The sequence below is a fragment of the Micromonospora sp. NPDC093277 genome (assembly GCF_044765245.1).
In the GTDB taxonomy this organism is placed as follows: domain Bacteria; phylum Actinomycetota; class Actinomycetes; order Mycobacteriales; family Micromonosporaceae; genus Micromonospora.
Genome location: NZ_JBIWJO010000017.1, coordinates 1 through 42912, shown reverse-complemented (window position 1 = coordinate 42912; position 42912 = coordinate 1). Strand labels below are relative to the sequence as shown.

35 protein-coding genes and 1 pseudogene are annotated in these 42912 nt (G+C 73.0%); 11 read left to right on the top strand and 25 right to left on the bottom strand.

Annotation, left to right across the window (positions count from 1 at the left end; genetic code table 11):
- Positions 1-289: 289 nt before the first annotated feature.
- The 9 genes from ACIRG9_RS28405 to pepN all read right to left on the bottom strand — a co-directional run bounded on the left by ACIRG9_RS28405 (position 290) and on the right by pepN (position 11181).
- Positions 290-823: a hypothetical protein gene (locus tag ACIRG9_RS28405; RefSeq protein WP_402862423.1), complete on the bottom strand. Its 534-nt coding sequence runs from the start codon at positions 821-823 to the stop codon at positions 290-292.
- On the bottom strand, positions 820-1800 hold the full coding sequence (gene holA, locus ACIRG9_RS28400) for a DNA polymerase III subunit delta (protein WP_402862565.1): 981 nt from the start codon (positions 1798-1800) through the stop codon (positions 820-822). The genes ACIRG9_RS28405 and holA overlap by 4 nt, the downstream gene beginning before the upstream one ends.
- Positions 1801-2015: 215 nt before the next feature.
- The gene (locus ACIRG9_RS28395) at positions 2016-4337 is read right to left on the bottom strand and encodes a ComEC/Rec2 family competence protein (RefSeq protein ID WP_402862562.1); all 2322 of its coding nucleotides are present in this window, start codon (positions 4335-4337) and stop codon (positions 2016-2018) included.
- A 224-nt stretch (positions 4338-4561) separates the two neighbouring features.
- The gene (locus ACIRG9_RS28390) at positions 4562-5512 is read right to left on the bottom strand and encodes a helix-hairpin-helix domain-containing protein (protein WP_402862420.1); all 951 of its coding nucleotides are present in this window, start codon (positions 5510-5512) and stop codon (positions 4562-4564) included.
- Between the two features lie 443 nt (positions 5513-5955).
- On the bottom strand, positions 5956-6807 hold the full coding sequence (locus ACIRG9_RS28385) for a DegV family protein (protein ID WP_402862417.1): 852 nt from the start codon (positions 6805-6807) through the stop codon (positions 5956-5958).
- A gap of 48 nt (positions 6808-6855) precedes the next feature.
- Positions 6856-7485 carry a histidine phosphatase family protein gene (locus tag ACIRG9_RS28380; protein ID WP_402862414.1) on the bottom strand — a complete coding sequence of 210 codons (630 nt, stop codon included), beginning with the start codon at positions 7483-7485 and terminating at the stop codon, positions 6856-6858.
- Positions 7482-7886 carry a ribosome silencing factor gene (rsfS, locus tag ACIRG9_RS28375; RefSeq protein WP_402862411.1) on the bottom strand — a complete coding sequence of 135 codons (405 nt, stop codon included), beginning with the start codon at positions 7884-7886 and terminating at the stop codon, positions 7482-7484. Before rsfS ends, ACIRG9_RS28380 begins: the two co-directional genes overlap by 4 nt.
- A gap of 110 nt (positions 7887-7996) precedes the next feature.
- Entirely contained in the window at positions 7997-8593 is a 597-nt protein-coding gene (gene nadD / locus ACIRG9_RS28370) for a nicotinate-nucleotide adenylyltransferase (protein ID WP_402862408.1), read from the bottom strand.
- A gap of 71 nt (positions 8594-8664) precedes the next feature.
- Positions 8665-11181, bottom strand: a complete 2517-nt coding sequence (gene pepN / locus ACIRG9_RS28365; RefSeq protein WP_402862405.1) for an aminopeptidase N — start codon at positions 11179-11181, stop codon at positions 8665-8667.
- 66 nt (positions 11182-11247) lie between these two features.
- Between pepN and ACIRG9_RS28360 the strand changes: the two genes are divergently transcribed.
- From ACIRG9_RS28360 to ACIRG9_RS28350, 3 genes are all read left to right on the top strand, one after another.
- Positions 11248-11466, top strand: coding sequence for a DUF397 domain-containing protein (locus tag ACIRG9_RS28360; protein WP_402862402.1), 219 nt, complete (start codon positions 11248-11250; stop codon positions 11464-11466).
- Between the two features lie 324 nt (positions 11467-11790).
- The gene (locus ACIRG9_RS28355) at positions 11791-13035 is read left to right on the top strand and encodes a cytochrome P450 (RefSeq protein WP_402862399.1); all 1245 of its coding nucleotides are present in this window, start codon (positions 11791-11793) and stop codon (positions 13033-13035) included.
- A 184-nt stretch (positions 13036-13219) separates the two neighbouring features.
- Positions 13220-13696: a DUF4383 domain-containing protein gene (locus ACIRG9_RS28350; RefSeq protein ID WP_402862396.1), complete on the top strand. Its 477-nt coding sequence runs from the start codon at positions 13220-13222 to the stop codon at positions 13694-13696.
- Positions 13697-13745: 49 nt separating this feature from the next.
- Here ACIRG9_RS28350 and ACIRG9_RS28345 read toward each other — a convergent pair whose 3' ends face one another.
- The 10 genes from ACIRG9_RS28345 to ACIRG9_RS28300 form a co-directional block, all read right to left on the bottom strand.
- Positions 13746-14195, bottom strand: a complete 450-nt coding sequence (locus ACIRG9_RS28345) for a GNAT family N-acetyltransferase (protein WP_402862393.1) — start codon at positions 14193-14195, stop codon at positions 13746-13748.
- Between the two features lie 71 nt (positions 14196-14266).
- Entirely contained in the window at positions 14267-15727 is a 1461-nt protein-coding gene (gene obgE, locus ACIRG9_RS28340; RefSeq protein WP_402862390.1) for a GTPase ObgE, read from the bottom strand.
- Positions 15728-15817: 90 nt separating this feature from the next.
- Positions 15818-16072, bottom strand: coding sequence for a 50S ribosomal protein L27 (rpmA, locus tag ACIRG9_RS28335; protein WP_073838295.1), 255 nt, complete (start codon positions 16070-16072; stop codon positions 15818-15820).
- A gap of 11 nt (positions 16073-16083) precedes the next feature.
- Positions 16084-16398, bottom strand: a complete 315-nt coding sequence (gene rplU, locus ACIRG9_RS28330) for a 50S ribosomal protein L21 (protein ID WP_402862385.1) — start codon at positions 16396-16398, stop codon at positions 16084-16086.
- A 292-nt stretch (positions 16399-16690) separates the two neighbouring features.
- Positions 16691-19744 carry an Rne/Rng family ribonuclease gene (locus ACIRG9_RS28325; RefSeq protein ID WP_402862382.1) on the bottom strand — a complete coding sequence of 1018 codons (3054 nt, stop codon included), beginning with the start codon at positions 19742-19744 and terminating at the stop codon, positions 16691-16693.
- Positions 19745-19876: 132 nt separating this feature from the next.
- On the bottom strand, positions 19877-20596 hold the full coding sequence (locus ACIRG9_RS28320) for a TIGR03936 family radical SAM-associated protein (protein WP_402862559.1): 720 nt from the start codon (positions 20594-20596) through the stop codon (positions 19877-19879).
- A gap of 246 nt (positions 20597-20842) precedes the next feature.
- Positions 20843-22267 (bottom strand): type VII secretion-associated serine protease mycosin, encoded by a 1425-nt coding sequence (gene mycP / locus ACIRG9_RS28315; RefSeq protein WP_402862379.1) that lies wholly within the window; start codon positions 22265-22267, stop codon positions 20843-20845.
- A gap of 10 nt (positions 22268-22277) precedes the next feature.
- Positions 22278-23714 (bottom strand): hypothetical protein, encoded by a 1437-nt coding sequence (locus tag ACIRG9_RS28310; protein ID WP_402862376.1) that lies wholly within the window; start codon positions 23712-23714, stop codon positions 22278-22280.
- 10 nt (positions 23715-23724) lie between these two features.
- A complete protein-coding gene (locus ACIRG9_RS28305) occupies positions 23725-24168 on the bottom strand; it encodes a hypothetical protein (protein WP_402862373.1) in 444 nt (147 codons plus the stop codon).
- 177 nt (positions 24169-24345) lie between these two features.
- Positions 24346-26331: a TIGR03960 family B12-binding radical SAM protein gene (locus ACIRG9_RS28300; protein ID WP_402862370.1), complete on the bottom strand. Its 1986-nt coding sequence runs from the start codon at positions 26329-26331 to the stop codon at positions 24346-24348.
- 206 nt (positions 26332-26537) lie between these two features.
- On the opposite strand from ACIRG9_RS28300, the gene ACIRG9_RS28295 reads away from it, so the two are divergent.
- Positions 26538-28367 carry a hypothetical protein gene (locus ACIRG9_RS28295; protein WP_402862367.1) on the top strand — a complete coding sequence of 610 codons (1830 nt, stop codon included), beginning with the start codon at positions 26538-26540 and terminating at the stop codon, positions 28365-28367.
- Positions 28368-28540: 173 nt separating this feature from the next.
- Here the strand turns inward: ACIRG9_RS28295 and ACIRG9_RS28290 are convergent, their stop codons facing one another.
- Positions 28541-29230: a lysophospholipid acyltransferase family protein gene (locus ACIRG9_RS28290; RefSeq protein ID WP_402862364.1), complete on the bottom strand. Its 690-nt coding sequence runs from the start codon at positions 29228-29230 to the stop codon at positions 28541-28543.
- Between the two features lie 160 nt (positions 29231-29390).
- Positions 29391-32561 (bottom strand): isoleucine--tRNA ligase, encoded by a 3171-nt coding sequence (gene ileS / locus ACIRG9_RS28285; RefSeq protein WP_402862361.1) that lies wholly within the window; start codon positions 32559-32561, stop codon positions 29391-29393.
- Positions 32562-32960: 399 nt separating this feature from the next.
- Here ileS and ACIRG9_RS28280 point away from each other — a divergent pair, with 399 nt between their 5' ends.
- From ACIRG9_RS28280 to sigJ, 5 genes and pseudogenes are all read left to right on the top strand, one after another.
- Positions 32961-33272 (top strand): ArsR family transcriptional regulator, encoded by a 312-nt coding sequence (locus ACIRG9_RS28280; protein ID WP_402862358.1) that lies wholly within the window; start codon positions 32961-32963, stop codon positions 33270-33272.
- 59 nt (positions 33273-33331) lie between these two features.
- Positions 33332-33610 (top strand): annotated as a pseudogene (locus tag ACIRG9_RS28275) (ATP-binding cassette domain-containing protein); the annotation flags it as partial.
- 196 nt (positions 33611-33806) lie between these two features.
- Positions 33807-34157 (top strand): ABC transporter permease, encoded by a 351-nt coding sequence (locus ACIRG9_RS28270; protein WP_402862586.1) that lies wholly within the window; start codon positions 33807-33809, stop codon positions 34155-34157.
- Between the two features lie 148 nt (positions 34158-34305).
- Positions 34306-34746, top strand: coding sequence for a carboxymuconolactone decarboxylase family protein (locus ACIRG9_RS28265; protein WP_402862355.1), 441 nt, complete (start codon positions 34306-34308; stop codon positions 34744-34746).
- Positions 34743-35630 (top strand): RNA polymerase sigma factor SigJ, encoded by an 888-nt coding sequence (gene sigJ, locus ACIRG9_RS28260; protein ID WP_402862352.1) that lies wholly within the window; start codon positions 34743-34745, stop codon positions 35628-35630. The genes ACIRG9_RS28265 and sigJ overlap by 4 nt, the downstream gene beginning before the upstream one ends.
- 54 nt (positions 35631-35684) lie before the next feature.
- On the opposite strand, the gene ndk is transcribed toward sigJ, so the two are convergent.
- Positions 35685-36110, bottom strand: coding sequence for a nucleoside-diphosphate kinase (gene ndk, locus ACIRG9_RS28255; RefSeq protein ID WP_402862349.1), 426 nt, complete (start codon positions 36108-36110; stop codon positions 35685-35687).
- A 143-nt stretch (positions 36111-36253) separates the two neighbouring features.
- Between ndk and ACIRG9_RS28250 the strand changes: the two genes are divergently transcribed.
- On the top strand, positions 36254-37507 hold the full coding sequence (locus ACIRG9_RS28250; protein ID WP_402862346.1) for a VOC family protein: 1254 nt from the start codon (positions 36254-36256) through the stop codon (positions 37505-37507).
- A gap of 62 nt (positions 37508-37569) precedes the next feature.
- Here the strand turns inward: ACIRG9_RS28250 and ACIRG9_RS28245 are convergent, their stop codons facing one another.
- From ACIRG9_RS28245 to ACIRG9_RS28235, 3 genes are read right to left on the bottom strand one after another with little or no spacing between them, the layout of a single operon-like run.
- On the bottom strand, positions 37570-38073 hold the full coding sequence (locus ACIRG9_RS28245; RefSeq protein ID WP_402862343.1) for a DUF4233 domain-containing protein: 504 nt from the start codon (positions 38071-38073) through the stop codon (positions 37570-37572).
- A complete protein-coding gene (locus tag ACIRG9_RS28240) occupies positions 38070-39404 on the bottom strand; it encodes a bifunctional folylpolyglutamate synthase/dihydrofolate synthase (protein WP_402862340.1) in 1335 nt (444 codons plus the stop codon). The genes ACIRG9_RS28245 and ACIRG9_RS28240 overlap by 4 nt, the downstream gene beginning before the upstream one ends.
- On the bottom strand, positions 39401-42019 hold the full coding sequence (locus tag ACIRG9_RS28235) for a valine--tRNA ligase (RefSeq protein WP_402862337.1): 2619 nt from the start codon (positions 42017-42019) through the stop codon (positions 39401-39403). Before ACIRG9_RS28235 ends, ACIRG9_RS28240 begins: the two co-directional genes overlap by 4 nt.
- A gap of 70 nt (positions 42020-42089) precedes the next feature.
- Here ACIRG9_RS28235 and ACIRG9_RS28230 point away from each other — a divergent pair, with 70 nt between their 5' ends.
- Entirely contained in the window at positions 42090-42770 is a 681-nt protein-coding gene (locus ACIRG9_RS28230) for a hypothetical protein (RefSeq protein ID WP_402862334.1), read from the top strand.
- The last annotated feature ends 142 nt before the right edge of the window (positions 42771-42912 follow it).

The following is a 42912-nucleotide window of genomic DNA, read 5'->3' as shown; positions in this document are numbered from 1 at the left end:
ACAGGGCTGACCTGCGCCCTGGTCAGGGCTGACCTGCGCCCTGGTCAGGGCTGACCTGCGCCCTGGTCAGGGCTGACCTGCGCCCTGGTCAGGGCTGACCTGCGCCCTGGTCAGGGCTGGCGTGCGCCTTGATCGACTCCGTGTGCGGCAACAGGTGGTCTCCCGGGCGAATGTGACCACAACATGCGGCACACGGAGTTGATCAAGAAGCCAACTGAGGCGGGCGGCAAAGCACCCAGGCGTCCAGGCGGACCGGCCGGGCGGCCACGGCGCTCGACCAGCGAGCCCGTCAGCGGTACGAGTCTCCGCGCCCGTCCGGCCGCTCGCCCTCGGGCGAGAGGGGCGGATCGCCGGGTCGGGTCGTCGTCCACACCGCTGGATCACCGGGTCGGGTCGTCGTCCACACCGCCGGATCGCCGGGTGGGGTCGCCCACCCCGCCGTGTCGACGGCGAAGGCCACACCGGGCAGCGCCCGCGCCGTCGCCGGTACGGACGCCCGCCCGACCACCGGCTCGACCTGCCGGCGGAAGCGGTCCCGCTCCTGCTCCGGCACCTGCGCCGCACTGCGGATCACCACCTCGGCGACCAGGTCGTTGAGCTTCACCATCGCCGCCACCACGGTCGGCAGCACCAGCACCGCCCACCAGCTGACCAGTTCGGCGAGGGCAAGCAGCACGGCGAGCGCCACCGCCCCCTCGAAGAAGAGGAAGCAGAGCACCCCGCCCGGGTTGACGAAGCGCAGCCCGAGCGCCCGGGCGTAGAGCGGTCGATGCCACTCGTCGCCCATCGGCACGGTCGTCCAGGACCGGACTGGTCGGGTCACCGGGCTCCGCCCTGCCGGGCCGCCGCGACGGAGAACACCGCCCGCTCCAGCGCGTATCCCCGGTCGTCGGCGCCTCCCTTGACGGCCGCGTTGCACTCGGCGGCCGCCCGCATCGCCTCGACCAGACCCTCCGGGGTCCAACCCCGGCCCTGCCGCTGGGCCCGCTCGATCTTCCACGCCGGCATGCCCAGGCTGCTGGCCAGCTGGTACGGGCTGCCCCGCCCGGCGGACGCCACCCGGGCCACCGTACGCACACCGTCGGCGAGCGCGTCGGCGATCGGCACCGGGTCGACACCGACGTGCAGCGCCCAGCGCAGCGCCTCCAGGGCGGCGGGAACGTCACCGACCATCGTCGCGTCGGCGACGGTGAAGCCGCTCACCTCCACCCGCCCCCGGTAGTAGCGGGCCACCGTGTCCGCCCCGATCCGCCCGTCGGTGTCGGCGACGAGCTGGGAGCAGGCGGCCGCCAATTCCCGCAGGTCGCTGCCGACGGCGGCGATCAGCGCCTCGGCCGCGTCCTCGGTGCACTTCCCCCCACTGCGGCGGATCTCGTCCCGCACGAAGGCGACCCGATCCCGGTGCCCCTTGAGCTTCGCCGCCGGCACCACCGTCGCGCCCGCCGCACGTAGCCCGTCGGCGAACGCCTTCCCCTTCGCGCCGCCGACGTGCAGCACCACCAGCTGTACGTCGGGGTCCGGGTTCTTTGCGTACGCCAGCAGCGCGGCGACCAGGTCCTTGCGGGCGTCCTGGCCGGATCGGAGCACGAGCACCCGATGCCCACCGAACAGCGACGGGCTGAGCATCTCGGCGATCTCCCCCACCACCAGGGAGCCGGCCTGGTAGTCGCGGACGTCCACGTCCGGGTCGACACTGCGAGCCCTGGCGACGGCTTCGGTGACCGCGCGCGTGGCGAGCAGTTCCTCGTCGCCGAGAACGAGCAGAATAGGGGGCAGGCTGGCGGGGGTCACGTCGCCCATACTCGCACGGCCTTCGGCCGGATCGTGCCTGCTCATCGGTGACTGTGACGGCACGGCCCGCACTCAGCGCCAATCCAGACATTTGAGTCGATCTGCCTGCTATGCCTACAAGTCTCCTTACCTCCGCTGTTCCAGCGGTGCGCCGTAGCCGCCACCGGCCACTCCGATCGTGCCCACCGTTGCCGCCCCGGGCACCGTTGCGACCCCTGACCCGCTCACCGTCGCCGCCCCGATCGGACTCCGCCGGTCACCACCGCGAGGCCGGCACCGTCGCGTACCGCGGCGAGGTCGCCGTCCGTGTCGGTCCGCAGCACCCGCGCGCCGGCCCGGGTCAACCGGTCGAGCAGGCCCGGGTTGGGATGCCCGTAGTCGTTGCCCGCACCCACCGACACCAGAGCGACGGTGGGCCGGACCGCGGCCAGGAATTCCGGATCCTGGTACGCGCTCCCATGGTGGGCGACCTTCAGCACGTCGGCCCGGACCCCGTCGGACGGGAGGGCGCCCATGAGTGCCCGCTGCTCCTCGGTCTCGGCATCGCCGGGCAGCAGGATCCGCACCCCGGCCACGGTGGCCGCCAGCACCAACGAGTTGTTGTTCGGATCCGACCGGCTCCCGTGCAGCGGATACGGCGGCCCGAGCACGGTCAGCTCCACTCCCCCGGCCCGCCAGCCCCAGCCCACCGGCACGGCACGCAGCCGAGCCGCACCCGCCTGCGCGGCGACGCGTACCTGGGACGCGCCGAAGGACGGCTCGGCCAGCTGCGGCGTCACCACGTCCGCCACCCGCCGCCCCCGGAACACTCCGGCGATCCCGCCCACATGGTCGGCGTGGAAGTGGCTGACCACCAGCAACGACACCTCGCGTACGCCGAGCCGACGCAGGCACCCGTCGACCCCGGCCGGATCCGGCCCGGCGTCCACCACCACCGCCCGCCCGCCGGCGACCGGCAGCACGACCGCGTCGCCCTGCCCCACCGAGCAGGCCACGATCACCCAGCCCGGCGGCGGCCAGCCGGAGGCCAGCAGCCGGACGGGGAGCGCACCGAGCACGACCGCCGCCGTGCACACCGCGACGAGCCGCCGGAGCAGTTGGCGCCGGGCAGCGAGCAGCAGCGCCACGCTGACCACGGCCAACAGCAGCGCCCCGGTCACCCCGCCCGGCCAGGGCAGCGTCCCGGCGGGCAGCCGTGCGCCCTGCCGCGCGACGACCACCAGCCACCAGGCCGGCCAGCTCGCCAGCCAGGCGGCGAGCTCCGCGCCCGCCGGCCAGACCGGCGAGACGATGGCGGCGATCACCCCCAGCACGGTGGCGGGCGCGACCGCCGGCACCACCAGCAGGTTCGCCGGCACCGCCACCAGGCTCACCGTCCCCGACAGACCGGCGATCACCGGCCCGCAGGCGAGCTGGGCGGCGGCCGGCACCGCCAGCGCCTCGGCCAACCCCGGCGGTACGCCTCGCCGGCGCAGCGCGTCCCGCCAGCCCGGGGCGAGCAGCAGCAGCCCGGCCGTGGCGCACACGGAGAGCGTGAACCCCGGATCCCCGGCCAGGTCGGGGTCGACCAGCACGAGCACGGTCACCGCGGCGGCGAGCGCCGGCAGCGCGGCCCGGGAACGACCCGCGGCGAGCGCAGCCAGCCCGATCGCTCCCATCGCGGCGGCACGGACCACGCTCGGAGACGGCCGGACCAGGATGACGAACCCGACCAGGGCGACCACACAGAGGACGGCGGCCGTCCACGGACCGGCCCGGGCCCAGCGGGCGAGCAGCAGCACCGCGCCGACCACGATGGCCACGTTGGAGCCGGACACCGCGTTCAGATGGGTCATGCCGGTGGTCCGGAAGTCTTCCTCCACGGCTGGCGGCAGCCGGCTGGTGTCCCCGACGACCAGACCGGGCAGCAGGCCGCCCTGGTCGTCGGGGAGCGGCTCGCAGGCACGCTGCAACCCGGCGCGCAGGGCGCCCGCGGCCCGCTGCGGCCACGGGGGTGCGCCGTGCCGGGTGGGCGGCCCGGTCGCCGAGAGCACCGCCGCGGTCAGGTCCCCGCCACGCGGGGGCGACAGCCGCCCCCGGGCGGTCGCCCGCTGCCCCGGCAGCAGCGCCCGCCAGGCCGGATCGGTCGCCAGCACCAGGCCACGCACCGACCCGGCCACCCGCTGGCCGGCGGAATCGGTGAGGCGTACCAGGTCGGCGCGCAGGAGCACGGTGCTCGGCCGGCCGGCGGCACCCCGGATCGGGCGCGGGTCGTCCCGGACCACCAGCGCGGCGGTGACCTGCGCCCGCTCGTCGACGAGCGCCCGCACCGGGGCTGCGTCGCGCACGGACACCCGGGCGGCGGCGGCGGTCGCCCCGCAGACCACGCCGAGCAGCACGGCAAGGGCGATCCAGCCGTACCGGCGGGCGGGCGCGGCCGGCCGGCCCAGCAGGCCGCACAGGTGGAGGCCGAGCACGGCGCCCAGGCCGGCGGCGACGGCGGCGAGCGTGGCCATCACCGTCGCGCTCTGGTGCAGACCGGCCAGGGCGGCGAGCCAGGCCGCCACGGCCAGCCCGGCCAGCCTCAGGTCGGGAACGTCACGCGGTTCGACGTCGCCGTGCCGGCGTTCGACGTCGCCGCGCCGGCCGTCCCGGGGTTCGGCGTCGCCGTGCCGGCCGTCCCCGGGTTCTGCCTCACTACGCCGGCCGTGCCGGCGTTCAAGGTCGCCGCGCCGGCCGTCCCGGGGTTCGATGTCACCGTGCCGGCCGTCCTGCCGTTTGTTCGGGGCGTTCACACGGTCACCAGGTCCTTGAGCTGCTCGTACCGGGCGTCGCCGATGCCTTCGACCTGACGGAGGTCGGAAACCGACCGGAACCCGCCGTGGCGCTCGCGATGGTCGAGGATCCGCTGGGCGAGCACCGGGCCGACGCCGGGCAGCGTGTCGAGCTCGGCCAGGGTGGCCGTGTTCAGGTTGACCGGGCCGGCCGGCGCGCCGGCACCCGCCGCCGGGCCGGCCGCGGGCTGCCCGGATTGGCCAGGTTGCCCGGCCTGGCCGGGCGGGGCGGCCACGCCGACCAGGATCAGCTCGCCGTCGGTGACCTTCCGGGCCGGGTTGAGCAGGGCCACGTCCACGCCGGGCAGCGCCCCACCGGCCGCCTCGACGGCGTCGGCCACCCGGGCGCCGGCCGGCAGCCGGACCAGGCCGGGACGGCGTACCTTGCCGGCGACCGCGACCACCACCTCGCCGCTCGCTCCGGGCGGCGCGGCCGGGGACGCTTGCGTCTCGTCGGGTGCGGCGACCGTCGCGACCGGCCGGACCGGCTCGGCCCGCGGCCGGGACCGCCAGGCCCAGACCCCGGCGACCAGCACCACGACGGCGGCGACGACGGCCAATGCCCGAACCCCTCGCCGGCCGGGATCGAAGGCACCCGGGCCGGGCAGCCGGGACAGTCCGCCGGTGCGCGGCGACCCCTGCTCGGGCTCGTCAGCGAGGGTGGCCTCGGCGAGCCCGGCCGTGGGTGGCAGCGGAGCGTCTGATTCCGCCAGCAGGGAGCGCGATGCGGACCCGGCCGCGGGCGGCACGATCGCGCCGGACTCCCCCGGCACGGAACGCCGCCCCGCGTCGGGCCGGGGCGGTGCCGGGGCCAGATCGAAGGTCGGCCAGGCCGGCTCGTGGCGCGATCTCGGCTCGAACAGCAGGGACAGCCGCCGTCGCACCGCGCTCTCTTCGTCGTCTGACACGGCGCGAGGCTAGGCCCGACCAGTGGTGGCGCTCAGGTCCGGAAGGTCGTCCTGTGGATGGAGCGCCTCCCTGTGGACAGACGCCTGATCATGCCCATCTTGTGCTCCGGGGCGAGTAGGCGTCCGGGCGGAACGGCCGCACGTCGCAGCCAGCCCGGGAAGGAGTTCACGCTGAGGCGGGGGATGGCCCGCCGCCGACCACCGGAAGTGTCACCCGTTCACGAAGCTGGCCTGCGGCGACAGCAGAAACGCCACCTCCCCGGCACGCACGCGACGGCGGTGCCCGTGAACGCGTTCACCTGCCGTCATCCTTCCGGGCCCCGGACGGCCAGGCCGCGGCCGCCCCGCAGGGCGGCTGCCGGCGCCACCTCGGCGGAACGACGGGATCCGGCCGCACCGAATGCCACCAGATCGCCGACAAGGGTCCACGACCGCGACGTCGGTCAGGCTGGGCGGCGGTGGATCACCACGCAGGCCAGCCCCGGGCCGGCGTGCGCCGCCACCACCGCCCCGGCCTCGGTGACGTACGTGTCGTGCAGGCGGTCACCGAGCCGATCGGTCAGCGCCGTCATCAACTGCTCGGCGCGCTCCGGTGCGTCGAGGTGGTGCACGGCCAGGTCCACCTCCGCATCGCCGGCCGCCTCGACCGCCAGGTCGACCAGGCGCGCCAAGCCCCGGCCGGTGGTACGCACCTTGTCCCGGACCACGATCGCGCCGTCCGGCATGTGCAGGATCGGCTTCACCGACAGGGCGGTGCCGAGCAGGGCCTCGGCGGCGTTGATACGGCCGCCCCGACGGAGGAACTCCAGCGTGTCGACGTAGAAGAAGATGGTGGTCCGGCCGGCAGCGTCGACCGCCGCCTGGCGTACCCCGGAGAGGTCCGCCCCGTCGGCGGCGGCCGCGGCGGCGGCGAGGACCGGGAAGCCCAGGCCCATCCCGGTGGAGCGGCTGTCGACCACGCCGACCCGGTCGCCGACCTCGGCCGCGGCCAGCCGGGCCGCCTCCACCGTGCCGGAGAGCTCGGCGGACAGGTGTACCGAGACCACCGCGTCGGCGCCCTCGGCGAGCAGCGCCCGATAGACCTGCGCGAACTGCTCGGGGGCGGGCCGGGAGGTGCTCGTCGCGACCCGCCGGCCACCGAGGGCCCGGATGGCGTCCTCGGGGAAGACCTCGACCCCTTCCAGCCCCTCCACGCCGTTGAGCACCACGGTGAGCGGGACGACCGTGAGCCGGCGCGCGCGCACCAGCTCGGGCGGAAGATAGGCGGTGGAGTCGGTGACGACCGCGACGGGCATGTCCGGCACGCTAGCCGATGCCGGAGCGGCTCGCTCGGGCCGGAGGACTCAGACCGCGTCGGCCCGCGCCGGCAGCGTGATGATTCCGACGTTGTGGCCCCGCAGGTGCCAGCCGCGGACGTCGTTGTTACGCAGCTCGGTCCAGTGGCAGTTGGCCAGCGAACCGACGCTGCGCATCACGGTGTGATCCCAGCCGAGCAGGTGGCCGACGCCCTGCCGGGCGCCGCCGCCGTGCGTGGTCACCACGACCGTGCCGCCGACGGCCAGGTCGGCCGCGTCCTGGAGGGCGGTGCCGAGCCGCTTGCCCAGATCGTCGAGGTGCTCGATGCCGGCTCCCGGGTCGGGGTCGCCGGCGCGCCAGCGCGCGTACTCGTCGGGAAAGCGCTCGGCGACCTCGGTGAGGGCGAGGCCCTGCCACTGGCCGAAGTGGCGCTCGCGCAACCGGGCGTCGGCGTGTACCGGCAGCCCGGTCAGCGCGGCGAGGGCGGCGGCGGTGTCGGCGGCGCGGCGCAGGTCACTAGCGACGATGGCGTCCGGCCGCAGCGCGGCCAGCGCGGGCGCGGCGGCGCGGGCCTGCTCGCGGCCGAGGTCGTTCAGCGGTACGTCGGTCTGCCCCTGGACCCGGCCGGTGGCGTTCCAGTCGGTGTTGCCGTGCCGCCAGACGATCAGACGGGTCATTCCGCGCTGGCGGTGCCGGCGGCCGAGTCGGCCAGGTCCCGGTCCACGAACGGGATCTGCGGGCAGTCCTTCCAGAGCCGGTCCAGGGCGTAGAACTCGCGCTCCTCGGTGTGCTGCACGTGCACCACGATGTCGACGTAGTCGAGCAGGACCCACCGGCCGCCCCGCTCGCCCTCACGGCGGACCGGCTTGGCCTTCTCCGGCAGCTCCAGCAGGCGCTCCTCGATGGCATCGACAATGGCGTGGACCTGGCGCTCGTTCGGAGCGGCGGCCAGCAGGAACGCGTCGGTGATGGCGAGCTGGTCGCCCACGTCGATGATGACGATGTCCTGCGCCCGCTTGTCGGCCGCGGCCTGGGCGGCGGCCATCGCCAGCTCGTGTGCGCGTTCGGAAACTGTCACCGTTCTCCTTCGATCAACCGTGCGATCCTCCAAGCCTCTCACACCTGCCGGCACGACGACTTGTCAGTTCTGGTCGATTACGTGGACAAAGCCTCACGTTTCCGGCGTACTCACTGTCGGTAGAGGCGCCGTTTGGCGATGTACTGCACCACACCGTCCGGCACCAGGTACCAGATCGGCTCGCCCCGGGCCACCCGGGCGCGGCAGTCGGTCGAGGAGATGGCCATCGCCGGGACCTGCACCAGGCTGACCGTGTCCGCGGGGAGGTGCTTGTCGGACAACTCGAAACCGGGGCGGGTCACGCCGATGAAGTGGGCCAGCTCGAACATCCGGTCCAGTTCCTTCCAGGACAGGATGCGTTCCAGGGCGTCCGCCCCGGTGATGAAGAAGAGCTGCACCTTCGGGCCGTACTCGGCGTGCAGGTCCCGCAGGGTGTCGACGGTGTAGGTCGGGCCGCCACGGTCGATGTCGGCCCGGCTCACCTGGAAGCGCGGGTTGGAGGCGGTGGCGATCACCGTCATGAGGTAGCGGTCCTCGGCCGAGCTGACCGGCTCGTCCGCCTTCTGCCAGGGCTGGCCGGTCGGGACGAAAATTACCTCGTCCATGCCGAACCGATCCGCCACCTCGCTGGCCGCCACCAGGTGCCCATGGTGGATCGGGTCGAAGGTGCCGCCCATGATCCCGATCCGCCGGATGTCTTCCTCCACCAAACGATCGTAGGCCGGGCGGGGAATCGGACCGGCGGGGCCGCCGGACCGTCCCGCCCGGCGGTCGCCCGTCAGGCGCCGACGGCGGCCACCGCCGTCCGGGCGAGGAGGGCGCGGCGCAGGTCGTCGTCGAGGTCGACGACCCGCCGGCGCAGGCCGGGCGTGAGATCGTCGCGGGCCAGCAGCGCCGCGGCCAATTCCCGGGTGGGCTGCGTCACGGCGTAGCGGGGAAAGGCCAGCCTGGCGACCTGGTCGGCCGTCCAGGGGGTACGCAGGCGCGCCGCCGCCGGCATGTCGGCGAAGTAGCGCTCGACGTAATCGGCGGTCAGCTCGGTCTGCTCCGGCTGCCAGAAACCCGCCGCGGTCGCCTCGACGAGGCGGTTGGAGAGGTCGGTGTTGCTGGTGATGATCTCCCAGGCGGCCCGTTTGGCGTCGGCATCGGACCGCGCGGCCCGGCAGCCGGCGGCCCGCTCGGCACCGGTGGCGCTGCGGTCGGCGGCCGCCTCGGTGGCGATCTCCGGCTCGCCGGCTGCGCCGAGCACCACCAGCCGGCGCAGCAGCGCCCACCGCAGGTCGGCGTCGACCGCGAGCCCGGCCGGGACGTCCCTGCCGGCCAGCCAGCCGGCGAGCAGCCCGGTGTCGGTGGTGGCGCTGATCAGACCCCGGGCCGCGGCGAGCTGGAGCGAACCGCCGGCCGGGGCGTCGGCCAGCAGCGCGGCACAGGCCCCGGTGACCCGGAGCAGGGCCGCATCCCGGGCCAGCGGCTCCAGGTAGCGGTCGACCAGGTCGCGGCTGAGGGTGAGCACGTCCTCGGCGATGATCACCTCGGTCTCCGCCGGTAGCGCCGCCGCGATGAGCGCGACCAGCGCGTCCACCGGGCGCTCGCCGTCGGTGGTGGCGTCCAGGGCCTCGCCCCAGAGCAGCGCCCGGGCCAGCGGGTCCGCCAGCCCGGGAAGCAGCATCGGCACCGCGTCCGCCGACGCCGGGTCGAGCCGGATCTTGGCGAACGTGAGGTCACCGGCGTTGGGCAGCAGCAGGCCGGCGGCGGGCTGCCCGATCAGCTCGGTCAGCTCGGTGCGGCCCTGGTCGGTGGCCGGATCCAGGTCGACCTCGAAGCGGTGCACCGGGCCGTCGGCGGTGTACCGGGCCACCTCGATGCGGTGCGGGCGCAGCAGCGGGTAGGCCTCCGGCGCGGTCTGCACCACCGCCGCCTCGGTCCACCGGCCGCCGGCGTCCACGGCGGTCACCATCCGCAGCGTGTTGACCTGGCTGCGCCGCAGCCAGCACTCGGCCCATTCGGTCAGGTCCCGCCCGCTCGCCGCGCCGAGGCTGTCGAGCAGGTCGGCGAGGGTGGCGTTGCCGAACCGGTGCTTGGCGAAGTGGGCGTTCAGGCCGGCGAGGAAGGCGTCGTCGCCGACCCAGGCGACGAGCTGGCGCAGCACGCTGGCGCCCTTGGCGTACGAGATGCCGTCGAAGTTGAGCAGGGCCTGGGCGGCGTCGGCCACCTCCTCGGGGGCGACCGGGTGGGTGGAGGGGCGCTGGTCCGCCGCGTACCCCCAGGCCTTGCGGCGCATCGCGAAGGTGGTCCACGCCTGGTCGAAGCGGGTGGCCTCGGCGGTGACCCGGGTGCCCAGGTACTCGGCGAAGGACTCGTTGAGCCACAGGTCGTCCCACCAGCGCATGGTCACCAGGTCGCCGAACCACATGTGCGCCATCTCGTGGGCGATGGTGGTGGCCCGCAGCTCCCGCTGGCTGTCGGTGACGGCCGACCGGAAGACGTGATCGTCGCGCAGGGTGACCAGGCCCGGGTTCTCCATCGCGCCGGCGTTGAACTCGGGCACGAACGCCTGGTCGTACTTGCCGAAGGGGTAGCGCTCGGCGAAGAGCCGGTGGAACCGGTCGAGGCACTGCCTGGTGACGGTGAAGATCTCCGCGGCGTCGGCGTCCAGCTGCTCGGCCAACGAGCGCCGGCAGTAGATGCCGAGCGGGATGCCGTCGTGCTCGTCGTGCCGCACGTGCCAGGGGCCGGCGATCAGCGTGAAGAAGTAGGTGGCCAGGGGCGCGGTGGGGGCGAACTCCCAGCGCCCGGGGGCCGGCCGGCCGGCGAGCTGCCCGTTGGCCGCGACGGTCCACTCCGGCGGCGCGGTGACCGAGAGGGTTACGGGGGCCTTGAGGTCGGGCTGGTCGAACGCGGCGAAGATCCGCTGCACCTCGTCGAGGAAGGACATCGCGTAGAGGTACGTCTCGCCGTCGGCCGGGTCGACGAAGCGGTGCAGGCCCTCGCCGGTGTTGGAGTACGCCATCTCCGCGCTGACGGTCAGGGTGTTCGCGGCGGCCAGCCCGGTCAGCGGCAGCCGGTTGTCGTCGAGGACGGCCGGGTCGAGGTCCCGGTCGTTGAGGCGTACCCCGAGCAGCCGCACGGCTTTGACCTCGGCGAAGGTCTCGGCGCCGGGGGTCCCCCGAAATCGGATCGTGACGGTGGAGCGGAACCGCTCGTCGTCACCCGTCAGGTCCAGGTCTACCTGGTAGGACTCGACGGTGATCGACGCGCCACGCGTGGTCGCCTCGGTGCGGGTCAGGCTGGGCATCCGCTTATCCTGCCCGATGGGGATCCGAACCGGGTCCCCGGTGACGTGTGGCGATGGAGGAAAACCATGGGTCAGCACCCCAAGGGCGACTTCGACCTCTCCCGGGCGGTCTGGCAGCGGGCCGAGGGCGACACCACCGAGGGCGCGGTCGAGGTGGCGTTCGTGGACGACCTGATCGGGATGCGCAACTCGGCCGAGCCGGACGGGCCGGTGCTGGTCTTCACCCAGGCCGAGTGGGACGCGTTCGTCGCGGGCGCCCAGGACGGCGAGTTCGACCTCGACTGATTCCCGGCGCTCAGTCACCGTCGCCCCGGCCGAGGCCATCGGGACCGGGCGCGTGGTGGAAGCCGGGTGACCGGCCACGTCGGCACAGCGCTCGCCGTCGGGGCCCGAGCGCCCCGCAGAACAGCCGCTCCGCCCGGTGCCGGGCGTCGGCCGGGAAGAGGGCCGCCGCGCCGAGGGGCAGCTCCGGGCGGAGCAGGCTCAGCGCTTCGGCGTACGCGACGGCCGGTCTCCGCCGGTCCGCCTGCGGAGACCGGATTCGCCCGGTCCGGCACGGGTAAGAGCGGATCGCCGCCACCGGTCGCCGAGCCACGTCAGGAGCAGCCGATGAGCATTCCCACCGACCGCAGCCCGGAGAGCACGCTGGCGTTCCGGCGCGAGGGCTACCGGTTCATCGGCGACCGCTGCGACCGGCATGGCAGTGACATCTTCCAGACCCGGCTGCTGCTGCAGCCGACCATCTGCCTGCGCGGTCGCCCGGCCGCGGAGCTCTTCTACGACCCTGCCCGCTTCGTCCGGCACGGCGCGATGCCGACGCTGGGGCAGCACACCCTCACCGGGGTCGGTGGCGTACAGGGGCTGGACGACACGGCACACCGCGCGCGCAAGGCGATGCTGTTGTCGATCATGACGCCGGCGGCGATCGGCCGGCTCGGGCGGCTCTTCGACGACGAGTGGCGGGCCCACCTCCCGGTCTGGGCGAAGGCCGGTCGGGTGGTCCTCCACGACGAGGTCGGCCGGATTCTGACCCGCGCGGCCTGCGCCTGGGCGGGGGTTCCGCTGGCCGGTGCGGACGTCATGCGGCGCACCGCCGACCTGCACGCGATGATCGAGGCACCGGCCGCGATCGGCCCGCGGCACTGGCGCGGGCTGTTCGGCCGCCGGCGGGCCGAACAGTGGGTCGGCGACCTGGTCGAACGGGTTCGGCACGGCGGCCTGCCCGCGCCGGAGGGCAGCGCCCTACGGGTGATCGCCGAGCACCGGGACGGGCAGGGGCGGCTGCTGCCCCGCCGAATCGCGGCGGTGGATCTGCTGAACATCATCCGCCCGACGGTCGCGATCGACCGGTTCGTGGTCTTCGCCGCGCTGGCCCTGCACGACCATCCGGGCTGGCGGGAACGGCTGCGCGGCGACGACCGGGCCGCCGAGGGCTTCGGGCACGAGGTACGCCGCTACTACCCCCTCTTTCCGGTGGCGGCGGCCCGGGTACGCAGCTCCTTCCAGTGGCAGGGCCACCACTTCCCCGAGGGCCGTCGGGTGCTGCTCGGCCTGTACGCCACCAACCACCACCCGCGGCTGTGGCCCGAGCCGGAACGATTCCGGCCGGAACGGTTCACCGACTGGCCGGGCGATCCGTTCAGCCTGGTCCCGCAGGGCGGTGGAGACCACTTCACCGGGCACCGCTGCGCCGGCGAGTGGCTCACCATCGAGCTGCTGAAGCGGGCCGTCACCAACCTTCTCAGCACGATGAGCTACCGCGTCCCGCCGCAGGACCTGGCGCTCGACCTCGGCCGGATGCCCACCCTGCCGGCCAGTGGATTCGTGATCGACGGCGTACGACGGATCGAGTGATCAACTCCCGCGCGGAGACCGGCCGGCACTGCGCTGGACGACGCACGCCGGGGTGACATCCGGACCGACCCGGCCGTCGGGTCCCTGGCTTGATTCGTCATTTCTCTGCGGGAGCGCCCCGGCCCGGTCACAGAATTGAGGGTCTGCCCACCCTGGCGGCGGTTGATCCACGGAGGTGACAGCGATGGCACGTGACGTGCGCGGACGCGCCCCGGCCCGGCCGGCGCTCCAGATGGTCGCCCTCGCGGTGGCCGCCGCCTTCGTGCTGATCGGCGTGCTCGGGTTCCTCCCCGGCGTCACCACGCACCATGACGATCTGGTGTTCGCCGGCCACCACTCGACGGCGAAGTTGTTCGGCCTGTTCCAGGTGTCGATCCTGCACAACCTGCTGCACCTGGTCTTCGGCCTGGTCGGGCTGGGGCTGGCCCGCTCGGTGGGCGGGGCGCGGCTGTTCCTGGCCGGCGGCGGCGCCGTCTACCTGGTCATCTGGCTGTACGGCTTCGGCGTCGACCGCGAGAGCTACGCGAACTTCGTGCCGTTCAACGACGCCGACAACTGGCTGCACCTCTTCCTCGGCTTCGGCATGCTGGTCCTGGGGCTGCTGCTCTCCAAGGAGGCGGGCACCGGCGGGCGGCTGGACCATCCGTCCGACCGGGCCTGACCCGCGGCGTCCGAACCGGCATCGCGGGTACGCGACCGGGAGGCCGCCGTCAGGCCGCGACGAGCAGGTGCTTGGCGAAGCAGACGCTGTGCGGGTTGTTCACGTACTCGCCATACACGGGGATGGGCTGGTAGCCGCAGGACCGGTAGAGCCCGATGGCCGCCGGCAGGTACGTGCCGGTCTCCAGGCACACGGTGGTGTGCCCCTGCCGGTAGGCCAGCTCCTCCAGCGCGGCCAGCAGCTGCCGGGCGATGCCCCGCCCCCGGTACGCCGGCCGCACGTACATCCGCTTCAGCTCGCTGGTGTCGGCGTCCAGCGTCTGGAGGCCGCCACACGCGACGGCCCGCCCGGCGGCCACCACGACCAGGTAACGGATGTCGTCATGGGTGACCGTCGCCTGGCCGGACAACCCTCCGTCGGCGTCGCGCAACTCGCGCTGCTGGGCCGCGACCAGGGTGGCGACCTCGGGGTCGGTGGCGGGCCGGGATTCGATCAGCATTCCCGTCACGCTAGGACCGTCGGATTTCGCGGAGGTTTCCGGACAACGACCCGATCACGGACGGAAAGGGACTACTCCCCGTCGTCGTCGGCGTCGTCGTCCTGCGGGACGGCCGCCAGCTCGTCGGCCGGACGCTGCCGGCGTGCCTTGCGGGCGGCCAGCCGCTCGGCGGCCGAGGAGCGGGTCGACTTGTCCTCCAGCCGGATGTCGGTGCCCCGGTTGCCCGGGACGAAGTCGACGCCGGCGTAGAGGGTCGGCTGCCAGTCGAACTCCCGATCGCCGATGCGGACCAGGTCGCCGGCCTGCGCACCGGCCTTGGCCAGCTTCTCCTCGACGCCGAGCCGGGCCAGCCGGTCGGCCAGGTAGCCCACCGCCTCGTCGTTGTCGAAGTTGGTCTGCTGGACCCAGCGCTCCGGGCGGGTGCCCCGGACGGTGTACGAGCCGTCCTCCTCCGCCTCGATGGTGAAGCCGGCGTCGTCGACCGCCTTCGGGCGGATCACGATCCGGGTCGGCTCGGCCGGCGGCGCCGCGCTGCGGGCCTGCTCGACCAGCTCCGCCATCGCGTACGTCAGCTCCTTGAGCCCCTCGCGGGTGGCCGCGGAGACCTCGTAGAGCCGCAGGCCCCGCGCCTCCAGGTCAGGCCGGACGATTTCGGCGAGGTCCCGGCCGTCCGGTACGTCGATCTTGTTGAGCGCGACCAGGCGGGGTCGGTCGGCGAGGCCGCCGTACTCGGTCAGCTCGGCCTCGATGGTGTCGATGTCCGCGAGCGGATCCCGGCCCGGTTCCAGCGTGGCGGTGTCGATGACGTGCACCAGCACGGCGCAGCGCTCGACGTGACGGAGGAACTCCAGGCCCAGCCCCTTGCCGGTGGCCGCGCCCGGGATCAGCCCCGGCACGTCGGCCACGGTGAAGGTGTGGTTGTCCACCCGGACCACGCCGAGGTTCGGCACCAGGGTGGTGAACGGGTAGTCGGCGATCTTCGGTTTGGCGGCGGAGATGACCGAGATCAGCGACGACTTGCCGGCCGACGGGAAGCCGACCAGGCCGACGTCGGCGACGCTCTTCAGCTCCAGCACCACGTCCAGCCGGTCGCCGGGCTCGCCCAGCTCGGCGAAGCCGGGGGCCTTACGCCGGGCGTTGGCCAGCGCGGCGTTGCCCCGGCCGCCCCGGCCGCCCCGGGCCGCCTCGAAGGTGGTGCCGGGGCCGACCAGGTCGGCCAGCACCTCACCGTCGAGGCCCTGCACCACGGTGCCGTTCGGTACCTTGATCACCAGGTCCCGGCCGTTGGCGCCGTCCCGGTTCGAACCCGCGCCGCCCTTGCCGTTCTCGGCCTTCAGGTGCGGGCGGAAGTGGAAGTCGAGCAGCGTGGTCACCTGCGGGTCGACCACCAGCGAGACGCTGCCGCCGTGCCCGCCGTTGCCGCCGTCCGGGCCACCGAAGGGCTTGAACTTCTCCCGGTGGATCGAGACACAGCCGTGCCCGCCGTCGCCGGCCTGCATATGCAGGACGACCCGGTCAACGAACGTCGTCACGCGGACAATCCTTCCAGCGGGGTGATCCCGCACCTGGGAAAAGCGAAGCGGGCCGGGACACCAGGTCCGCGGCCCGCCAACGCCTTCGAACTACTGCTGCGGCACGATGCTGACGGTCTTGCGGCCACGCTTGGTGCCGAACTGGACCGCACCGGCGGCCAGCGCGAAGAGCGTGTCGTCGCCGCCACGGCCGACCAGGTCACCGGGGTGGAACTTGGTGCCGCGCTGACGAATGATGATCTCGCCCGCGTTGACGACCTGACCACCGAAGCGCTTCACGCCGAGCCGCTGGGCCGCGGAGTCGCGACCGTTACGCGAGCTGGACGCACCCTTTTTGTGAGCCATTGGAGGACGACCTACTTCCCGCTGGAGATGCCGGTCACCTTGACCTGGGTCAGCGGCTGGCGGTGACCCTGGCGCTTGTGGTAGCCGGTCTTGTTCTTGAACTTGTGGATCCGGATCTTCGGGCCCTTGGTGTGCGCGGCGATCTCGCCGGACACCGAGACCTGGGCAAGCTTCGCCGCGTCGGTCACCAGGTCGTCACCGTCGACGAGGAGCACCGCGGTGAGCTTCACCGCGTCGCCGGGGGCACCGACGAGCTTCTCGACCTCGATCACGTCGCCCTCGGCGACCTTGTACTGCTTGCCGCCGGTCTTGACGATCGCGTACATCGGAGGCGGACTCCCTGTCGTTGAGGCTGCTGGCGGTCGTTCCCACGGCGACTCGCCGGGTAGTCGTGACACCGGCTGCGCGGGCACGCGGGAACTCGGCACACAAGAGTGCGCCGCAGGCTAGCGTACGCCATGCTGGGGCCGCCGCCCAAACCGGGCCGCCGGTTCGGGGAACAGGCCGTCCCGTCCGGGGCGCCGGAACCCCTGCCCAGGGCGCCGGAACGGCGAAGCCCCTCCCACCGGCTCTGCTGCCGGCAGGAGGGGCTCGTCGTACGTCGTAGCGGTCAACGGCTCACGGCCGGGTACGTCGCCGCGCCCCGCCGCGCCGGGAACGCCGTCGGCCGAGGCCACCCTCTTCCTCGGCCTCGCCCTCACCGACCGCGTCCGGGTCGTCCGCCGCGGCCAGTCGGGCCGAGCTGCCCTCCTGGCTGTCGGCGACCGCCGGGGCGGCCGGCGTCTCGGTCTCGTACCGGGACAGGTCGTAGCCCATCGTGTCGTGGTAGTCGGCCTCCGGCTGGGCGTCCGTCACCTCGGCGACGGTCTTCTCCGGCGCGGCCTTGCGGCCCCGGCGCCGGGATCCGCCCCGCTCCTCGGCGGCCGGGGTGGTGACGGCCGAGGCGACCGCCTTGACCTTCTCCCCCGCGACGCCACCGGTCCGCGGCTTCTCCGGCACCGGCTCGGTGTGGATGATCACGCCGCGGCCCTTGCAGCACTCGCAGGTCTCGCTGAACGCCTCCAGCAGGCCGGCACCGATCCGCTTGCGGGTCATCTGGACCAGGCCCAGCGAGGTGATCTCGGTGACCTGGTGCTTGGTCCGGTCCCGGCCCAGGCACTCGGTGAGGCGGCGCAGCACCAGCTCCCGGTTCGACTCCAGCACCATGTCGATGAAGTCGATCACCACGATGCCGCCGAGGTCGCGCAGCCGCAGCTGGCGCACGATCTCCTCGGCCGCCTCCAGGTTGTTCCGGGTGACCGTCTCCTCCAGGTTGCCCCCGGAGCCGGTGTACTTGCCGGTGTTGACGTCGATGACAGTCATCGCCTCGGTCCGGTCGATCACCAGCGAGCCGCCGGAGGGCAGGAAGACCTTGCGGTCCAGCCCCTTGAGGATCTGCTCGTCGATCCGGTACTCGGCAAAGACGTCGGCGGTGCCGGCGTGCCGGCGCAGCCGGGCGACCAGGTCCGGTGAGACGTGCGACAGGTACGACTCGACCATGTCGTACGCCTGCTCGCCCTCGATGACCAGCTCGCGGAAATCCTCGTTGAACAGGTCTCGGACCACCCGGATGACCAGGTCCGGCTCCTCGTAGAGCAGCACCGGGGCGCCGCCCTCGGCCGCCTTGGCCTGGATGTCCTCCCACTGCGCCTGGAGCCGCTTGACGTCCCGGGCCAGCTCGTCCTCGCTGGCGCCCTCGGCGGCGGTCCGGACGATCACCCCGGCGCCGTCCGGCACCAGCTTCTTGAGGATGTCCCGCAGCCGCTTGCGCTCGGTGTCCGGCAGCTTCCGGCTGATGCCGGAGGCGTTGCCGTTCGGCACGTAGACCAGGTGCCGGCCGGAGAGCGCGATGTGGCTGGTCAGCCGCGCGCCCTTGTGCCCGATCGGGTCCTTGGTGACCTGCACGAGCACCGAGTCGCCGGACTTGAGCGCGTGCTCGATCGACCGGGCGCGGCCCTCCAGGCCCGTGCTGTCCCAGTTGACCTCGCCGGCGTAGAGCACGGCGTTGCGGCCCCGCCCGATGTCGACGAAGGCCGCCTCCATGCTGGGCAGGACGTTCTGCACCTTGCCCAGGTAGACGTTGCCGGCCATGGTGCCGGCGGAGTTGCGGGTGACGTAGTGCTCGACCAGCACGCCATCCTCGAGGACGGCGATCTGGGTCCGGTCGCCGCGCTGGCGGACGGCCATCACCCGGTCGACCGCCTCCCGGCGGGCCAGGAACTCCGACTCGCTCAGGATCGGCGGCCGGGTACGCCGCTGCTCCCGGCCGTCCCGGCGGCGCTGCCGCTTGGCCTCCAGCCGGGTCGAACCGGTGACGCCCTGCACCTCGTCGACCGGCCGGCGGGGCTCGCGGATCTTGACGACCGTGGGCACGCCGTCCTCGGCCGGGGCCTCGACGTCACCCGCGCCCCGACGGCGACGGCGACGCCGGCGGCGGGTCATCCCGTCGCCCTCGCCCTCCTCCTCGGCTTCCTCGGCTTCCTCAGCCTCTTCGGCCTCGGCCTCGGCGCTCTCGGCCTCGATCGCCTCCTCGGCCTCGTCCTCATCGAGGTCCTCGACGCCGCCCTTGCCCCGGCCCCGGCCGCGGCGGCCCCGGCGGCGACGCCGCCGGCCCGAGATCGTCTCCTCGTCGTCCTCCTCCGCCTCGGCGGCCTCCTCGGCCTCGACCGTCGGCTCCGCCTCGACCTCGACCTCGGGCTCGACCGGCTCCGCCTCGCGGCGGGCACGCCGGCGGCGTCGGCCGGTCTCCACCGGCTCCTCGGCCGGCTCCTCGGCCGGCTCCTCGACGGCCGGTGCGGCGGCCCGGGCGATCGGCATCTCCTCGGGCTGCGGCGCCATGAACAGGACGGTCGGCGCGGAGAGGGCGGCCCGCCGTCGACGGCTGGTCGGCGCCGGCTCCCCGGCGGGCTGCTCGGTCACCCCCGGGACCGCGGTGCCCGGCGCGATCTCACCGGGCCGTTCCTCCGGTCCTTGATCCGGGGTGGTCTTGACGGCCGGCGGCACCTCGGCCACGCCCTCGGTGATCGGCGTGGGCGTGGCGGCCCGCTTCCGGGTCCGTCTCGGCCTGGTCTCCTCGACCGGCGCTGCCTCGGCCGACGGCTCGGCGCCCGCACCGGTTTCGCCACCGGTGTCCGCCTGCGGTTCGGCCTCCGCCGGCGACTCGGCCTCCGCCTCGGCGGCGGCCTCGGCCGGTGCCTCGGTCGCGGACTCCTCGATGGGCGCCTCGGCGGGTGGCGTGGCGGCCTTCCGGCGGCGGGTACGGGTCACCTTGACCGGCGGGACGACCTCCTCGGAGGCTGATTCCACGCCGGTGGCGATCACCGGCTCCTCGACCGCCTTCGCGGTGGTCGCCTTGCGCCGCCGCCGCGTGGTCTTCGGCGCGACCTCCAACTCACCGGCCACCGGCGCGAACACCTCGGCCTGCGGCGCCTCACCGCTGGTCGTGCCGGGGTGGGTGGACGCCTCGGCCGGCGCGTCGATCTGTTCCGGCTGGTTGAGCGGGGCGGCCTTGCGGCGACTGGCCCGCTTGCGGGCCGGCGGCTTGGTCTCGGGAGTGCTGTCGGTGCTGTTGGCGGGTGTCTCGGCCGGTTCTGCGCCGGTCCGCTCGCCGCCCTCGGGCTCGTTCTCGAGCATGGACGTTCTCCAGTTCTGGCTGCCCCGGGCGCGGGTGAGCGCTGCCACGCAGGGTCGCCGCAAAAGGTGTTTCCGCCGGGCGCGCAGGTACGCGACCAGCCGAAGTCTGCCTGCCAGAGCGTTGACCGTCGGTCAGCGCTCTCCGATGGCTGCCCCGTCGCGATCCGCATCCAACGGATCGACGATCTCGCCCTGCGCGGTCAGCGTGCCCTGCGCCAGCCGGATCACCCTCGGGGTGACCGGCGGCTCCAGGTCGGCCACCACGCGGAGGCCGGAAAGGACGTCATCGGGCCGTACGGACGGGGTGACCTGCCGCACGACCACTTCGAGTATCGCACACGCTACGGCTGTCGCCCCGGAAGGCGTCTCCGTCGGAGGCAGCACATCGACGCCGATGACGGCTGCCCGCGCGTCGAAGACACGCCGCCCCTGTTTGGTCATCCGCTCGACCTGGATCTCCTCCGCGGCGGTGAAGGCGGCCACCGCCCGCTCCAGCACGGCCGGGTCGACCTCCGGAAGTTCGATCCGCCAGCGCGACGCCTCGATCCGGTCGGGCAGGCTGCCCCCGGTGGCCTCCACCGCGTCGAGCACGTCGAGTCCGGGCGAGAGCGCCGCGTCCAGGGCGCTCCGCAGCCGCTCCGGGTCGACCGGCTCACGCAGGCCGATCTCCAGGTACTCGGCCTCGCTCGCGACGCCCGTCGGCGCGGCCGAGGCGTACGAGATCTTCGGGTGCGGGGTGAAACCCTGGGAGAAGGCGATCGGTACGCCGGCCCGGCGCAGCGCACGCTCGAAGGCCCGGGCGAAGTCCCGGTGCGAGGTGAACCGCAGCGGTCCACGCTTGGCGTACCGGATCCGGACCCGCTGGACGACCGGCGCCTGGCCGCCCTCGGGTTGAGGCTTTCTGGCGATCGTGAGCTCCCTCAGGTGTACCTGCTTTTCCGTCCCATCCTGACGCAGCGCCCGGGGCGGTACACAGCCGGGGGCCGCCCACCCGGCCCGGAAAGTCACCCCAAACCGGTCACTCACCCCCGCACCGCCCGCCCCCGGATACGGCGCGGCCGGCCGGTGACACCTCGGTCACCCGGCCGGCCACGACGATCAGGACTGGTTCCCGCCCGGTGGCGGGTACGTCCCGGGCGGCGCGGGAGGCGGTCCCGGCGGTGGATACGTCCCAGCCGGCGCGCCCGTCGGCGGAGGATAGCCGGGCTGCGGCGCGTAACCGGGCTGCGGGGCGTACCCGGTCGGGGCAGGCGGCAAGCCGGGCGGATGGTGGTGGCCGGCCGGGACCGGCTGGGCGCCGGGTGGGCCGTATCCGGCGGCGGGAGCCTGGCCAGGGTCGCCGCCGGCCGACAGGGCCACCTCGCGGCGGTACCGGCGCCGGTTCCAGATCAGGAAGACCGCCAGCCCCAGCAGGATCACCAGCACCACGGCGATCCCGATAACCATGACCATGACCTGCTGATCGGTGGGGCCGCCCCGGTCGCCGTACTTGGTCACGTCGAAGTTGTCGTCCTCGGCCGCCTGGGGCGGGGCCGAGCTGGCCGCCTTACCGTCGAGGAGCGGATTCGCGGAGACCGCCGGGACATTCGCGGTCAGCGCGGCGACCGGGTCGACCCGGCCGAAGCCGTACTGCGGGTCGCGGCCGGACGGCCCGGCGTCCCGAGCGGTCTTGATGATCCGGTTGATCACGTTCGCCGCGTCCAGGTCCGGGTACTTCGACCGGATCAGCGCCGCGATGCCGGAAACGACGGCGGCGGCGTCGGAGGTGCCGTCACCCCAGCCGTAGCCGTGATCAGGGCCGATGTTGTAGATGCCGTCGGCCGGGGCGGAGATCACTGCCTCCGGCCCCTGCACTGAACCGGACCAGAAGGCGCCGCCCCGGGTCGTCCCGGACACCGCGATCACGCCGGGCACGTTCGCGGGGGCGACGACGGCATCCTGCCCCCGTGCGGTGTTACCCGCGCTGGCGACCACCACGACGTTCCGGTCGAGGGCGTACTTGATCGCGCTCTCGTCGTCCGCGCTGGCTGCGCCGGGCCAACCGTACGACAGGTTGATCACCTTGGCGCCGCCGTCGACGGCCATCCGGATGCCGGGGGCGACCGCGCTGTTACTGCTCTTGCTGTCACCCTTGTACAGCTTGATGGGCAGGATCTTCGCGTCGGGGGCGATGCCGTCCACGCCGTCGCGGCTGGCGTTCGTGGCGGCGATGATGCCGGCCATGTGGGTGCCGTGCCCGTCCTCGTCGGCCCGCCCGTCACCGGAGGCGCCGTAGCTGCGGCCCCCGGCCAGCACCCGGCCCCGGAGGTCCGGGTGGGTCGCGTCGACGCCGCTGTCCACCACCGCGACGATCACGCCCCGGCCGGTGGACAACTTGTGCGCCTGGTCGATCCGGAGTTCGTCCAGGTACCACTGCTCGGCCCGTCTGGGCGCGGCGGCCGCCGGTTGGGCAGCCCCCAGCACCATGAGCCCGGCCACCAGGCCGGCCACGACCGGCCGGAGCGCGTCGACGTTCAACCTCATCCGTCCGTCCTCATCGCAGGATGCCCGGGGACGCGCCGTCACCGGTGCCCCACGGATCGTCGTCCTCAGTCAACCACGACGAGTGCTCGGTGCCGGTGCCGCCGTGCCCGGCCCCGCCCTGGCCGCCCATCATGCCGCCACCCATCATGCCGCCACCGCGCAGGCCGGCCGCACCACCGGCGCCGGCACCGGTCGCGTTACGCAGCGCGCTGGCCGCGCTGGTCATCGGCGGGACCTTGCCGTTGCCGCCACCGACCATGCCCGGGACGCCGCCCACGCCGATTCCACCGGCCGAGCCGACGCCGCCGCCGATCCCGCCGGCCGAGCCGACGCCGGACGAGCCGCCACCGAAGCCACCACCGCCACCGCCGAGGCCCATGCCGGTGCCACCACCGAGCCCGGTCGAGCCGCCATACCCGCTACCGATGGTCGGGGTTCCGGCGCCGGCCAGGCCGGTGCCGTAGTCGCGGCCACCGGCGCCCGGGTACCCCGCGCCGGTCGACGGCATCGTGGAACCCGAGTGGCCGCCACCGAGGCCGCCACCGGTGGTGGGCGGTGCGATGGACGAGTGGCCCCCACCGCCCAACGAACCGCCGCCACCACCGATGCCGGTGCTACCGACCGAGGGGCCACCGCCACCGAAGCCGCCGCCACCACCACCGCCACCGCCGCCACCGTCCGGGTAGCCGATCGGTGGTTTGCGGGTGTCCGGCTTGAAGTCGTCAAGCTTGCCGCCACCGTCCGGCTGCGGTACGACCAGCTTGGGCCGCTCGGTCTCCACGGCGGCGGGCAGCGGCGACATGGCACTGGTGGCCAGCTTCAGGTTGTCGTTGTACCAGTTGTCCAGGTGGGACTTGGTGTCCCACCAACCGCCGCGCTTGTGGTCCTCGGCCTTGCCGTCGATCTTCATCGTCGCTTCGAGGTCGTCGGCCTTGTCGCGGAACGCGCCGTCGGCGTACGAGGCGGGGTTGCTCTGGTAGTCCTTGCGCAGCGCGGCCAGGAAGCCCGACGCGCTCTCGCCGTCGCGGGCGTCGTCCAGCTCGGTGCCGTTCGGCAGGCTCCACTCGTTCCAGCCGAAGTCGTCCATCAGCGGGATCGGGATACTGGCGACGGACTTGCGGATGTCGCCCTCGATCCGCGACAACGCCCCGCTGACGTTGCTCGCGTGGAGGATCAGATCTTCGATGTCCTTGCCGAGATCACCGAGATGGTCCCGGTACGCGTCGCCACCGCTGCCCTTCCAGTCGGCCAGCATGCCGGGCAGACCCCCGGTGTGCGGGCGCTCCGTACCGGACGCGATCGGGCCGACGAACGACCGCCCGACCAGCGAGTCCCGCAGGTAGCCCAACGCGGTGGAGAGACCGTTCCATCCCGTGCTGACGTTGCCGACCGTCTCCGGATCCGCGGAGAGCGTCACCTCCCGGACGCACTGCTCCCACGTTGCCATCGCCTTCTCCTCAGGCCGTGTACGGATAGGTGGACGGATCGCCCGCGGCGGGCGGCGGGGCGGCGGACTCCAGCAGCCGCTCGATCTGCTTGCCGTTGGCGGCGTTGCGCGCCTCGGCGTCGCGGAACGCCTGGGCGATGTCCTCGGTGCCCTGCTTCAGCCCGGCCAGCTTCTGGGAGAGCTGCTTGAGGTGCGCCTCCATGTTGGCCGTCGAGGTGGTCAGCGCCTGCCACTGCATCCGGGCGTCCTCGTACGCGCCGAACGGGGTGCCGTTCGGGACGGTCTGGGCGTTGTTGCTGTCGCCCTTCATCCGCTCCTTGATGCGGTCCATCTCGTAGAGGATGGTGTTGTCGATGTACTCCTTGAGGCGCTCGACGTAGTCCGCCGCGGCGTCCAGGTCCTCGACGCTGACGTGCAGATCGCCGGTGTCCGGCGCCTTGATGCCTTCACCCATGCTGCTGCCCTCCCCGCTACCGACCCCGGGCCGGTCCAATACGGACGCAGCGTATCGAGTGACGGCCAGTCGAGGCACTCCCACCCCACGTCACGGAACAGCCAAGCGACAATTTTCCTGCGGATACGACGGAGCGCGGGAACCCACGGGTTCCCGCGCTCCGGACGTGTCGGCGCCCTACCGCTCGGCGGCGGCCGGCAGCTTCATGCCGTTGACCGGGGTCAACGGCAGCAGCTTCTTGCCGGTCGGGCCGATCTGGATCTCGGTGTCCATGGCCGGGCACACCCCGCAGTCGAAGCACGGGGTCCACCGGCAGTCGTCCTGCTCGTACTCGCTCAGGGCGTCCTGCCAGTCCTGCCAGAGCCAGTCCTTGTCCAGACCGGAGTCCAGGTGGTCCCAGGGCAGGACCTCCAGCTCGTCGCGCTCCCGGGTGGTGTACCAGTCGAGGTCCACCCCGAAGCCCGGCAGCACCTCGGCGGCGGCGTCCACCCAACGCTGGTACGAGAAGTGCTCGCTCCACCCGTCGAACCGGCCGCCGTTCTCCCAGACCCGGCGGATCACCGCGCCGACCCGGCGGTCGCCCCGGGACAGCAGGCCCTCGATCAGCGACGGCTCACCGTCGTGGTAGCGGAAGCCGATCGCCCGGCCCAGCGACCGGTCCGCGTTGATCGCCTGCTTCAGCAGCTTCAGCCGGTTGTCGATGACCTCTGGCCGCTCCATCGCCGCCCACTGGAACGGGGTGTGCGGCTTCGGCACGAAGCCGCCGATGGAGACCGTGCAGCGGATGTCCTTGGAACCGGTGGCCGCCCGCCCGGCCTTGATGACCTCGTGGGCCATCCCGGCGATCTGCAGCACGTCCTCGTCGGTCTCGGTGGGCAGGCCGCACATGAAGTAGAGCTTCACCTGCCGCCAGCCGTTGGTGTACGCGGTGACCACGGTGCGGATGAGGTCCTCCTCCGACACCATCTTGTTGATCACCTTGCGGATCCGCTCCGACCCGCCCTCCGGGGCGAAGGTCAGACCGGTACGCCGGCCGTTGCGGGACAACTCCTGGGCCAGGTCGATGTTGAACGCGTCCACCCGGGTCGACGGCAGCGACAGCGAGACGTTGGTGCCCGCGTACTGCTCGGCCAGGCCGGAGCACATGTCGCCGATCTCGGAGTGGTCGGCCGACGACAGCGACAGCAGGCCCACCTCGTGGAAGCCGGAGAACTCCAGCCCCTGCTGCACCATCTGGCCGACCGTGGTGATCGAGCGCTCCCGCACCGGGCGGGTGATCATGCCGGCCTGGCAGAACCGGCAGCCGCGGGTGCAGCCCCGGAAGATCTCCACCGCGTACCGCTCATGGACCGTCTCGGCCAGCGGGACCAGGGGCTTCTTCGGGTACGGCCAGGCGTCCAGGTCCATCGTCGTGCGCTTGTGCACCCGGAACGGCACGTCCGGGCGGTTCGGCACGACCCGCTGGATCCGGCCGTCGGGCAGGTAGTCCACGTCGTAGAAGCGCGGCACGTACACGCTCTCGGTGCGCGCCAGCCGCAGCAGCAGCTCGTCGCGCCCACCGGGGCAACCCTCGGCCTTCCAGTCCCGCACGATCGCGGTGATCTCCAGCACCGCCTCCTCGCCGTCACCGAGCACGGCGGCGTCCACGAAGTCGGCGATCGGCTCCGGGTTGAAGGCGGCGTGCCCGCCGGCCACGATCACCGGATCGGCGTCGGCGCGGTCGGCGGCGAGCAGCGGGATGCCGGCCAGGTCGATCGCGGTGAGCAGGTTGGTGTAGCCCAGCTCGGTGGAGAAGGAGACGCCGAACACGTCGAAGTCGCGCACCGAGCGGTGCGCGTCGACGGTGAACTGCGGCACGCCGTGGGCGCGCATCAGCTTCTCCAGGTCCGGCCAGACGGCGTACGTCCGCTCGGCGAGCACGTCGGGCAGCTCGTTCAGCACCTCGTAGAGGATCTGCACGCCCTGGTTGGGCAGGCCCACCTCGTACGCGTCGGGATACATCAGCGCCCACCGGACGGTCGCGGCGTCCCAGTCCTTGACCACCACACCCAGCTCGCCACCGACATACTGGATGGGCTTGGTCACCTGGGGCAGCAGCGGCTCCAGCCGAGGCCAAATGGAATTGGCGGCGACCGGGCGCGGCGTCGTGGACGGGGCACTCATGATGCCCAAGGGTACGCGGTGCCCCGCCGCCCATCACCCCGCACCGCACCAGCCCACTGCCCCGGTCACCTGAATCTTGGACACCTCCCGTCCGCACCGCACGGAAACTCTCCAAGATCTCCTCCGACATCCGGTTGAGATGCGGATTCGTCGAGGGTGGCGGGGCGGTACTAACCTCGCAGCGGGCGCGAGAGGAGATTGCCGCGATGCCGGAGCCGCAGCCGGGCACCGACCGGCCGGCCGACGGGGGCACCCCGGTCACGGGCCGGGATTCGGGCACCGACGAGCCCTCCCGCTCCTCCGTACCCCCGTCGCCGCACGAGCCGCACGAGCCGCGCGAACCGAGCGAGGAGCGCGAACCGAGCGAGGAGCGCGACGGGGACACCCCGGACGACGTCACCCCCGAGGTCGCGGCCGGCACGGACGCGCCCGGCGCCACTCCCGGGAACGACGGTGGCCACGGGTCGTACGTGCCCGACGAGCCCGACGCCGACGCCGCGCGCGACACCGACGACCACGGCAACGCCGACGACCAAAGCGGCGCAAGCGACGAGGGCGGCGCAAGCGACGAGGGCGGCGCAAGCGACGACAGCGCAGCCGAGGCCACGGCGGACGCAACCGCCGTCGACAGCCCTGGGAAGGAACCGGCGGACGCGACCACCGTCGACAGCCCTGCGGAGAAACCGGCGGACGCGACCAACGTCGACGGCCCTGGGAAGGAACCGGCGGCCGAGGTCGCCACCGACGTGCTGGCCGGGGACGGGCCGGTCGGCGAGGCTCCGGTCACTCCGGCGCGCGGCTCCGCCCGCGTCCGCCCGACCGGGTCCGCCGCCGCACCGCTGCGCCCGACCGGGTCCGCCGCCGTACCGCCGCGCCCGACCGGGTCGGCCGCCGTGCCCGGTGTCCCGACGGGCACGCCGTCCCCGTCCGGCGGCCCCGATCCGACCCGGGTCGCCGGGCACCCCGACCCGACGCGGGTGGAGACCCCCGCCGAGCCGCCCGTACCCCGGTGGAGCGGATCCGCTCCGGTCCCGCCCCCGCCGCCACGTAAGCGCTCGTGGGGTGAGTCCGCCGAACCGACCCCCGTGCCGAAGGCAACCTCGCCGGAGCACATGGTGCCGGTCGACCCGTGGGAGGGCGCGGACACCACCGGCTGGGACCTGCGCTCCGCCGACTTCCCCGCGCTGCCGCCGACGCTGCCCTACCCGACGCCGCCGCACACTCTGCCCTACCCGGCGCCGGCCACCTCACCGCCGCCGGTCGCCGCCACACCGGTCCCACACCTGCCGGCAGCCCCGGCACCAGTTCCTCCGCCGGTCTCCCCCGCACCACCGGTCGCCGCCCGACCGGCCCCGCCCGCGCCGGCCCGACCGCCGATGCAGCGCCGCCCGGCCACGCCGCCGCCCGCCCCACCGCCCGCCCCACCGCCCGCCCCGCCGCCGGGATGGCATCCGCCCAAGGGGTACGCGGCGAGGCCGGCCCGCCGTCGACGCCGCTGGCCCTGGGTCCTGCTGCTCACCGTGGCCTGCTGCTGCGGCGTACCGCTCTGGTGGGCACAGCCGCTCCGCACCCAGTACCCGGCCAGCGCGGCCCTGCCCGACCAGGTCGCCGAGCTGCGACTGCGGCAGGACGGGCGCAGCCAGGCGGACGTCGAGGAACTGAAGGCCGACGTACGCCAGGCGCACCGGCTCGACAACGACGTCTTCGCCGGGATCTACACCACGAGCGACGGCAAGCGGGTGACCCTCTTCGGCGGCACCGGACTGCGGCTGACCCCGGAGGCGAACGCCGACGACGAGATGACCCGCCTCACGGACCGGTACGCGCTGGACCCCGCCGTGGCGGTGGAGACCGGTGTCCAGGGCCGGTACGAGCGCTGCGCGGTCGGCCGGGCGGACGGCGACTCGGTGGTGGTGTGCACCTCGGTCGACCACGGCAGCCTGGTCACCGGTGTGTTCACCCGGCTCGACCTGAACGACAGCGGCCGGCTGCTGGACACCCTGCGCCAACAGGTGGTGACCCCGGACGCGGCCTGACCGGTCACGCCACGAGTGCCGGGCCGGAGAGCCGACCCATCGGGCACCAGCTCGGGCCCGCCGCGGACCGGCACAGCCCGCCAGGTGCGGGACTCAGATCCGCCGGGCAACGGCACGAACCGGCCGGGTGCGGGGCTCGGGCCCACCGGGCGACGGCGCCGGCCGGGGCGGGCTCAGGTGGCCGAGTCGGCGGCGGGCTCGGTGCGCTTGGGGGCGTAGCGCGGGACGTACTCCTGGCCGGTCAGCCGCTGGATCTCGGCCATCACCTCGTCGGTGATCTCGCGCAGCGAGGTCCGGTCGTCGGACCGGCCGGTGAAGTCCAGCGGCTTGCCGACGCGCACGATGATCTCGGCCCTGCCCGGTCGGGGCACGCGGGTCCCGATCGGCTGGACCTTGTCGGTGCCGATCATGCCGACCGGGATGATCGGCACGCCGGCGGCCAGCGCGAGCCGGGCCGCACCCGTACGCCCGCGGTAGAGCCGCCCGTCCGGCGAGCGGGTGCCCTCCGGGTAGACAGCCACCAGGTCGCCGGACTGGAGCACCGGGATGGCCGCGTCGAACGCGGACAGCGCCGCGCGACCACCGGCCCGTTCGACCGGGATGGCGCCCAGCCCGGTGAGCACGAACTTGGAGAAGCGGCCCTTCACACCGGTGCCCTTGAAATACTCCGACTTGGCCCAGAAGGCCAGGTGCCGGGGCACCACGGTGCCGATGAAGAGCTCGTCGGCGACAGACAGGTGGTTGCCCGCGAAGATCGCCCCACCGGTCACCGGAATGTTCTCCAAACCCTCCACGGTCGGGCGGAAGGCCAACCGCAGCGTGGGCGCCACGATGAACTTGCCGATGGTGTAGAGCAGGGGCACGGGTCCTCCGGCGGTGTGCTGGTGCAGGCGGTGTCACGTTAGCCGACGCTGTCACGCCGACCCGAGCGGGTGGTCGCGCCATCCGCCAGTTGAGCCCGAACGGGTTAGGAAGGGCCCCTTCCTCTGCCTGAGGCGTTAAGAAGGGGCCCTTCCTTTCATCTCATACCCGGCGGACCGCGACCGTCACGCGCTCGCCGTCGCCGACCTCGCCGGGGAAGCCCTCGACGCCCTCGGCGAAGTCGATGCTCTCGGCGAGCACCTCTCGGGCCACGAAGTCGAGGTGCGCGGCGACCGCCGCACGCACCTCCTCGGAGGCCGAGACCGACACCACGATCCGGTCCGAGACGTCCAGGTCGGCGTCCCGGCGGGCCTGCTGCACCACCCGGACCACGTCCCGGGCCAGCCCCTCGGCGGCCAGCTCCGGGGTGACCCGGGTGTCCAGCACGACCACGCCCTCGCCGCCGGGCAGCGGCGCGGAGTGTTCCGCGTCGGCGGCGACCAGACGCAGCTCGTACTCGCCCTCGGTCAGGGTGACGCCGGCGGCGACCGGGGCACCGTCGACCAGCTCCCACTCCCCCGCCTTCACCGCCTTTATGACCTGCTGGACCGCCTTGCCGACGCGGGGGCCGAGCGCTCGCGGGACCACGGTCAGCACCTGCTGGCAGTACGCGGACACCTCGTCGGTGAACTCCACCGCCTTCACGTTGACCTCGTCGGTGACCAGGTCGGCGAAGGGCCGCAGTTGGGCGGCGACGGGCGAGGCCACGGTCAGCTTCGACAGCGGCAGCCGGACCCGCAGCGCCTTGGCCTTGCGCAGCGACAGCGCCGCCGAGGCGACGGCACGCACGTTGTCCATCGCGGAGACCAGCTCGTGGTCGGCCGGGAACTCGTCCGCCGACGGCCAGTCGGTCAGGTGCACCGACCGCTCGCCGGTGAGGCCACGCCAGATCTCCTCGGCGGTCAGCGGCGCCAGCGGCGCCACCACCCGGCAGAGCGTCTCCAGCACCGTCCACAGGGTGTCGAACGCGTCGGCGTCCCCCGCCCAGAACCGGTCCCGGGAGCGGCGCACGTACCAGTTGGTCAGCGCGTCCAGGTAGGCCCGGACGGTGGCGCACGCCCCGGAGATGTCGTACGCGTCCATCTGCCCCTGGACCGTCGACACCAGTTCGTTCGTCTTCGCCAGCACGTACCGGTCGAGCAGGTTGCCGGCGGCTTCGCCGCCAGCCGGCCCGGCGTCGGTCTTCCGCTTCGCCTGGTACCCGTCGGCGTTGGCGTAGAGCGAGAAGAAGTACCAGACGTTCCACAGCGGCAGCAGCACCTGGCGCACCGCGTCCCGGATGCCCGCCTCGGTCACTGACATGTCGCCGCCGCGCAGCACCGGCGAGGACATCAGCATCCAGCGCATCGCGTCCGACCCGTACGAGTCGAAGACGTGGTAGACGTCCGGGTAGTTGCGCAGGCTCTTGGACATCTTGCGCCCGTCCGAGCCGAGCAGGATGCCGTGGCTGAGGCAGTTGCGGAACGCCGGGCGGTCGAACAGCGCGGTGGCCAGCACGTGCATGGTGTAGAACCAGCCGCGGGTCTGCCCGATGTACTCGACGATGAAGTCGCCCGGGTAGTGGTGCTCGAACCAGTCGCGGTTCTCGAACGGGTAGTGCACCTGGGCGAACGGCATCGAGCCGGACTCGAACCAGCAGTCCAGCACCTCCGGCACCCGGCGCATCATCGACTGCCCGGTCGGGTCGTCCGGGTTGGGACGGACCAGGTCGTCCACCGCCGGCCGGTGCAGGTCGGTCAGGCGTACGCCGAAGTCCCGCTCCAGTTCCTCCAGCGACCCGTACACGTCGACCCGCGGGTAGTTCGGGTCGTCGGACTTCCAGACCGGGATCGGCGAGCCCCAGAACCGGTTCCGGCTGATCGACCAGTCCCGGGCGTTGGCCAGCCACTTGCCGAACGAGCCGTCCTTGATGTGTCCCGGGGTCCAGTTGATCTGCTGGTTCAGCTCGACCATCCGGTCCTTGAACTGGGTCACCGCCACGAACCAGGACGACACCGCCTTGTAGACCAGCGGGGTGTCGCAGCGCCAGCAGTGCGGGTACGAGTGGGTGTAGGTGTCCTGCCGGAGCACCACACCCCGTTCCTTCAGCTCCCGGATCACCGACTTGTTCACGTCGAAGACCTGCTCGCCCTCGTACGGCGGGACGAGCGCGGTGAACCGGGTGTGGTCGTCCACGGTGACGACGGTCGGGATGCCGGCGGCGTTGCAGACGTTCTGGTCGTCCTCGCCGAAGGCCGGGGCCAGGTGGACGATCCCGGTGCCGTCCTCGGTGGTGACGAACTCCGCGCCGAGCACCTGGTACGCGTTCGCGCCGGCCTGCTCGACCAGGAAGTCGTAGAGCGGGGTGTAGCGGCGCCCGGCCAGGTCCGCGCCGCGCACGGTGCCGACCTGCTCGTACCCCTCCAGCTCCTTGGCGTACGCGGCCAGCCGCGCGGCGCCCACCAGGTAGCGGGAACCGTCGCGCTCCAGCACCGCGTACTCGATGTCCGGGCCGACGGCGAGCGCCAGGTTCGACGGCAGGGTCCACGGCGTGGTGGTCCAGACGCCGAGCTTGACCGGGCCGCGCACCAGCTCGGGGGCCGACTCGTCCGGGGTCAGCTCGAACCAGACCGTCAGGGTCGGGTCGTGCCGGTCCTTGTAGACGTCGTCCATCCGGGTCTCGGTGTTCGACAGTGGGGTCTCGCACCGCCAGCAGTACGCCAGCACCCGGAAGCCCTCGTAGACCAGGCCCTTGTCGTGCAGGGTCCGGAAGGCCCACATGACGCTTTCCATGTAGTCCAGGTCGAGCGTCTTGTAGTCGTTGGCGAAGTCGACCCAGCGGGCCTGCCGGGTGACGTACCGTTCCCAGTCCTGGGTGAACTCCAGCACCGAGGTGCGGCAGGCCTCGTTGAACCGGGCCACGCCCAGGTCGAGGATCTCCGCCTTCGTGGTGATGCCGAGCTGCTTCTCGGCCACCACCTCGGCCGGCAGGCCGTGGCAGTCCCAGCCGAACCGGCGCTCGACGTGCTTGCCGCGCATGGTCTGGTAGCGCGGCACCACGTCCTTGACGTAGCCGGTGAAGAGGTGGCCGTAGTGCGGCAGGCCGTTGGCGAACGGCGGGCCGTCGTAGAAGACGTACTCGTTCTTGCCGTCCTCCCCGGTGGGGCGGGCTTCGACGGAGGCCTCGAAGGTCTTGTCGGCCGTCCAGTGCTCCAGGACCCGGCGCTCCACCGCGGGCAGGTCCGGGCTCGCCGGGACGCCGGCGGCGGTCGGTTCGTGCAACGGATAGGCCATCGGGGGTCGCTCTCCTCAGCAGCTCTCCAGTATCTGGGTCTGCGAGGACGAGCCCGTTCCGGATACGCCGTCACCGGCGCCCCGGGCAAGGCCCGCGGTACCACCCCGCTTGGCGGTCAAGGTGCGACCGCCCGCTCGTTGGCCGGCTGTGACGGGCCGGTCCCGTCCGGTTCTACTGGGCCGGTGACCCGGCTGTTCTTCCGGAGGCTCGCCGGTGATGGCCGGGTCGTCGCCTGTGTGCCCACAAGCGTACTCGACCGCCCCGGGGCACCGCCCCCGAGTATCGGCCCGAAGGAAGGGCCCCCGATTGACGCCTCCGGTATAGGAGGGTCCCCCTCTCAACGCCCCGAGCGACGGGCGGGCCGTCGCTGTCCGAGCCCCGCGGCTTAGGCTGGCCCGGTGATCCGGATCGAGTTGGACGAGCCCACGCTGGCCCGTACCCGGATCGCCACCAGCCCGCTCTGGGAGGTGCTGACCAGCCTCTACCTGCTGAAGCGGAACCCGGAGCAGGCGCCCTGGCCGTACACCGCCGGGCTCGCCGCCACCCTCGGGCTCGCCCCGAGCACCGTCTCCGAGCACCTCGCCGCGCTGCTCGCCGCCGGGGTGGCGCACCGCCGCCGGGTGGGCCGGCGAGTGCTGTACGGCCTGGAACCGGCCGGTCTGGCCCTGGTCACCCTGATCGGCGCCGACCCCGCGACCGCCTCCGCCTGAGGATTCGGCGAACGCCGAATTCGTTTCCCGCCCGGCCCGGCGTTCCTGGATTCGCCGGCATGAGCGAGTACGCGATCGAGGCGGCCGGGCTGCGCCGCACCTACCGCAGCCGCACCGGATGGTTACGACCCCAGCGCCGGGAGGTGGAGGCGGTCCGCGGCGTCGACCTGACAGTCGGCAACGGGGAGCTGTTCGGCCTGCTCGGACCGAACGGCGCGGGCAAGACCACCACCATCAAGCTGCTGAACACGCTGCTCATCCCGACCGCCGGCACCGCCCGGATCTGCGGCCACGACGTGGTCACCGAGACCCGGGAGGTACGCCGGCGGATCGGGTACGTCTTCGGCGGTGACCGGGGCCTGTACTGGGGTGCCCGGGCGGTCCGCGAGGCCGCCACCGGGGGCCCGGTCTGGCCCTCGCTCGGCATCTGCCTGGCGATCAGCCTCGGCTGCCTGGTCGCCGGCGCGTTGATGATGACCTACGTCGAGCGACGGGCCCGCGCCGCGGCGACCCTCGCCCTGGCCAGAGGAGGCGATGTTGACGGCATTCTTCCGGCTGATCGGCACGGGCGGCGAGCGGCGCTACGGCACCCTCGGGCACGTGCTGCTCTCGCCGCGCAGCCGCACCGCGGTCTTCCTCGGCCGGGTCCTCCCGTACGCCGGAAACGGCCTGCTCATCGCGGTGAGCACGCTGACCGTCGGCGCGTTCCTGCTCGGCCTGCGGATACCCGTGGACGCCCTGCCCGCCCTGCTGCTGACCCTGGCGGTGGCCGCGCTGGCCTGCGGGTTCTTCGGCCTCACCCTGGGCGCGCTGGGGTGCGGTTCCGGGACGTCTGGGTGGTCTCCAACGTGTCGGTGGCGCTGCTGCTCCTGCTCACCGGGGTGAACGTCCCCGCCGCCGGGCGTCCCTGGACACCATGTGACCCCGCCCGCAGGACGGGGCGGGGCATGAGCAGCGTCACACGGGGTTGGTGTCACGGCCGGGGGACGCCGATCCGTCGTGTCCGCGTACCGACGACATCAAGGAGGCAGCGATGATGCGGATGAACATGGCGGCGGTGGCGCCCGAGGCGTACCAGGCGGTGCTCGGGCTGGAGAAATACATCCGGGGGAACCTGGACCACACCGTGCTGGAGCTGGTGAAGCTGCGCGCGTCGATGCTGAACGGCTGCGCGTTCTGCGTCGACATGCACAGCCGGGACGCGCTGGCCGCCGGCGAGTCCAGCCGGCGGCTGTTCGCCGTCGCCGCGTGGCGGGAGGCGCCCTTCTTCGACGAGCGGGAGCGCACCGCGCTGGCGCTCACCGACGCCGTCACCCGGCTCGGCGAGCACGGCGTGCCGGACGAGGTGTGGGACGCGGCGGCGAAGGTCTGGTCGGAGCGGGAACTGGCCGACCTGGTTGTCGCGATCGCCACAATCAACGTGTGGAACCGGATCGCGATCACTACGCAGACCCAGCCGCCGATCGAGGTGTGACCACCATCGGAGCGGTGCAGGCGGCCGGTGCGCTCACCGCGCACCGGCCGATGCTGCTCGGGCTGGCGTACCGGCTGCTGGGCAGCCTGCACGACGCCGAGGACGTGCTCCAGGAGGCGTACCTGCGCTGGCTGGACGTCGACCGGAAATCTGTCGCCGAGCCCCGCCGCTACCTCGCTCGGGTGGTGACCCGGCTGGCCCTGGACCGGCTGCGCGCCCGACAGGCGGCCCGGGAGACGTACGTCGGGCCGTGGCTACCCGAGCCGGTGCCCACCGGGGCGGCCACCCCGTTCGGGCCGCTGGACACCGTGGAGCTGCGGGAGACGCTCTCCACCGCGCTGCTGCACCTGCTGGAGCGCCTCACCCCGCCCGAGCGCGCGGTGTACGTGCTGCACACCGCGTTCACCCTGCCGTACGCCGAGATCGGCGACCTGCTGGACCGGTCGGCGGCGGACTGCCGGCAGCTGCACCACCGCGCGGCGGCCCGGCTCGCCGACGGCCGGCGGCGCTTCACCGCGGGGGCGGCCGAGCAGCGGCGGCTGCTGGAAGCCTTCCTGGCCGCGGCCAGCGACGGTGACCTGGCCCGGCTGACCGAGCTGGTCGCGGCCGACGCCACCGCCTGGTCCGACGGCGGTGGCCGGGTACGCGCGGCCCGCAACCCGATCCACGGCGCGGACCGGATCGCCCGCTTCTTCGCCGGCATCTACGGCCGGCGCCAGCCCGGGGGCACGGCGACCCCCGTCGAGCTGAACGGCGCGCCCGCGCTGCTGCTGCACTGGCCGTCCGGGATCCGCTACACGCTCGGCGTCACCGCCGCCGACGGCCGGATCACCGGCGTCTACCTGACGGCCAACCCGGACAAGTTGGCCGCCGTCCCCGGCTGAACAACCGCGACGGCCCCGGCCCCCGCAAGGGGACCGGGGCCGTCGGTGAAGACGTCAGCCCAGCTCGGGGAACCAGAGGGCGATCTCCCGCTTGGCGCTGTCGACCGAGTCGGAGGCGTGCACCAGGTTCTCGCGGTTGGACAGGGAGAGGTCGCCCCGGATGGTGCCGGCCGCGGCCTTACGGCCGTCCGTGCTGCCGATCATCCCGCGGACCACCTCGATCACCTGGTCGCCGGAGAGCACCAGGGCCACCAGCGGACCGCCGGTCATGAACACCTTCAGCGGCGGGTAGAAGGCCTTGTCCACGTGCTCGGCGTAGTGCTGGTCGGCGAAGTCGCCGTCCATGGTCCGGGACACCAGCGCGTCGATCCGCAGGCCCTTGCGCTCGAACCGGGCGAGGATCTCGCCCACCAGACCGCGGCGTACCGCGTCAGGCTTGATCAGTACGAGCGTGCGCTCATCCGGGCTGCTGTTGGACACGCTGAGTTCCTCCTGTACGCGCAAGCGGGTCTGGCTGGGTACGGTCAGCGTAGCGACCCGGTCCCGGCGCCGACGCGGCGGCTGCTCCTTCCTGCGGTCGCCGGTCCGGCCTAGCCTGGCCCTAGACCCCTGGGAGGTCCACTGTGGCGAATGGCGGGAACCGACCCATCGCGCCGATCCGCAAGCTGATCGGTGCGGTGCTGGGCACCGTGGCGACGTTCATCATGCTGTTCGGGCTGGGCATGACGAGCTGGGCGATCGTCGCGCTCGGCGTCGCGCTGCTGGTGCTGGCGATCGCCCTGGGCACCGTACGCGGGGGCGGGCGCACCTGGGTCGTCGGGCTGGGTCACGTGCACAGCGCCTCCGAGCCACCCACCCAGTACGCCTTCGGGCGCTGCGAGCTCCAGCTCGTGATCGACGCGCCCGGGCTGCCGCCCCGGTCCAAGAAGATCATCGAGCCACGGGTCCCGGTCGCCAAGTGGCCGTCGCTCGGCCAGGCCCTGCCCGTCCGGGTCGCCCTCGACGACCAGCGGCACGTCCGGGTCCTCTGGGACGAGGTGCCCACGCACGCCGAATCCGCCGCCGCGGTCGCCGACCTCCCGCCCGAGTACGCCGACGCCGATCCGATCGACGAGGTGCTGATCGCGCAGGAGGCACCACCGTGGGCGGACCGCGCCCCGGAGGACGACTTCCGTGACGACTTCCCACCCGCGCCGGACCCGCTCGTCGACGACATCACCGGGCTCCTCGACGACGTCACCGGGCCGCCCGACGAACGCGAAGCGGTGGTGGTGCACCAGCGCCCCGGCGGGCCGGTGGTGGTGGAGGGCCAGGTCGTCGAGCCGTCGAGCGCCGGCCCGCTGCCCCGCCGGGCCACCCCCGGGCCGCGCCAGCCCGCCGAGGAACGGTTCGACCCGCTCGACCTCCCGCTCGACGAACCGGACGCCGAGACGCCGCCGACCCCGGAGGAACTGGACGAGGCGATCTTCGGGCCGGCCGACGGTGAGCCGGCCGAGGTGGCCACCCCGATCAGCGGGGTCGGGATCACCCTGCTCGTCACCGACCTCGACCGCTCCCTCGACTTCTACGGAGACCTCGGCTTCGCCGAACTCGACCGGGGCAGCGGCAACGCCGTACTCACCTCCGGGGCGACCCGGCTGGTGCTGCGCCAGGTGACCGGGGCCGCCCCGATCAGCCGTCGGCTGGTCCACGTCAACCTCGAGGTCGACGACATCCAGGCCGCGTACGACCGGTTACGCGGGTCGGGCGTCCGGTTCACGTACGCCCCGCGGGTGGTGAACCGGGGCAGCAAGCTGGAGGTGTGGGCCGCGGCCTTCCGCGACCCGGACGGCCACGGGGTGGCCCTCACCCAGTGGCGCACCCTCGCCGACGTGTAAGGAAGGGCACCTTCTTGACGCCTCGCGATGACAAGGGCCCCTTCCTTACACCTTCGCCCGGATCAGCCGAGGATCACCCGCCGCACGTGCAGCGCGTACCCCCACACCAGAGCGAAGACGACCCCGAGCACCAGCAGCGACCAGTGCAGCAGCCCGGAGAGCATCAGCAGGCCCTGCACCGCGGTGCCGCCGTACCAGGCCCAGGGGCGCCCCATCCGGCCGGCGAGCACCACGCAGGCCACCGCCAGCGCCACGATCACGGCGATGGCGGCACCGTTGAGGTGCCCGCCGACCAGACGGATCGGTTGGATGGCCAGCAACAGCACCAACGCCTCCAGCGCGAGCGTCCCCGCGCCGAGCCCGCGGACCGCCTTCTCCGGGTTGCGTAGCCCGGACCGCCGCTGCTCCGGAGCCTCGCCCGGCCCGGACGGGGTCCGGCCCACCTCGGAGGGGGTCTGGCCCGGCCCGGACGGGGTGCCGCCGGGTGCCGGAGCGCCGGACGGCGCCGCAGCGCCCTCGTCCGGCCGGCCCCCGGCACCGGGGTGCCCCTGCACCGGGCCGGTCATCGCTTGAGCAGCCGGCGGGCGTCGGCCACGGTCACCACCGATCCGGTGATCAGCACGCCCACCCCGGCCAGTTCCCCCGGTACGTCGGACTCGGCCTCGCCGACAGCCACCTCGATGGCGTCCGGCATCTCCTCGGCGACCTGCACCCGTTCCGGCCCGAAGACCTCCCGCGCCAGCACAGCCAGCTCGTCGGCGGGCATCGCCCGGGGCGAGCTGTTGCCGGTGACGACGATCGAGTCGAGCACCGGCTCCAGCAGCTCCAGCAGGCTGGCCGCGTCCTTGTCGCCGAGCACGGCCAGCACGCCGACGAGCTTGCTGAACGCGAACTCCTCCTGCAACGCGGTGACCGTGGCGGCCATCCCGTGCGGGTTGTGCGCGCCGTCGAGCAGGACCGTCGGGGCGGTCCGTACCTTCTCCAGCCGGCCCGGCGAGCTGGCCGCGGCGAAGCCCTCCCGGACGGCCTCGATGTCGAGCTGCCGGCGTGCCCCCGCACCGAGGAACGCCTCGACCGCGGCGAGCGCCACGGCCGCGTTCTGCGCCTGGTGCGCGCCGTGCAGCGGGATGAAAATCTCCTCGTACACCCCGCCGAGGCCCTGGATGGTGAGCACCTGGCCGCCGACCGCCACCGCCCGGCGCAGGACGCCGAACTCGGAGCCCTCCCGGGCGATGGTCGCGCCGACCTCGGCGCAGCGCTCCAGGATCGGCCGGGCGGCCTCCTCCTCCTGGGCCGCCGCGATCACGGTGGCCCCCTTGTGGATGATGCCCGCCTTGTGCAGCGCGATGTCCTCGATGGTGTCGCCGAGCCACTCGGTGTGGTCCAGACCGATCGGGGTGAGCACCGCCACCCCGGCCTGGATCACGTTGGTGGCGTCCTCAGCACCGCCGAGCCCCACCTCCACCACCGCGACGTCGACCGGGGCGTCGGCGAACGTGGCGAACGCCAGCGCGGTGGTCATGTCGAAGTACGTCAGCGGCTCCGCCGAGCGCTGGTCGACGAGCTCGGCCAGCGGCGCCACCTCCTGGTACGTGGCGACGAAGCGCTCCTCGCTGACCGGCTCCCCGTCCAGGCTGATCCGCTCCCGGACGGTTTCCAGATGCGGGCTGGTGTAGCGGCCGGTGTGCAGCCCGAACGCCCGCAGCAGCGAGTCGATCATTCGGGCCGTCGAAGTCTTGCCGTTCGTCCCGGTCAGGTGGATCGACGGGTACGCCCGCTGCGGGCTGCCGAGCAGGTCGAGCAGGCTCTCGATCCGCTCCAGCTCGAAGTGCATGCGGGTGAAGCCGCGCCCAGCGAGCGCGGCCTCCACCGCGGCGAATTCGGTGCGATCGGTCACGAGGACAGTGCCTCCAGCGCGGCGTCGATCCGGACCAGGTCCGCCTCGGCCACCGCGAGCCGCTCACGGATCTTGGCGACCACCGGCTCGGGCGCCTTGCCGACGAACGCCGGGTTGTCCAGCTTCGCCCGTGCCTGCCCGGCCTCCTTCTCGGCGGCCGCCCGGTCCTTGGTGAGCCGGGCCCGTTCGGCCGCCACGTCGATCGAACCCCGGGTGTCCAGCGCGACGCTGACCTCACCGGGCATGGCGAGGGTGGCGCTGGCCTGGAATTCGTCGCCGGGCGCGTCGAGGCGGGCCAGCGACCGGATCAGCGGCTCGTGTGCGCCGATGCCCGCCGGCCCGAGACCGTCGAGCCGGGCCACCACCCGCTGCGTCGGCCGCAGCCCCTGGTCCGAGCGGAACCGCCGGATCTCGGTCACCACCCGCTGCAGGGTGGCGACCTCGCCCTCCGCGGCGTCGTCGACGAGGGTACGGTCGACCGCCGGCCAGTCGGCGACCATCACGCTCTCCCGGCCGGTCAGCGCAGTCCACAGCTCGTCGGTGACGAACGGGATCACCGGGTGCAGCAGCCGCAGCAGCTGGTCCAGCACGTGACCGAGAACCCGGCGGGTGGCGTCGGCCGCCGCTCCGCCCTCGGCGAGCACCGGCTTGCTCAGCTCGACGTACCAGTCGCAGACGTCGTCCCACGCGAAGTGGTACAGCAGGTCACAGACCTTCGCGAACTCGTACGCCTCGAACTGCTCGTCCACCTCGGCGGTGACGTGCGCCAGCCGGGACAGGATCCACCGGTCGACCGTGGAGAGCTGGGCCGGGTCGGGCAGCGGGCCGTCGGTGTGCGCGCCGTTCATCAGCGCGAACCTGGTGGCGTTCCAGAGCTTGTTGCAGAAGTTCCGGGAGCCCTGGCACCACTCCTCGCTCACCGGCACGTCCTGACCGGGGTTGGCGCCCCGGGCCAGGGTGAACCGGGTCGCGTCGGCGCCGAACCGGTCGATCCAGTCCAGCGGGTCGACCACGTTCCCGAACGACTTCGACATCTTCTTGCCGTGCTCGTCGCGGACCATGCCGTGCAGGGCGACCACGTCGAACGGCTGCCGGCCGTCCATCGCGTACAGGCCGAACATCATCATCCGGGCGACCCAGAAGAAGAGGATGTCGTACCCGGTGACCAGCACGCTGGTCGGATAGAACTTCGCCAGGTCCGGGGTCTGTTCGGGCCAGCCGAGGGTGGAGAACGGCCACAGGCCGCTGGAGAACCAGGTGTCCAGGACGTCCTCGTCCTGCCGCCAGCCCACGCCGGTCGGCGGCTGCTCATCCGGGCCGACGCAGACGATCTCGCCGTCCGGGCCGTACCAGACGGGAATGCGGTGACCCCACCAGAGCTGCCGGGAGATGCACCAGTCGTGCATGTTGTCGACCCAGGCGAAGTAGCGCTTGGCCAACTCGGCCGGCTCGATCTTCACCCGACCGTCGCGAACCGCGTCACCGGCGGCCTTGGCCAGCGGGGCGGTGTTGACGAACCACTGCAACGACAGCCGCGGCTCGACCGTGGTCTTGCACCGCGAGCAGTGCCCCACCGCGTGCACGTACGGCCGCTTCTCGGCCACGATCAGGCCCTGCTCGCGCAGCGCGGCGACGATGGCCGGCCGGGCCTCGTACCGGTCCAGGCCCTGGAACGGGCCGGGTGCGGTGATGATGCCGCGCTCGTCCATGATCGTCAGCGACGGCAGGTCGTGCCGCTGGCCGATCTCGAAGTCGTTCGGGTCGTGCGCCGGGGTCACCTTGACCATGCCGGTGCCGAAGCTCGGGTCGACGTGCTCGTCGGCGACGATCGGGATCCGCCGGTCGGTGAGCGGGACGGCCACCTCGGTGCCGATCAGATGCTGGTAGCGCTCGTCGTCCGGGTGCACCGCGACCGCGGTGTCGCCGAGCATCGTCTCCGCCCGGGTGGTGGCGACCACGACCTCGTCGCCGTAGCGGATCGAGACCAGCTCGCCCTCGTCGTCGGTGTGCTCCACCTCGATGTCCGACAGTGCGGTGAGGCAGCGCGGGCACCAGTTGATGATCCGGTTCGCCCGGTAGATCAGCCCGTCGTCGAAGAGCTTCTTGAACATCGTCTGGACGGCCCGGGACAGGCCCTCGTCCATGGTGAAGCGCTCGCGGTCCCAGTCGACCGCGTCGCCGAGCCGCCGCATCTGGCCCAGGATCGCCCCGCCGGACTCCGCCTTCCACTGCCAGACCCGCTCGACGAACTTCTCCCGGCCCAGGTCGTGGCGGGACAGACCTTCGCCGGCGAGCTGCCGCTCGACAAGGTTCTGGGTGGCGATGCCGGCGTGGTCCATGCCGGGCAGCCACAGCGCCTCGTAGCCCTGCATCCGCTTACGTCGGCTCAGCGAGTCCATCAGGGTGTGCTCGAAGGCATGCCCCATGTGCAGCGAACCGGTGACGTTCGGCGGTGGGATGACGATCGTGAAGGGGGGCTTGTCGCTCTCTGTCGACGCCCGGAAGTGGCCGGCGGCTACCCACTGCTCGTACCGTCGCTGCTCTACCTCGCCGGGCTGGTACTGGCCGGCAAGCGTCGGGGCGTCGGGGCGTCGGGCATCCAGTCTCTCGGTCACCTGGGAAAGTCTACGGAGCGCTTCCGGAGACCTGACGTGCGCCACCTCCTGTTCGCGTACGGTGGCGGACATGTCCGACGCGAATCTCACCGAGAGTCCGGTCGATGACGGGCCCGACCCGATCGACCTGACCGATGAGCCGATCCAGCTGAGCCGCCGTGACCCGGCGGCGCAGGAGCCGGAGCACCGCCCGGTCTCCCGGCGGCGACGGATCGCGTTGGCCGCCGCGCTGGCCGTCGGGCTGGCCGGGGTGGGGGCGCTCGGTGTCGGCGGCTGGCGGGTGCTGGCCCAGAAGGACGCGCACCTGAACGCTCCGGAGAAGGTCGCCGGGCTGACCCGGGACGACAGCGAGCGGGCCCGGAGCACCGCGGAATACCTCCGCGACGGCTTCGCGGCCGACATCGAGCTGGACCGGAGCTTCGGCACCGTCTATCGCGACCCGACGGATGAGAAGCGGGCCGTTCTGATCTTCGGCGGCACCACCCTGCTCTGGCAGCCCGAGCGGGACCTGGACACCCTCTTCGGGCTGATGACCGACGAGACCGGGAAGGTGACCGGCCTGCGCGAGGTCGACGCCGGCCGCTTGGGCGGTGTGATGAAGTGCGGTACGACCAGCGGCGACGGCGGCGACTTCGCGGTCTGCGGCTGGGCCGACCACGGCAGCACGGTGATGGGGATGTTCCCGGGCCGCTCGGTGGACGACTCCGCCACCCTGTTCCGAAAGCTCCGCGAGGGCATCCAGAGCCGCTGACCTGTTCCCGGCACCGCCGTTCGCCGGTGCCGGGGAAATTGCCGTAAAAACGCAGTCAGGGTCACCCCGAAGGGTGACCCTGACTGGAAAGATTGTCCGGCGGTGTCCTACTCTCCCACACCCTCCCGAGTGCAGTACCATC

What these genes read in the sequence shown, in the direction of transcription:
- holA (WP_402862565.1), bottom strand. Translation starts at nt 1,800, where the DNA reads ATGGGCGACGTGACCCCCGCCAGCCTGCCCCCTATTCTGCTCGTTCTC.
- ACIRG9_RS28385 (WP_402862417.1), bottom strand. Translation starts at nt 6,807, where the DNA reads ATGCCCGTCGCGGTCGTCACCGACTCCACCGCCTATCTTCCGCCCGAG.
- ACIRG9_RS28380 (WP_402862414.1), bottom strand. Translation starts at nt 7,485, where the DNA reads ATGACCCGTCTGATCGTCTGGCGGCACGGCAACACCGACTGGAACGCC.
- pepN (WP_402862405.1), bottom strand. Translation starts at nt 11,181, where the DNA reads ATGCCCAGCCTGACCCGCACCGAGGCGACCACGCGTGGCGCGTCGATC.
- ACIRG9_RS28360 (WP_402862402.1), top strand. Translation starts at nt 11,248, where the DNA reads ATGGGTCAGCACCCCAAGGGCGACTTCGACCTCTCCCGGGCGGTCTGG.
- ACIRG9_RS28355 (WP_402862399.1), top strand. Translation starts at nt 11,791, where the DNA reads ATGAGCATTCCCACCGACCGCAGCCCGGAGAGCACGCTGGCGTTCCGG.
- ACIRG9_RS28350 (WP_402862396.1), top strand. Translation starts at nt 13,220, where the DNA reads ATGGCACGTGACGTGCGCGGACGCGCCCCGGCCCGGCCGGCGCTCCAG.
- ACIRG9_RS28345 (WP_402862393.1), bottom strand. Translation starts at nt 14,195, where the DNA reads ATGCTGATCGAATCCCGGCCCGCCACCGACCCCGAGGTCGCCACCCTG.
- rpmA (WP_073838295.1), bottom strand. Translation starts at nt 16,072, where the DNA reads ATGGCTCACAAAAAGGGTGCGTCCAGCTCGCGTAACGGTCGCGACTCC.
- rplU (WP_402862385.1), bottom strand. Translation starts at nt 16,398, where the DNA reads ATGTACGCGATCGTCAAGACCGGCGGCAAGCAGTACAAGGTCGCCGAG.
- ACIRG9_RS28325 (WP_402862382.1), bottom strand. Translation starts at nt 19,744, where the DNA reads ATGCTCGAGAACGAGCCCGAGGGCGGCGAGCGGACCGGCGCAGAACCG.
- mycP (WP_402862379.1), bottom strand. Translation starts at nt 22,267, where the DNA reads ATGAGGTTGAACGTCGACGCGCTCCGGCCGGTCGTGGCCGGCCTGGTG.
- ACIRG9_RS28310 (WP_402862376.1), bottom strand. Translation starts at nt 23,714, where the DNA reads ATGGCAACGTGGGAGCAGTGCGTCCGGGAGGTGACGCTCTCCGCGGAT.
- ACIRG9_RS28305 (WP_402862373.1), bottom strand. Translation starts at nt 24,168, where the DNA reads ATGGGTGAAGGCATCAAGGCGCCGGACACCGGCGATCTGCACGTCAGC.
- ACIRG9_RS28300 (WP_402862370.1), bottom strand. Translation starts at nt 26,331, where the DNA reads ATGAGTGCCCCGTCCACGACGCCGCGCCCGGTCGCCGCCAATTCCATT.
- ACIRG9_RS28295 (WP_402862367.1), top strand. Translation starts at nt 26,538, where the DNA reads ATGCCGGAGCCGCAGCCGGGCACCGACCGGCCGGCCGACGGGGGCACC.
- ileS (WP_402862361.1), bottom strand. Translation starts at nt 32,561, where the DNA reads ATGGCCTATCCGTTGCACGAACCGACCGCCGCCGGCGTCCCGGCGAGC.
- ACIRG9_RS28270 (WP_402862586.1), top strand. Translation starts at nt 33,807, where the DNA reads ATGTTGACGGCATTCTTCCGGCTGATCGGCACGGGCGGCGAGCGGCGC.
- ACIRG9_RS28265 (WP_402862355.1), top strand. Translation starts at nt 34,306, where the DNA reads ATGATGCGGATGAACATGGCGGCGGTGGCGCCCGAGGCGTACCAGGCG.
- ACIRG9_RS28245 (WP_402862343.1), bottom strand. Translation starts at nt 38,073, where the DNA reads ATGACCGGCCCGGTGCAGGGGCACCCCGGTGCCGGGGGCCGGCCGGAC.
- ACIRG9_RS28230 (WP_402862334.1), top strand. Translation starts at nt 42,090, where the DNA reads ATGTCCGACGCGAATCTCACCGAGAGTCCGGTCGATGACGGGCCCGAC.